Below are 57,671 nucleotides of genomic sequence, written 5' to 3' on the forward strand. Positions count from 1 at the left end.
ATCATACGGGAAAGTTGTGGGTCTATAATACCGGCACCGTCATGAATATCCTGAATGGCATCACGGATTTCGGTGATTGAGGAGTCTTTGAGAATATAGCCGGCTACACCCAGCCGAATAGCCTCCAGTGTCGTGAGATAGTCATCGTCTTGTGTAAGCACAAGAATATCCGCATCCGGTAAAAATTTCCGAAGCATTGGAACGAGTGTAAGGCCGTTTTTCCCTGGGAGGTGCAGATCGAGCAAAACCAGGTCTGCCACCGGCGGTGCTGTACTGGTTAATGCGGTCATACATTTTTCGGCAGAACCGTAGACCGCGGAACAACTCATATTATGAGAAATTTCGATCATCGTCATGAGCGATTCGGCAAACGCGGGATTGTCTTCTATGATCAGTATTTGAATGGTTGTGCTCATCGTTTTACCCTTAAAGTCAGAGAAATCCGGGTTCCCAGTTCACGGGACGACTCCAACTCCATCTTACCCTTCATTTTTTTTGCCCGTAGTTCCAGATGTAGAAGAGGCAGGTTGTCGGGATCGATTCCACAGCCGTTATCCTGAAGAATCAGTTTTACATTCGCCCTGTCCCTCATTGTACTGATTCGTACTTCGGTTGCATTCGCATGTTTAATCGTATTATTCAGCACTTCTTTAATGAAAAGAATCAGATTCCATTGCTGAATAGGTTTTAACCCATTGAACGCTTCAATTTCGCTCATCGCAAAAGAGGTTTTAATCGGGCCGAGCATTTGGTCTGCGATGTGGCGAATTTGGGATTCAAAACTAATTCTTTTATTTTTCGGGTTTAGAATTTTTATGAAGCGGCGGGTGTCCCGAGCCGTCATTTTCGCCGTCTGTGTGGTGGAGTTTAATAATTTTTTCTGAAGTGCAGTCGGCATTTCGATGAGCTCGCTTAACATCTCAACGGAATGAGCAATGCTGCTGAGATTGGCTCCTACTTCATCGTGGAGATCGCTGGCAATCTGATCACGCATATTCGCCCAATGACGCTGATCCAGCAACCGTACAACCCAGATCATCAGCGCCAGAATAATGGCCAGTCCCACCGCCGCGGCGGCCACGGTGACAACGCGGTTTTTTTCCTGAATCAAGGCGAGATCAAGTTTGGCTTCCAGGAATTTTTTCTGCCGTTCGAGCTCTTTCTTTCGCGCATAGTCAATCAGCCATACCCGCAATGGAACAATCTGGCCGTCATTGGTGAGTCCATCTGTAAGAATGTCGGGATTGGGCTTATAAGGTTTGTCGTGTTCATACGTATTGGCAATAGGACTGATATTCCGCACCAGATTTGTTCCCCGATGCAAAAATTCAACTTCGCTTAAAAAGATTCTTTTTTGAAGATTGGGCCGCGTTCCAAGGTGACCATTTGCAACTGTAAGTCGTAAATAGCGCGCGTGAACAGGCGGCAGGCGCTTCATATAAGGCGTTGACCCGGGCGCTGGAAGTTCTTCTGCGTTTTGAAAAATAAGTTCTGGAGCCGGATCTTCAGGGTACTTCAGAACCTCGAGTTTAATGTCTTTCGGAAATCCGAAGCCAAGGTCGTAGGACTGAACATATTGAAAGTTAATAAGAACCGGCCAAAGCCGCAGCTCATCAATTGTTCTTTCTTCTTTCAGGTCAAAGATGAGATCGACTTGCTGCGAAAAGGAGCGGAATTCATGACGGTCAACCGTACTGGTTCGGTCTGCCGGTCTGTAGTACGTATGGCCATCCACTAAACAGGGGGTATTCCATATTAAATTTTTTTTTCTCGGTTTGGGAGCGACGACCTGAGCGTTCAGCGCCGCATTATATTCCCCGGCAAATGCAAAAATTTCTCCAAATGCAAGAAAGGCTTCCTCGGCTATCCGGGTTGTTGTGACCCTGATACCGACTATCGGTTTAGCATCCGGGCAGAAAAAAAGCTGTGGTTCAATACCCTGAAGTTCATAATTCGTATTCCGGTGATCTGCAATCACTTCAGTGGTTCCATCCTGGAATATTCGTTCGATATAAAACCGTTCAGGAAATCCAATCGGGCTCAACGTAATGCCATCCAGCGGATAGATCGCCGGAACAAGAACCACTAAATCAACCGACACCTCTTCGCTGAACGGTACCTCGATGGTCAACTTCTGATCTAGCGACTCAAATAGCTGCGATTGATATCCCAGTGTTGTCGGGCTGCCGACCGGTCCCGTTTTCGGCAGTTTGTTCAATTCTGCTTGAATGATTGAGAGTTGGTCAATCATCCGGTCTGACTTGGTGTTTATCCAGTTGCGTACTGAAGCCTGAGCAGACGGAATGAAGACAGATAGAACAAGACCATATAACGCAATGAACACTCCTGATCGGTCCCGTGATATAGGAAAGGAAAACTTCTGAAGGGGCCCCGTACTGAACATATATCTAATAATGCATGGAACCCCATGCGATGCAATCCTGTTTTAAACGCTTCAATGGGGGGTATTTGCCCCCCTTTTTTTGCAGGTAAACATATAGAATTATGCTGGGGATAAATTGGGAATAGCGGGAGATGCAATGAAGTTAACTGAATGGAAGAGCGTTTTGTTTCTGTGCTGCGCAGTAATGTTTGCGGCAGAAACTTTTGCGGGCCGGAAAACAACGGCCAACGGGAAAAATCTGATCTGGATTATCACCGATGAGCACAATTTACGGACGTTAGGCTGCTATCGGGATTTGATGTCGCCGGACCAAGCCTATATGTGGGGCGAGGGGAATGCCGTGGAAACGCCCTATATTGATTCATTGGCGGAAAACGGAACGCTGTTCAGCCGAATGCATGCCAGCACTCCGACCTGTACACCTTCACGAGGTTCAATGTTTACGGGGATCTACGGGCATAATCTGACCGTGCATAACAATTCAACCAAAGTCGGAGACGGGAAATATCTTCGTTCGGATATTATAACGATCTTTGATGTGTTGAAGGATGCCGGATATCTGACGGGTTATGCCGGGAAATGGCATTTGGGAGAACATCACCCGCTGGAAGAAAAACGGAAACATGGAAAGTGGTGGGAACCTTACCCTCTGGACGATCCCAGTGATTCTTATGGAATTATCCATAATAAATTTATGTTCAACGGCGGCCATGAAAAGTGGTACGGCATGGTTGAGAATGGAAAACCGGCCAAGGCTAATGGGCTTGATACACCGACAACGGATGGTGATCCGTATTTGGTCTGGGTTCGGGAACCGAAACTTGATCACTATAAAACTGAAAACGGTGAGCGGTTTGATGACCGGATTCATGATGAAAAGGTGGATGGAAAGCTGCCGTTTTATTCTGATGGGAACACCACAACAGTTCGATTTCAGACGGATTGGTTAGTTGATCGGGCCAAAGAGTTTATTTCTGACTTCAAAAAGGATGATGCCTATTCCTCGTTTTTCTATGTGCTCAGCATTCCGGATCCGCATTCGGGAGATCGGGTTCGCGCTCCTTATAATTCCATGTACACGAATATGGCGTTTGAATTGCCGAAAACATGGAACGATCCCAATCATAATCCTGAGAACCCCTATAAAGCCGATGCGAACAATCCAAAATGGATTGAAGCTGATGGAAAGGCTGCTGATGTACATGATTCCAGGGACAAGGGCTATTATACTATTCAGGATAATATTGCGCAGTATTTCGGCATGGTGAAGTGTATCGATGATAATGTCGGCCGCCTCATAAAGCATCTCGAAAAGGAGGCCCTGCTGAAGGATACGGTCATTCTCTTTACTTCGGATCACGGGGATCTTTTTGGTGAACACCGTCGGGTCAATAAAGGAACTCCGCATGATATGTCGCTGCGAATTCCATTTGTTCTGGTGGACGGAAGCCAGCTGGTCAACCCAGTGGTGAATCATAATCCGATGGTGCCTCGGGGAAAAGTTATTGAACAGGCGGGCAATACGATTGATTGGATGGAGACGTTTTTGAGTTTGCTGGAGGTGAATCCTATTCCGGAAACACCGGGACGCGATCTGACTCCGTTGTTTGATCCGGAAAACCTTGCGGACTGGAATGATGTAACAGTAACCCGGAAATATTGGAATGCAGCTGTGGATTCACGTCATAAGCTGGTCATTGATTTTTACGGTAAAGAGACTTGGCTGCTGGATAATGAACGCGACCCTGATGAAGTGATTAATTTCATTGATGATCCCGCCTATGATCCCGTTGTCCGAAAACTAGCCAAGGCCATTAAGGTCTATATGGTTGAAAATGACTCCCCGGATAAAGAGGTAAGTGAAGAAATCGAACGCCTGCTTTCCCGCTCACAAAGATCAGATATTTAATGATTCTCGGAAACATGAATTAAACAGAGAGCAAATTGATGAACGTTAAAAATTATGTCGTATATGCGGCCGCATGGATGGTCATTGCTGCTTCGGCCGATGAAAAGAAATCATTGGTTGACTATTTTCTGCCGATGGAACCGCGGGGCGCGCTGGTGTCGGAAGGGATTTGGGGGGATCCCAATGTGTTGCCGCGTGATATTAATAACGGGCTCGAAGATGCAAAACTGGAAAACTGGTGCTACTGGGATGGCCGGATTGTGCAAAGCGATGATGGAAAATTCCACCTCTATGCCAGCCGCTGGCCCCAATCCATGGCGCATGGAGTCGGATGGAAGGCCGGTTCAAAAGGCATGCATGCTGTCAGCAATCATATTATGGGTCCCTATAAAGATCAGGGCCTGATCTATCCGCAGTGGCAAGGCGGCAGAGGACATAATCTCATCGGACTTCGTATGCATGACGGGCGCTATGCAGTGGTGACGAGTGAGATTACAGAAGGAGAAATCTTTGTTTCCGATACACCGGAGGGGCCCTTTGAATTGCTTGGAAAAATCGAGGTGGATGAAAACGGATTTAATAAAGGCCTGGCTCGGTATACCAACAGGGAAAGCCCTTCATACGGGCATATGTCGAATGTGAAAGTGCTGCTGCGGCATGATGGACGATATATGATTATTCCCCGTTCCACAGCTCCGATGGTCAGTGATGAGGGCATTCTCGGCCCCTATAAAATCATGAATGGTCGGATATACGAAAACTACCCTGACCTCCCTCAGACCCAGAACGAAGACCCAACGGTGTGGTATAGCGGAGGCATGTATCACGTCGTTTATAACCATTGGCCTTCGAAAACTTCGCACCATTTTTCATCTATTGATGGAATAACAGACTGGAAATACCGGGGCATTGCTTTCAAGAAGGACGAAACCAAGATTTTCCGTTATACCGATGGCACCGTTAATGACTGGCAATACATTGAACGTCCGACCGCCTATCTGGATGAACAAACCGGACATGTGACTCATTTTATTTTTTCAGTAATTGATGTCAAAAAAGGTCAGGATCGCGCCAATGATAATCATGCCAGTAAGATTGTTGTTGTTCCTTTCGATGGAGAAGCTTTTGATCGCGATATGCAGGCCCTTGTTAAAGCCGAGAAGGAAGCAGAATAAATGAAAAACATTTTGCTGTTAACCGCGCTGATCGGAGGGCTTACGGCCCATGCTGAAAAACCCAATATTCTTTTAATCATGGTGGATGATCTGAACCGGTTTGTAGGGTGCTATGACGGACCGGCCATATCGCCTAATATTGATAAACTGGCGGAAACCGGAGTCAAGTTTGGCAATGCATATTCAGCCTGTCCGTCGTGCAACCCCTCACGCGTTGCGTTGATGACCGGTCTTCGTCCGGAAAACAGCGGCGTATTCAACAATACCCAGCACTACCGCAAAACCGAGTCCGCAAAGAATTTAACCTCACTACCGGAATTTCTTCAGCAGAATGGATACCACACCATTGCCGCCGGTAAAATTTTCCATCACAGAGGAAGAAATCATAATAATCCCGATCCTCTGTCCGATCCGCAATCCTGGAATTTTCAGCCGGGAATCAGCGCTGAAAAAAGTTTCGGCCACAACTACAGAGCGCGATACTTTGAAGAAAACGGTGACCCCAAATGGCTTGCACGCACCTCCAAAACAGTCGCCCCAAAAGACCGGAAATCGTTAACAGGAACGTGGGTCTGGGGACCGCTGGAAGAAGATATTAAGCCAACCAACACATTGGATTGGAATGTTGCGGAATGGGGCGCTGCCTGGCTGAACCGGGACTTTTCGGAACCGCGGGTGGAGGACGCTCCTGCTCCCGATGAGAAACCCTGGCTTCTGGCCTGCGGAATCTTCCGGCCGCACATCCCCTATATCTGCCCTCAGCAATATTTTGATCTCTACACGACCGAAGAAAACAAACACCGATTGGCCCTTCCGGATTTGCCGGAGAATGATTTTGATGATCTGCCGCCCATTGCAAAGCCGGATTGGTTCGGCAGATATGTGAAGCCCTATCCGGAAGAGTGGTCATTTGTTCGGCATTCATATTATGCCTGTATTACGTATGCTGATGAGGCCGTTGGCATCATTCTCGATGGTCTGGCGAAAAGTGAATATGCTGACAATACCATCGTTATTCTGATGGGCGATCATGGTCAGCAGATCGGTGAAAAAGATAACGAAGGGAAAGCATGGGTATGGCGTTCGGCATCAGGGACACCCATGATCATTAAGATGCCCAATGGGGCAACTGGAACGGTGGAGTCTGCAGTATCTATGCTGGATATTTATCCAACGCTGGCCGAGCTGATTGGTGCAGAACCTCCTCATGAACTGGATGGAGTCAGTCTGTTGCCTCAACTGAAAGATCCGACGGCTAGACGTTCGGAACCTGCAGTAATTACCAACACCCGAGGCAACCAGATCGGGGTGGTATTGGATCAATGGCACTACATCAGTTATAATGATGGTACGCATGAATTATACGACCAGCATGCTGATCCCGGGGAATTTACCAACTTACTCCACCCCGCCAACTTTAAAGAAAAATACATGGTTGTTGTAAAACGACTTGAGCAATTTATTCCCGAAAACAGAAAATAGGAATAGGAGACGATATATGAGACCGGAATCGTTAACATTGATGACTCGTTTTGGAGTGGCCGTTTTTATACTGGCAGCAGTAACAGCAGGTGCCCGGAACCAATACGAATCGAGCTGGAAGTCCATTAAAACCCATGAAATTCCGGATTGGGGGCTCGATGCAAAATTCGGAATTTATGCCCATTGGGGACCGTATTCGATAACGGGGGAGTGGGAAGAATGTCCGCCTCCCAATGGCGGCAATTATTATACGACGGGTTATCGTGGAATTTATACCATAGATGAATGGAATCCCCAGCGTCAGGCATTTGAGAAGCGGTATGGTTCCATCAAAGATGGTAACGGATATTATCAGGTGGCTGAAAACTTTACTGCGAAGGGGTTTGATCCGGTTAAGTGGGCGGATTTGGTGAAGGAATCCGGTGCCAAGTATGCCGGCACCTGTGCGGTTCATCATGATGGGTATTTGATGTGGGACAGTGAGATTACAGATTTTTGCGCCGGAAAAATCGGAGCAAAAAGGGATCTGGTCGGCGAACTGTTTGCCGAGTTGGAAAAACGGAATATTAAAACCATAGCTTCGTTCCATCATGCCCGGACTAAAAAGTTCTTTGATGGTTGGTATAATTTGATGACCCGCCATGCTGACTATGCAGGTGTTGACCTACTGCAGCCGGAGGCACAAGACAGGTATTGGTTCATGGGAACAAAGGAAGATTTCGCAGCAAAGCGGTTAGCGATTACGAAAGAAATGATCAACAAATATAAGCCCGATGTCATTTGGTTTGACGGCGGGGCAACCGATGGGGCCACGGAAATTGTTTCCGAGTTCCTCAATATGGGTATCCGTGAGCATAAGGAGGTCTGTCTGCATAATAAAGATCGGCAATTTGGGCATGCCTATGGCGTCTATTCATATGAACGCGGATATCTCCGGCCGCTCAACCTGCTGAATCATCCCTGGGAGGATGATGAGACCTCATCAATCAGCGGGAGCTGGTGCTGGTGGCATGGCATTAACTACAAGCCGTCGGGCGATCTGATTAAACGGCTCTGTCATTTGGTAGCGAATAATGGCGGCCTGCTGCTTTCTCTTAATCCGCGTCCGGATGGGTCGTTTGATCCGGCTATGGAAGAACAGCTCAGAGGGATCGGTCGTTGGCTGAAGCAGAACGATGAAGCCATTCACGGAACACGCCCATGGAAAATTCAAGGGGAAGGGCATATGGATGAATTTGAGCTGCGTTATATCTGGAGCAAATCCATGCCCTATAGATACGCAACGCCTAACGTGAGACTGTTCAACCATACGGATATCCGCTTCACGACCAAGGGAAATACACTTTATGCCATACAGTTGGGAATTCCCCGATCGGGGAAAACCCTGATCAAATCGCTTTCCAATAGAACCAAAGTCGGTTCCGGTAATGAAATTAAAAGTATTGAATTACTGGGGCATGGCAAGGTGACATTTGTAAGAGGAGATGAAGAGCTGATGATCAAGCTTCCTAAACAGCTTCCTAATCATGTGGCTTTGGTTTTTAAAATTGAAATCGAGGGAGAACTCGAGCGAATTCTTTATCAGGGAAAACGCTAAGAAGAATTGATTTAAATTGCTGAACAGTGAACGGGCTAAGCGGACACACGATGTTTAAGACGCCGCATCTGGACCGGATGTCGGAACCCTGATTTTCCGAAGGCCGGGTGAAAACTATGAAATGGTGCTGGACGATCCAATCCATGGCTCGGATCCCGCGGTGGCCGGACACGCTGCCAGTCCGGCCGGTTCTCACGTTCAGTGAAAGAAAAATCACAATAATAAGCTGTTTTGGACAAAACAGTGGAAGCTGTGAGTTAGTAATACTGCCTAAGGATAAACTACGATATATTGTAGTTGCCGCGAGGGCAGGACTACAACTCCAAAGTTTTGCCCCCAAGCGGGACTCATGTTCCAATGTTCCATGTGTATTTAGAGTAAGTCGGAACGAATACAGGTCGATTCCGGGTGAATGGCAGAGGAACGTGGATGAACAAAACGTTTGGGTTTTTAATCGGTAGTTTTTGTGTGGCGTTGTTGGCGGCGGAAAAATCACGGGGGAACGCGTGTTCTTCTGCCGGGAATTCGTTGGTCAGCAGACCGAATGTGGTTCTGATCATGTGCGATGACATGGGCTTTTCGGATTTGGGGTGCTACGGGAGCGAAATTGAAACCCCGAATATCGATGCGCTGGCTAATGAGGGCATCCGGTTCAGTAATTTTAAAAATGCGGGGCGCTGCTGCCCGAGCCGCGCATCGTTGCTGACCGGCAGGTATCAGCATTCGGTAGGAATGGGCTGGATGACCGTGGTGGATGAGCATCGGCCGGGGTATCGCGGACAGATTACAGGCGAGGTTCCAACCATTGCAGAAGTTTTTAAAGCCAACGGTTATTCAACGTATATGTCCGGAAAGTGGCATGTTACGGTTGATGGGAGCTGGCGACCGGAAGAGGACGCCGCTCCCAATGGAAGCTGGCCGACGCAACGCGGTTTCGATGAATTCTACGGCAGTCTGTCCGGCGGCGGAAATTATTACAAAGTCAAGGGACTGAAGCGTAATACGACTGCGATTACCGATTTTCCAAAGGGCTATTACTACACGCATGCCATCACGAAACATGCCGTTGAGTTTATTGAACATCATAATACAGAAAAGCCGATGTTTATGTATCTGGCGCACTATGCGCCGCATGTGCCGTTGCAGGCTCCGGCAGAGCGGGTGGAAAAATGCAAAGCTCGCTATGCGGTTGGCTACGATGTGCTCCGGCAACAGCGGTTCCAACGATTGGAAAAACTCGGGCTGATTCCTTCCGGCAAAAAACTGCCGGCGAATAATGGCGAGTTTGATGAGGCCGTTCGGGTGGATTGGTCTGATCTTTCTGAAGAGAAGAAGGAGGTGTGGGTTGAAGAAATGGCCACCTATGCCGCGATGATTGAAGTGGTCGACGATGGTATTGGCGAAGTGGTGAATACGTTGAAGAAGAAAGGAATGTACGAAAATACCTATTTCCTGTTTTTGAGCGATAATGGGGGGAGCGCCCGGCAAAGCAAACTGGCGCGACTTCGGGCTGACCTGACGAATACCCCGTATCGGTTATACAAATGCTTTACCTATTCGGGCGGCATCAGTTCGCCTTTAATTATCAAAGCTCCGGAATCCATTCTTTTTGAGGGATCGTTGCGACACGACCTTGCGCATATTACGGATGTTTTTCCGACTTGTCTGGATTTGGCGGGCGTTGAGTATCCGGAAACATTTCACGGCGAACCGATTTCCGGGCCCGATGGAATCAGTCTGCTGCCTGCACTGAGAGGAGATTCCTTGCCGGAGCGGGATCTCTTTTTTGAACATCAGACCAGTTGCGCGGTAATTTCCGGCGATTACAAACTGGTTCGAGTGGATAGCCGAACGCCTTGGGAGTTGATTGATTTGAAGGCGGATCCATTTGAGACGACCGACCTCTCTTCCAGGTATCCCGAAAAGGCCATCGAACTGGAAAAGAAGTGGACGGCCTGGGCGACACGAAACCATGTTTTTCCGCTGGAGGAGCGCGAATGGAAAGAACGGGTTATTTACTATAAAGAAAAATATCCCGATCAGCGCGGGGACAGGTGAATCGATATGAAAAAAAGTACATTTGCGGTTTTGATGGTTTTTGCGGCGCTGGTTGTGAGTGACGCGGAGGCCAAGAAGACAAAACACGGTTCGAAGGAGTACACCGACCTGCCGCCGTATGAACGGGTTTCGGGGTTGGTGTGGGGCGGCCAGTTTATGGATCGTTTTGAACCGGTACCCGTTATGAGCCCTATGACCAGAGATACCTGGGGTGTTGATGCGGTCGTTCCGCGCGATATAACCAATGGAATCGAGGATCCCGACTGGTCGTATTGGGGCGGTAAGATCGTCAAAGGAGACGATGGGAAATATCATATGTTCCCGTGTCGCTGGTCGGAGGATAATCCGCGCGGACACCGTGCCTGGATGCATTCGCAAATTGTGCACGCGGTTTCTGAAAATCCGCTGGGTCCTTATAAGGTCATTGAACATATTGGCCCGGGGCATAATCCAAGCGTGTATCGGAAAGCTGATGGTTCTTATGTTGTGTATGCTTTCTGTCGAACCGAAGGTCGTTCGCTGAATTATTACTATCAGGCAAAGACGCTGGAAGGCCCGTGGTCGATCAATGCCTATGAAGAAGATTTGCGCGCGCGTCCGGGGACGTATCCCCATGCCTCGAACTGCGGCTTTGCTATGCGGGAAGACGGTTCATTTTTGAAGGTCGATAAAAAGGGAACCATGCATTTCAGTAAAACCGGAACCTCCAAATGGTATGCGGTCGGAACGGGGCGGGTTTTTCCGCCCAAACTGAATCCGAATGACCGCTATGAAGATCCGGCCCTTTGGTACGACGGTATTCAGTATCATATGATTACACATAATTACTTGGCCTGGCAGGCCTACTATTTACGCTCAAAAGACGGGGTGCACTGGGTAAAGGATCCGGGACTGGCCTATGGCGATGCAAACGTGGTGTATGAAGACGGTACGACGAATAACTGGTATCGCTTTGAGCGGGTTATGGTGCTGCAGGATGATCTCGGCCGAGCCGTGCAGATTAACTTTGCAACACTGGATGTGAATAAGGATTCGGAACGGGGCAACGACAACCACAACTCCAAAAACGTGTGTATTCCGCTGACGGTCGGCCGACAGCTGGAGGTGTTGAATCGTGAGCCTATTGATGCAAAAACCACTCAGATTCGCGTGAAAGTGAAGGCGGAAAAGGGGTTTGATCCACATGTGGATATGGAGCTTGAATCGCTCCGCTTCGGCGCGACGCAGGAAGTGGATTTCGGGCGCGGTTGCAAGGTCGTGAAAACAGAACCGTCGGGTCAGGATCTGATTCTGATTTTTGATGCCAAAGGAAATGGATTCAGGGCGGAAAATTTTGTCGGGAAACTGCTGGGGTTAACGACGGAAGGAAAATTGCTGTTCGGCTGGTCGCGTCTGCCGGGTGTAACCTATATAGAACCGATCCTGTCGGCGGATGTTCCCGTCATTAAGAGCGGAAAATCCGGAACCACGATTCTGGTGGACGTAACCAATTTCGGTCAGGTTTCTTCCGATGATTCGGCGCGGTTGGTTGTGATGGTTGAGGGTAAAAATGTGGCCTCCCGCCCGCTTCCTTTGCTCAAGCCCTTTGAGGAGCAGAGCGTGAGTCTAAACACTTCCGAAACCTATGAATGGTCGGAAACGGTTCCGGTTACCACTCAGTTGATCCTGAACGGTCGTGTGCAGGAGTCATTTGAGTCAAAGGTTACGGTCGGTTGCCAGCATTAATATAATAGGAATAACGGCACATTAAAACCAAGGTGAACAGAACGAAAGTCAGCACGTTTATCGCTCTAATATCGATTAGCTTTGGCTGCTTTGCGGTTTCTTCGAAGCCCAATATTATCCTCATTTTTGCGGATGATCTGGGGCCGGGCATGTTGAGCTGCAATGGTCAAAAGATCGTGAAGACGCCGCACATTGATCGCCTGGCGCATGAAGGAATCTCGTTTGAGAACTATTATGGAGGGGTCTATTGTGCGCCCGCGCGCTGGTCGCTGCTGACGGGGTTGCATTCGGGGCGTGTTGGCGGGTTTAAGCAAACCGACGGATCCTTGCCGCTTCTGCGTGACCGTGGTCGTATCACGCAGGCCGAATATGAGGAGCAATATGCTGAGCTGAAAGCGAATGCGAATCCGATTGGAGAGAATGAGGTTTTTCTGGCGGAAGTGGCGCGGCAAGCCGGCTATAAAACGGCACAGTTCGGGAAGTTGGATCGCGGGTTTCTAACGTGGCATGAGCGGGTGAAGCGGTTCGGCTGGGATGAATATGAGGGTTTTTATTCTCATGCCCGCTGTCATGGATTTTATCCCCCCTATATTTGGCGCAATGGAGAACGGATTGAACTGGAAGGCAACCCGAATGCCAATTGCGGGCGGGCGAGTCAGGACGGATTGGATGAACCGGTTGGGCAGTTTGGCAAGACCTATGTGCCCGACCTGTTTGCTGAAAGCGTGGTGGCCTATATTCGCGAACACGGCGAAGCGGTTCGCGCCGGAAAAAAGACGAAACCGTTTTTTCTGTATCATCCTACCCAGCTGCCGCACGGACCGTGCGCCGTACCGGCCATTCATCCCGATTATATCGATGACGAGCGGTTGGGGCTGGCGGAGAAAAAATATGCCACGATGGTCAAGATTCTCGATAACCATGTGGGCGCAATCCTCGCCGAGCTAAAGACGCAGGGGCTCGATGAAAACACGGTGGTGTTTTTTGCGTCGGATAACGGGCACGAGCTCTATTTCGGGCCGCGCATGGATTTTAAAAAACAGCAAACGCCGGACGGTGAGAAATATAATTTGACCGACAACAAATTCCGTACCTCAGAGGTCGCCGATATCTTTGACGGCGCGGGCGGTCGGGCCGGCTTGAAACGCTCGGGCTACCAGGGCGGGATTCAGTGCGTGATGATGGCGCGCTGGCCGGGAAAGATTGCCGCAGGGAAAAAATCGGGATTGCTGACATCTCACTATGATTTTCTCTCCACGGTCGCTGAAATTGGAGGGATTGCACCTCCTGCGGGTAAAGACGGCATCTCGTATTTGTCAACGTTGCTGGGGAAGCCGCAAACGACAAGCCATGACTATGTCGTGGTGGACAACAATTATCAGATCATGGGAGGTGCGGCGCTCGTTATGGCCGATGGCTTTAAGCTGATTCGTGACAATAATACGAAGGGATTCCAGCTCTACAACATTCTGGAAGATAACGAAGAGCGGTTTGAGCTATCAGCGCAGTACCCCGAACGGGTGGAGCAAATGAAAGCCATTTTGATGCGAGAAATAAAGTCCGAACGACGGGATTTGAAATAGCCATGAAGGAGAAGGGCATGCAACAGATGAAAAAGATTTTATTGAGGTCTGTCGCGACGGCGGTTTTGGCCGCGGCCTCCGGATCGTTTGCATCAACCCGCCCAAATATTATTATGTTTCTGGTGGATGATTTGGGTTGGAATCATATCAGCTCGCCGGCAGCTACACTGGGAAATGTGCACGAGGTGGTCCATACTCCGCATATCGCCCAGCTCGCTGAAAACGGGTTGAGCTTCACCCATGCGTATGCCAGTCCGAACTGCGCCCCGACGCGTGCGGCCATGCTGACGGGGCAATATTCCGCCCGCAAAAACAATCAGGTATACGCCGTTTTGAGCCTGAACCGGTACGACCGAAAAGGCGGTGTCACCGAAGAGCAGGCGAAGTTTAGAGGGCCGGAGCAGACCATGGATGTCGCAGTAGAAGCGGTGACGGTTGCCGAAGCGCTCAAGAAGAACGGCTATACCACGGCGCATCTGGGAAAGTATCACTGCGGCGGACACGATAGCCAGGACACTATGCCCGAAAACGCCGGATTTGATATTAACGTCGGGGGCTGGAAAAAAGGGCATCACAATGCCTGCTTTGCCAAAAAGAAAGGGGACAAATGGGCCTTTGGTAATCTGGGGCTAGGTGCCTTTACGCCCTATGCCGCTCCGTACGATCAGGCTTATGTCAGAGAACATGGCTTTCCCGATTCTCTGATTGGTACACCGAAGCATGTCAGTGATGCCGTGGGCGATGCAATGGAGGATACCATCGAAAAACTGGCGGCCGGGGCGAATCCGTTTTATTTTCAGTTTCATACGTTTGCGGTCCACGGTCCGCTCGGCGCTCGTCCAGACCTCAAGGCGGCCGCACGCGCGCGATTGGGCGCGGATGCAGATGACGAGGCGGTCGAATATTCAGGATTTCTTTCCAGTGTGGATTTGAACCTCAAGCGCCTGTTGGCGGCCGTGAATGATCCCAACGGCGATGGCGATACATCCGATAGCATCAAAGACAATACGCTGATCCTGTTCAGTTCCGACAACGGGGCCGCATTCCAGGGAGCTGCACCGTTGCGCGGACATAAAGGCATGTTTACTGAAGGCGGCCTTCGGGTTCCATTGATTGCGTATTGGCCCGGAAAAATTGCGGCGGGCACGGTTACGGACCGTATGGTCTACAGTACGGATTTTTATCCGACCTATTTGGATCTCGCCGGAGCAACCTGGCGTCCCGATCCTGCAACGCATCCGTTGGATGGTGAATCGTTTGCTGAAGTACTGATGAATCCAACGCTGAAGAAAAACCGTGAGCCGATCTACTATCTGTTTCCCGGCTATCTGGATAAAAAACGTGCAACGCCTTGTGTGGTCACGCTGGATCAGGTGGGCGGAAAGCGCTACAAGCTTTTCTATTTCTATGAGACGAACTCGCGCGAACTTTATTGTCTGAGCGACGATATCGGAGAAGAAAAGGACATTTTCGCTGAAAATCCGGAAATCGTGTCGGTTCTGGCGCGTAAAACGGATGCGTGGCTGCGTCAGCAAGATTCAACATGGAAACCGGTCTTTCCGATCCATAAAAAAACGGGAAAGTCAGCAGGTCCGCCGCCCGTGTTGTGATTTTAAGGAGAGAGATATGATGACTTATAAAAAAATAATGCTGCTGGGGTTAGCTTGTGTAACACATACGCTGATGGCGGCCGAGCGTCCCAATGTGGTGATCATTTATGGGGATGATGTCGGCTACGGCGATGTTGGGGTGTATGGCTCGAAACTGATCCCGACACCGAATATCGACCGGTTGGCTGCGGAGGGGTTGCGTTTTACGGACGGGCATAGTTCTGCGGCGACCTGTTCACCGTCGCGCTATTCTATGCTGACCGGCGAACATGCCTTTCGCAAAGGGGTTTCTATATTGGGTCCGACCGCCGGTATGATTGTGCCGACGGATGTGCTGACGTTGCCGAAGATGTTCCGTCAGGCGGGTTATGCAACCGGCGTGATTGGTAAATGGCATCTGGGGCTCGGCGATGGGGTGACGCCGATCGATTGGAACGGGGCGGTGAAACCGGGGCCGCTGGAAATCGGGTTTGATTCATCCTTTCTGGTGCCGATCACGAATGACCGTGTTCCGTCGGTTTATCTGAAAAATCATCGCGTGCAGAATCTGGATCCCGCTGATCCGCTTTATGTCTCCGGTAAAATTAAAGATATTCGCGCTTATACCGGCAGCACGCAGTATCCGGATGCCAAAACCAATCCGGAAGCGATAACAAACATGAAGGCAAGCAACCATCAGCATACGCACACCATCATTAACGGCATTCCGCGCCTGCGCTATATGTGCGGAGGGAAATCGGCTTTGTTTCGGGATGAAGACATGGCGGATGATTTTCTGGAGCAGACCGTCGAGTTTATTGAAACGCATAAGGACCGTCCGTTCTTCCTCTTTTTTGCGGCAGTCGATGTTCATGTGCCGCGTGCTCCGCATGAGCGCTTTGTCGGAAAAACCGCGCTGGGTCCGCGCGGCGATGCCATGGTGCAGTTCGACTGGACGACCGGCGCCATTATAGAGCTGCTGGAAAAGCATGGGTTGACGGAGAATACCATCGTGATTTTTTCCAGCGACAACGGGCCGGTTTATGATGACGGTTATTTGGATGGAACCGTGGTGAAGCAATCTGACGAAGAGGTGGATCAGGGGCATGATGCATCGGGGGTTTGGCGCGCGGGAAAATACCAGATTTATGAAGGAGGAACCCGGGTTCCGCTTATTATTAAGTGGCCGGGCCGCATTGAGCCGGGGGTGTCCGATGCCTTGGTGAACCAGGTCGATTTTATGGCGTCGTTTGCCGATTTGCTGGATATTGAACTGCCGGACGGCGAAGCGCGTGATAGCCGTAATATACTGAAGACATTTCTTGGGAAAGATTCGGCGGGATTGCCCTATATGATCGAAGAGGCGCAGCATACGACGCTGGCTTTGCGATCGGGCGATTGGAAATTTGTTCGCCCGTCTGAGCATCCGAGAGGCCGGATTAAAGAACGCGAGCTGTATAACGTGCGCCTTGATCCGTCAGAGCAGAACAACCTCGTGGCCGCATATCCGGAAAAAGCCGATGCCATGGCGGAACAATTAGAGATGTTAATTGAGAGCAACGGACTTCGAACGAAAAAATAATTTTTGAATTATGCGGCCGGTATGATCGCGGAAACAGGGCATAGAATGAAAATACAAACTGCAGTAATCCTGCTTTTGGGGGCGGTACTTGCGGGCGGTTCGAAAGCCGCCAGCTTCGTTACGGATGGAAATGCACTGCGTAAAGCAGTTCCAGGAATGATTAAATCAACGCCGGTTCTGTTTTGCGGCGAACTGGATGGTGCGGTGTCGTGTTATACGCTGGAGGGGAAAAAGCTTTGGCGTAATCCTTCGCAATCGCCTGCAGTGCAGTTTTCATCCACGATGCTGAAGACGGTGCAGGCGGGTGCAAATCAGATGCCGGTGGTGGTGAAGGGGGCGGCCTGGAGTGCGATTCGGTTGGATAAAAAACATGTGCGATTAATCCTAATTGATCCCGGCTATCTTGATCCGCAGGAACGTCAGGTTGAAATTCGTTTTCAGCACAGGCAGCCGGTTAATGTGACCGATATTCTGACGAAGGAAACCTTTTCGGCTGAAGGGGGACGGCTGGGTTTAAGCGTGCCTGCGGGATCCATGCGGTTTATTGATTTGACGTATTCATATTGAAAATACGGATCATTGAAAATGTTGTGTAACGGGGCCGAGGCCGCGTAATGAGATGGAGAATGAGATGAAATTACGACTTACAGTCATATTGTTTACCCTTGCTGTTTTAGCAGGAGATGGGGATGCAGCCTCTTTTATAACCGGAGGCAATGCGTTGCGCAGTGCTGTTCCGGGCATTATTAAATCAACACCGGTTTTGTTTTGCGGCGAACTGGATGGTGCGGTGTCGTGTTATACGCTGGAGGGGAAAAAGCTTTGGCGTAATCCTTCGCAATCGCCTGCAGTTCTGTTTGAACTGGCTGCAGTGGATGTGGATAACGACGGGCGCGATGATCTGCTTTCGGCCAGCGGTGACGGATCAATCACGTGCTGGAATGCGAACGGGACGTTGCGCTGGCGGTTTCGTGGGGATCGTAAGATTCGTTTTAACGAAGTGGCGGTGTTGAAGCGCGGAACGGATCTGACAATTTTTGCCGGCGGCAATGACCGGATGGTTTATGCGCTGGACCGTAACGGCAAGCTGATCGATTCCCACGAGTTTCCCGGCGCGATCCGCAAGCTGGAAGTGGGCGACTTCAAAAAGGATGGCGAGCCGCTGTTGTTTGTGATGAGCATGAAGCACGATAAGTCCGGCTGGATCTCGTTCGGCTTTCATGACCCGGACCATTTAGCAAAGGAGGTTGCGAGCCTTTCGCCCAGAAAACGGACGAAGCGCCTGAGCGGGATTATTACGGATCTGCGGGTGACGGATCTGGATCGCGATGGCCGCGACGACCTGATGGTCTTCATCAATGAAAGCCCGACGATGTGCGTCGTGAACGGAGATTTCGAAGAGATTGCCGGGTATGACACGAGCAAGGCAAAGGACAAGGAATTGCGGCGTTCCAAACAGCGGTATGCGCACACCAGCGGTATTTCCGTGGCGCCGGCACGTGATGAAATTCTGATGCAGTTCGGCCGTACTTTTTATTTGCTGGATGATGAAGGAAATCTGAAGGACTGGAGCGGCGATATATCGGCCCGTTTCCCGATGTCGGATTTTGTTTATCATCCTGCAGTGAATCGTCTGTTTGGTATTGGATCCGTTGCCGGGGATAATGGGGTCTATGAGTTTGACCTGCAAAAAGACGACTGGTGGAAAGACCATGTGCAGCCGCAGGGCCGTATTGCGGAGGTGAACCGGAATCTTGAAACATTATACAAACAGGTGGTTTCTTTTGTTCCGCCGGCCTACCAGAAACCGGCCGATAAACCGTGGGTCATGGGATACAACGGTGAAATACCGGATGATATCGCCAAGTTGAAGTTTAATGAAGTCGTGATGGTGAAACAGCAATCCTGGGGGGAAGATTATAACCGTGTGCCGATTGTTGAAGCCGTCGGAGCGGAGTTTGGCAATAAGCGTGATAAACGTAAGAAATATTCAGACACGCAGGAGGATCTGGTTCGGCAGGCCCGGGAATTTGAAAGCGAGGGCATGCCGTTTACGGTTTGGGCCGGGCATGGAAGTGATCCGTTTTATGTCAGTATTGATACGCTTGAAGCGGTTCTGGAAGCGGCTCCGTCCACCTGTTATGGCTTCATCTATGCTGAAATGGCGAATACGAAAGATCCGCGCATCCATTATTTTATTGATCAATATATGCCGCGACTGGCTGCCGCCTGCCGAAAACAAGGACGTGCTAAACTTTTTTTCCGCTATAAGCAGACCTTTTGGGCCACTACGGTGCACATGCATCCATGGTGCGATCTGTTCCTGTCCGGAAAATATGCGGATGTTCTTGCTCCGGCAACGGAGGACACTAATTCGACAACACAGGAACTCAATCTTTCCGGGCGTGTGGGCATGTTTGCCGGTGGTTATGTCAATGACTTTGCGATGCGCTTGATTGATGATAATCCGACCGGTTGGCGTCCGCTGGCTCCGGGGCGGCAGAAGACCATTTCACCCTTTCTACGCAGCGGAGTGATGAGGGCGGCGTATGGCGCCCGTTATGGTGTGCTGTGGAATTTTAAAGGACATGACGGTCCGGGGCTGGAGCTGTTAATGGGCTTAATGGGATCCGGTGTTCTGCCGCTGGCGGAGGCGGATGACCTGCTGTCGATCGGTTCCTGGCATCTGATGGATGAGATCCCGTACGAAATTGAAGAGCGGGCGCATGGGCTCGGTCATGACATCAGCCAATACCTGGAATCGGACTATGAACGCGTTATTTCCTGCTCTGAAGTGCACTGGGGCGGTGCGAGTGTGCCGGAATACGATTTTTCGAAGGTGCTGGGGGTGGACTACCGCTGGTTGAACTTTATGCCGGAGTTGCCGTACGGCATGATTCCCATTGCGCCGGTTGAATATGGAAAGCAGCTGAAACAAACGGGTACGCCTTATGTGGTCAGTGACTCCCAGAGCGGCTTTGTGGATGGACAGAAAATACCGGCAGCCCAGTTTGGACCCGCGATGCTTAGATCGGCACAGGCCGGTGCGGGCCGGATGCCGGTGGTGGTGAAGGGGGCGGCCTGGAGTGCGATTCGGCTGGATCAAACGCATGTGCGATTAATCCTGATTGATCCCGGCTATCTGGATCCGCAGGAACGTCAGGTTGAAATTCGTTTTCAGCACAGGCAGCCGGTTAATGTGACTGATATTCTGACGGCTGAAACCTTTTCCGCTGAAGGTGATCGGGTGAGCCTGAGCGTGCCGGCGGGATCCATGCGGTTTATTGATCTGACGTACTAGAATTCTGACTGAAAATTTTGGAAGAAACGGAGTAATGATGAAATATGGAATGATGAAGTTGATTGCCGGTGTGGCGGTGGCCTCGAGTTGTATGACGACCATGGGCGCCAAAAATAATCGGGTGCAAAACGATGGGCGGCCGAATATTCTGTGGATCACGATTGAGGACTGGTCGCCTGACCTGTCGTGCTACGGCACAAAGGGAATTCACACGCCGTATGTCGACAGTCTGGCATCCAAAGGGATTCGCTATACCCGGGCGTTCACGACATCACCGGTTTGTTCCACTTCGCGTTCGGCGATGATGACCGGTTTTTACCAGAACTATATCGGGGCCAATCAGCATCGTGAGCACAATAAGCAACCGCTTCCGTATGGCATTAAGCCGATTCCGAAGTTGTTTGAAGAGGCGGGATATTATACGGCGCTGTTGAGCTGGAAAACGGATTGTAACTTTACTCCGAACAAGCGAAATGAGCTGTTTATGGGCGAGGACTGGTCGGAACGCAAACCGGGGCAGCCGTTCTTTGCGCGGATCACCTTCGGGGGGACGCATCGATCCTGGAAGCGCGATCCGGTTCGTCCGATCAGTATCGATGAGGTTGAAATTCCACCATATTATGCGGACACGCCGTTCATCCGTCGCGACTGGGCCAACGGGCTGGAGCAGATGCAGCTGGTGGATCGTGAAGTCGGGCAGATTCTGGGACGATTGGATAAAGAAGGGCTTTCGGACAATACGATCGTATTCTTTATCGGCGATCACGGCCGGTGCCATATTCGCGGTAAACAGTTTCTTTATGACGGCGGTATACGGATTCCAATGATTATGAGCTGGCCGGGGCATGTAGAGCCGGGTCAGGTGAATGATGATATGGTGATGTCGATCGACATCTGTGCAACACTTCTTGAAGCTGCGGGAATTACGCCGCCGGTTCCACTGCACGGGAAAAGCCTGTTCAGCCAGGATGTTCGGGAACGGAAATATGTCTTTGCCGCCCGCGATAAAATGGACGAAACCCATGATGCAATGCGTGCGATTCGGTCCCGGAAATATAAGCTGATTCACAATCTGATGCCGGAGCGCCCCTATCTGCAGTTCAACCGGTACAAAGAAGAGGCTTATCCGCCGCTGGCCGAGATGAGTGTGCTGCACCTGAAGGGCAAACTGACACCCGAACAGGAACAGTTTTTTGCCGCCACCAAGCCGGAGTTTGAGTTGTTTGATCTGGAGAAAGATCCCTATGAATTGCACAACCGGGCCGATGATCCGGCCTATGCTTCGGTGAAAAAAGAACTGCTTGCTGAACTGAAGGCCTGGCGCGAGAGGGTCAATGATCAGGGCGTGACCGAGGAGTTTCGAGCAGAAGGGGTATTCCCGGAAAGCTGCCCGTTGCCGACCGTGGATGAATGGGTGGCAGCAAATGAAGTGAAGTATGATTTCAATGTTTCCGGCTGGCCGGCCTGGTACCCGACCCGCACGTTGGAGGAGTGGGAAGCGGCGCGGGAAATCTGGATGCCCTGGGTATTCCGTGCTCCGACGGAGATCATGAAACGTCCTAACGTAATAAAAAAGGTCAAGCGCCGCGGCCGTAAGTCGAATCAATATCTGTCGATGTAATCGGGGAATATACATTTATGAAAAGAATGCTGATAAAATCGGGGGCGCTGGCGGGGCTTGCGGTATGTTGTGCCGCAAGCAGTTTCGCGGAGAAGAAGCCCGCCGTTGTGAACAAGAAGGCGGAAAAACCGAATGTGGTTGTTTTTCTCGTCGATGATATGGGAATGATGGATACGTCGGTTCCTTTTCTGATGGATGAAAAGGGTACACCGGTGGTGGCCCCATTGAATGAATGGTATCGCACGCCCGCGATGGAGCGTCTGGCGGCTCAGGGAACGCGCTTTTCAATTTTTTATGCGCAAAGTGTCTGCTCGCCGACCCGTGCAAGTATCATGACCGGTCAGAACGCGACGCGGCATGCAACGACCACCTGGATCAATCCGGGATCAAATAATCGAGGCGCATTCGGGCCGATCGCCTGGAACTGGCGCGGACTGGAAGCCGGCGATGTAACGCTGCCCGGGGTGCTCAAAGAGGCCGGGTATCGGACGATTCATATCGGGAAAGCCCATTTTGGGCCGAAAGACTCCGAGGGCGCAGAACCGAAGAATCTCGGTTTTGATGTGAATATCGGCGGTGCGGCGTGGGGCCGTCCTGAAAGCTACCTGTCTGAAAATCACTACGGAAATCATCCGAAATATAAAAATATGACCAAAAAGGGTAAGAAGGTGCGCACGATTCGGGCGGTACCGCATTTGGAAGCATATTATGACAGCGGCATTTTTCTGACTGAGGCGCTAACCCTGGAGGCGAAGAAACAGATCAAGCAATCCGTTGAGGCGGAGAAACCGTTTTTCCTCTATATGGCCCATTATGCTCTTCACTCTCCCTTCGATGCGGACCCGCGCTTTATTGATAACTATGCGGATTCCGATAAGCCGGAGCGGGCCAGGAAATTTGCGGCACTGGTGGAGGGGATGGATAAGTCTCTGAATGATATTCTGGACGAACTGGTTACGCTTGGAGTGGCTGAAGATACGCTGGTTATTTTTCTGGGGGACAATGGAACGGATGCGCCGCTGGGCGAGGACCATGCGATTGCCTGTTCGGCGCCCCTTAGAGGAAAAAAAGCTACGCGTTATGAAGGAGGAATCCGGGTTCCGTTTATTGCGGCATGGGCCAAGCCGAATGCCGGGAATGGGAATCAGCAAAAACTTCCCATTGTTCAAGGTTTCGTTCAGACGCAGTTCGGTACGGTAATGGATTTGTATCCGACGATTCTGGATGTGGCCGGAGCTGAAAATCCAGAAGGTCATGAGATCGACGGCTATGGTCTGAAACGTCTGCTGAGCGGTTCGTCCGATCCGAAGCATCCGGATACGTTTCTGATGCATTTCCCGCATGACCACCGGAGTAAATATTTCACCAGCTACCGCAATGGCGATTGGAAACTGGTTTATCACTATTTCCCGGAAATGAATAAGCAATCGGGTCATTATGAATTGTTTAATCTGAAGCAGGATTTGAGTGAATCCAGGAATCTGGCGAATCAGAATCCGGAAAAGCTGCAGATGATGTTTAAAGCCATGGTGGCCCAGCTGGATGCCGAGGGGGCTTTGTATCCGGTGGATGCCGATGGCCATGAGCTGCGCCCGATTGCTCCGTAAGGTATGAATTTTAGAAATCGAGAGAACGTTAAATGAAAAATATGAATATGAAATGGCTGCGTGTGGCGGGCTTGCTGCTGATCGTTATGAGCGGCAGTGCAGCAGCACAACCGGATGTGTTGAGCCGTTACAGCGGGGAGACGGTTTCGTTGAACGGCAAGTGGGAGCTGACGCTTGCCCCGGATGAGGCGCTGGGGAATCAGCCGGCTTATACGGTGCTGGATTTTAATGATTCCGTAAAATTGCCGGGAACCCTGACTGAGAATAAAAAGGGGATCCGAAATACGAACCGCGATGAACAGAACCATTTGTCGCGGGAATTTATGTTTGAGGGAACGGCGTGGTATAAGCGACTGATTCACATTCCCAGGGATTGGAAAAATCGGCGGATCGTTCTGCGTCTGGAGCGCACGCGTAAAACGGCGGTTTGGCTGGATGGAACGTTGTTGGGCATTGATCCTTCACTGAGCACTGCACATGTGATTGACCTCGGGGATGTTTCTCCGGGGAAGCATGAGCTGGTTGTTGCTGTTGATAATGTCATGGATGGTTCTCCGAACGGCCGCTCTCATATGAATGTTGAAGACACTCAGACCAACTGGAACGGGATGCTCGGTAAACTGCAATTGGAAGCAACGCCGAAGGTTTGGATTGAGCGGGTGCGCGTGTTTCCAGACATTGGAACCCGGCAGGCTACGATGGAGCTGCTGCTGAAAAATAAACGCAATGGAAAACAGCGTGGGGAAATTCATATTGCCACCGAAAGTTTTAACAGTGCGCAAAAGGATGTTCCGCCAAGTGTTACGGTTCCGTTTGAATTCAATACGGAAACAACCACCGTGAAGGCTGTGGTTAAAATGGGCGAGGGTATGCTGCTCTGGGATGAATTTGATCCGGCGCTCTACCGCGCGATCATTACTCTAAAGCTGGTTGATGGGCAACAGCAGAAACTGGGCCGTACGTTCGGTATGCGCGATTTTACGCAAAACGGCTCCCAGTTTGTCATTAACGGAAAAACCACCTTCCTGCGCGGCAAGCACGATGCCTGCGTATTTCCGCTGACCGGTTATGCTCCGATGGAGGTGGAAGAATGGGTGCGGGTGCTGAAGATTGCAAAATCCTATGGCATCAACCACTACCGCTTTCACACGTGGTGCCCGCCCGAGGCGGCGTTGGCGGCGGCGGATCTTGTTGGCATTTATATGCAACCGGAACTGCCTTGTTGGGGGGTTCTGTGGGAACAGGAACGGAATCTTAAAATCACCGATGTAAATGCTGTGGCTTTCGGTTCTGAAAAAACCGGAAAAGGGCGCAGGTTTTCGCCGGATATGGTCACCGAGGCCGAAGCTTTTTTTCATGAGGAAGGCCGGCGTATTCTGGATCAGTATGGTGATCATGCATCGTTTGTGATGCTGGGGATCGGGAACGAATTAAAAGGCAATGTCACGGTCATGCAGCGGCTGGTGGACGGTTATCGCAAGGCTGATGATGATCGGCGTCTTTATACGCAGGGTTCCAACAATAATTTCCGCGATCCGAAAAAAGGTGCAACGGATGATTATTGGACCACCGTTCGCACTTCGACCAAAACGTGGAAGGAATATGACAACATTACCCGCACGTCCTATTCGGCTGCGGATCAGTTCGATTTCGGCCCGATCAACCATTTTCGTCCGTCCACCCGCGTTAATTTTTCCAAAGCGCTGGAAAATACCGACGTTCCGGTGATCGGGCACGAAACCGGACAGTACAGCTACTATCCGGATTACAACGAGCTTGAAAAGTATACGGGCGTAACCAAGCCGTGGAACCTCGAACTGGGGCAGAAGCTGCTGAAAGAAAAGGGCATGTATGACCAATGGCCGGAGTTCTTCAAGGCGGCCGGAATCTGGGCATCGATATTGTATTGCGAGGATATGGAATCCGGCATCCGTACGCCGGGCTTTGGCGGATTCCAGTTGCTGGATCTTCAGGACTTTCCGGGGCAGGGGACTGCGCTGGTTGGGCCGCTGAATGCATTCATGGAATCGAAGGGAACAATTACGCCTGAAAAATGGCGCGAATTTTCCGCACCCGTCACCCTGCTGGCCGGATTTGATATGTTCACTCTGACCGCGGGCGAAACCTTTACGGCCGATTTGAAGGTGGCCAACTATGGGCCGGCGGATGTGAATGGTATTCTTAAATGGAGGGTTCCAAACTTTGGAAAAGGATCGTTTGAGGTTCAGGCCGCACAGGGGGGAATTACCTCTGCCGGTCAAATTGATCTTAAGCTGCCGTTTGTTGAAAAAGCGGTGCGTACGAGCGTCGAGTTGGAGCTGAACGGCATGGTGAAATCATATCCGCTCTGGATCTATCCCCGGCCTGGAAAGCTGAATATTCCGGCGGATGTAACCGTGTCCCGCAAGCTGGATGAAGCAACGTTCCGGACCTTGGAAAACGGTGGGCGGGTGTTGTTGATTCCTGAACATGAAGCCATCAAGGAAAACAGTGTCGGCGGGCTTTTTATGACCGAATTCTGGTCGTTTACCATGTTTCGTAAAATTGCTCTGAACCGGGGCGTGGAACCTTCGGCCGGCACGCTGGGTCTGTTGATTGATGAAGATCATCCGGCCCTGACCGGATTCCCGACGGAGTTCCATAGCAACTGGCAGTGGTGGGCTCCGGTCAAAAATTCGCGCCCGATCATTCTGGACGATGCGCCGAAGGGCTATCGTCCGCTGGTCCAGAGCATCGACAATATGTGGCGCTCGCACAAATTGGGCACTTTATTTGAGTTCAAGGTGGGCCAGGGCCGCGTGCTGGTTAGCGCCATCGACCTGCCGGCGATTCAGGATACGGCGGAAGGGCATGCTCTTTATCAATCGTTACTGGACTATACGGGGTCGGATGCATTTAAGCCGGAAACTGCAATTACTGCTGATGCATTAGGGAAGCTGTTGGGCAAATAAACTGAAGTGCAGGGAAAATCAGAACCGTGTGGTATGGATTCTCTGTGCCACACGTATTTCAGATTTTATGCTGAACGTTTTGTGCTGAATGGAAGGGCCGGAGCAAGGGACCAGAGGGTATGAGAGGGCAGAGTGTCATATGTGGGCTGATGCTGGGGGCAAGTGTCATGGCGCCGGCCGCAGACGAGGTGTCTGAAAAGTTACAGTGGCTGTTGCCGAGGTTGAATATACCGGAAGTCGAGTCGGTTGAAGATCCGACTGAGCAGGCGGTCCGCCTCTTGAATTATTATAAAAACCGGACTTCGGTTACTCCGCCCGTTTCGACGGAATGGAGTACGGATATGCTTTCGGATAAAGATCTGAATTATGCGAATGACGCACTGAAGCATATTTTCGTGGGGCAACCCGCTTATGATTCCTATTTCTGCGGGGATGACATTAACTGGGCTTCCAGACCGGTTCCTGACAATGAGTGGGTCTGGCAATTGAACCGGATGTATTTCTGGAACGCGATGGGCAGGGTATATGCGGCGACCCGGGATGAGAAATATGCTGATGAGTGGACCCGGCAGCTGGTGCACTGGGTCAATAATAATCCGCGTGACGAGGAGCATGCCTATGCCTGGAGATCGATCGAAGCGGGCAAACGCGGACAGAGCTGGAGTTCGCTTTATTTTCAGTTTATTCAATCACCGCATTTTGATGAAGAAACCCTGGTCTGCTTTTTAAGCAGCTTGCATGACCATGCCGATTTTCTGATGAAGAAATACCGGGCGGGCAGCAACTGGGCGCTGATGGAGGCGGAAGGATTGGCTTTTATCGCAATCCTTTTTCCGGAATTCAAGCGGGCAGAGCAGTGGCGTGCGGAAGCCATTCGCCGTTTTAATCAGGAAATTGAAGGGCAGGTTTATCCGGACGGACATCAGCGGGAGTTGGCAATGGGCTATCACGTCGGGAGCATCAACTGGTTTTTCCGCACGTGGCGTCTGGCGAAACGGAACGGTTTGGAAGACGAGTTTTCGACATCCTATATGAACCGGATTGAGCGGATGTGCGAAGTGCCGATGAAGCTCTGTCTGCCGGATGGAACGAATGCGCAGTTTGGTGATGCATGGGCCGGAACGCCGGGGCAGTATGCCGGACGGTTTAAGGAGTGGTCCCAAATGTTCGGGCGGGCTGATTTCCTGTATATGGCCACAGCCGGTAAAGAGGGGCGTGCGCCGGACAAAACGGCTTTTGCTCTGCCGGACAGCGGGCTCTATTCCATGCGCAGCGGCTGGGATTCTGATGCGTTGGGCCTGGTTTTAAAGTGCGGTCCCGATGGCGGGAGTCATTGTCAGCGTGATAACGGCACGTTTACACTGGCGGCCGGAGGGCGCACTCTGATGCCGGACTCCGGCAGTTACATGTATAATTCAGATAAAGAGGGACGCGCCTGGTTCCGCCAGACAAAGGTGCATCAGACACTGACGCTGAATGGGCAGAATATTGACTATGCGCCGAAACTGCTGAAATGGGAGCCGGGTGAGGGGCAGGACATTCTGGTGGTGGAAAACAAAAGCTATCCGAACCTGACGCATCGGCGGGCGGTCATCTTTGTCGATAAACGCTATTTTGTGATTGTCGATGAGGCGATCGGCCCGGCAACCGGAAACGTTGAAATTCATTTTCAGCTGGCTCCGGGCGGTGCGGTGTTCGATACGGCCGGTTTGTCGGTGAACTCCGATTTCAAGGATGGCTGGAACGTTCTGGTGAAAGCGCATCCGCAGAAAGGTTTGGTGCTTGCAGAAGAGGAGGGGCAGGTTTCCTTTGTTTATGCTCGAAAAGAGAAACGGCCGGCTTTTTGTTATCGTTTGAAGAAGGAAGACGATCGGTCGGTTCGTTTGGTTACCCTTGTTGTTCCATACGAAAATGAGGAACCGGAAGTGTCGGTTCGGCGGTTGGATGTTTCCGCTGCCGGAAACGGGGAACTGATGCTGGAGTTGAACGAAGGCGGGAAAACCAAAAACGTCGGGTTGCGGCTGTAGTTTTTCTGAGATCGGGTGGGTGAAACGCGGGAATTGGATCGTGAAAAACTGTTTTCATGAATCCTGATCCGACAAGCCGTCTTCAGGAAAAATACCCCTCTATGGACAGGATTACAGGCTGCAGCCGGTTTTTAACGACCGGCCGGATTATGCAGAGGTCAATTGGCTTCAAATGACCGGGAGGCCATGAAAAGGTGCGACTGAAATGTTCTGTGGTTGCCGCAGTGCGGGGACAACATTTTTCATACTTTGCGAATACCGCGAAGTCTCTGTTTCAATCTGTTTTTTTTTACTGAGGCTGCAAGGGGAGGCGGAGTGTCAGCAGCCGCTGAACCGCGGATTCGCCGGGGGTGCACTATAATATATTGTAGTTTCTGCGCCGCCGGGACTACAGGTTGTATGTTTTGCTAATATCGCGCGGACCCTGTTTAAATGTAGCTGTTAAAAGAAGGCTTACGGGATGGATAACCACACGTGCGATCCCGTTTCGAGGATGCAGACTATGGACACCAAGTGACCTTGAGTCATTCGTGGCAAACCTTCTTTTTAAGTTATAAAATAAAAGAGGTTGAGGCTGTGAATATTAAAATTATCGGTATTGGGATCAGTGTTTTATGCGCAAACTGGTCTTTTGCAACGTTGCTCGTAAACGGGAATATGTCATCGAACGATTATGCAACCGGGGGAAATAATATATCCTTTCAGGATGTTGACCAGGGCTGGGCGGTTAAATCAAAAAGCAATCTGGATTTTGATGCAAATCCCGGGAAAATGACCTGGGTCGGTCCCACAGCGACGTTGCTTGAGGATGCATTGAGTCAGGTCTGTTCCGTAGGTAATGCTTCGGGAGATACATTGACACTTTCATTCGACTGGACGGCGGGATCGGGGGCGACCTCCACCAATGTCTCTCTGGAATACCAGGTCGTTGCCTGGACTACAAACTCCGTTCCCGGAGCAACGGATGTCATGATGAATAATATTAATGGCAACACCAAAAAGGTAACCGCTGTGGGGGGAGGGAACGTTTATGATCTGTTGAATGACGGGGTGTCGAGTTCGGGGACTTCAACATTCAGCTTTGATACCTTCGATGGAATTGCAGGTTCGAATGTGTCTGCGTCGATCGTTATCGATCTCAGTGATGATAGCGTCACCAATATAAACGATTATGATTTTATCGGTGTCCGTTTTCATATCGCAGGCGATAATTCTGACCTGAGTGCTACAAACAGTACACTTGATAATGTAGAACTTACCGTTTCAGGCCCAACCAATACGTTGTTTCCACCCCGAACCGGGTTCTATACCGATTATATCGATCTCGTGAGCGACACGGTGGATCTGGTGGCGGACTACGGGGCCGACGGTTCCGATGGCAACGATGATTCTGCCGCGCTGCAAGCGGCCATTGATGACATGACCCTGTTGCCGAGGGGCGGGAAAATTATCATCCCGAGCGGAACCTTCTACTTTATGGGGGTATTTCTTAAAAACAATGTCCATCTGGAAGTGGACCCGGAGGCCACGTTGATCTATCAGGATCCATCATCCGGCGGAACCATGTTCAGTATGGGGCTGTCCGGAAAAAATGAAGAAGCTCTGGTGGTCATATCAAACGTCAGTATGCGGGCTTCTTCCGGTCGGTATACTGTGGATATGACTGAAGTGGCACCTAATCCAACGACCAAGGCGGCATTTGTTAACTGTAAGAATGTCAGCAATTTCATGGTGGCCGACGCTAATATTAAAGAAAACTATACGAGACTGTCCTCGATCACCCTGAATCTGGCCTCGCACAACGGGGAATACTTTCGGCCCCGCAACGGTCTGGTCAAAAATATCGATAATCAGCAAGGTCACTTTGGATACGGGCTTGTTCAATGTCAGGTGGGATACAACATTATGTTCACGAATCTGACAGGAACGGGCGGGGTGATACTTCGACTTGAATCAGGAGCTGATGAGGTTGCCGCCGCGCCGCAGTCCGTTAATATCGATCAGATTTTTGCCCGGGATATTTCCGTCACCAACGGACACTATGCCCTTATGATGGGGCCGCATACGCGGGAGAATGGTCATGTGGATGCAGATGGAATCTATGCGGTTGGTTCGTTAAGAGCGGTTACCTGCGGCGGAGGATATGCCACGGATGAAGAAACTGCACTGGGTCAGACCCCCGGACATTTTGCGGATTCTTCGATTGTCAGAAATGTGCATGCGGTATATGGAGCGACAACCGCGCAGCATAAAACAAAGAATTTTCATGCTGTTCCCTGTCAGCTCAGGGACAACATTTCGACCAATCCGTTCCCGTATGACACTATCGCGCAGGAAATCTATCCGGGACCGTCCATTGCGGCCGCCCGAAACTCGGACCCGGATATTACCTTCACGAATGTGACCCAATCCGGTTTCGAGTATCAGCCCACGGCACTGATGTCCGGCGAACCGTGGGAAGAGCTGCTCGCTAAAAAAGCGGATCTCTACAGTGGCTGCAATGCGATTCCGGTGGATGGGGTGACCCTTTCTCAGACCGGTTTGAGTGTGTATGTGGCAACACGTGCGACGCTCAGTGCCACCGTTTCTCCGGCCAATGCAACGGACCAAACGGTGAATTGGATCTCAGACGATCCGGAGGTGGCGATCGTCAGTGAAGACGGGGTGGTCACCGGTGTCGGTCCGGGGACTTGCACGATCACGGCGCGTTCCGTTGACTGGGGCTGGTTTGATACCTGTTCCGTTACGGTTTCCGGAGGCGGGGGCGGCAGCTGGGCCCAGGTTTCGAGCAATGACTTTGAATCCGGGTGGGGCGACTGGGTTTCCGGAGGCGCTGATGCCATGATGTACACCAACATTCCGCTCTCTGCTGAAACGTATTATGCATGGGCTGACCAGTGCGTAAACCTGCGGGACGATACAGCCTCATCGCATGTTCTGCTGAACAACCGTCTGGATGTAACCGGGTACAGTGATTTGCGCGTCGATCTGTCGCTTGTATCGCTTGGATTCACCTCAGGAGAAGCGCTTTACCTTGATTTCAGTCATGACGGAGGAACCAATTGGACCGAAGCCGGAGCCTTTGTTCATGGAGCCGACTTCAACAACAATATACGTGAAGAACTGAGATTTTCTGTTAACAGCGGAACCTTCGGTTTTACGGATGATGTAAAGCTGCGTCTCCGCAGCGGCGGGGCTGATTCGACTCATCAGCTCTATATTGATAATGTGACGGTTTCCGGCAAAGACGGCTCCTGGATCGAACTGCTCGATGATGACTTTAAATCGGGTTTCGGAAACTGGGTTTCCGGAGGGGAAGATGCAACCCTCTATGAAAATATTGTGGCAACGTATCATGCGGTCGATTCGAAGTGCATCAATCTCCAGGATAATACTTCGACGTCGCATATGCGCCTTTCAAATCCGCTGAACCTGACGCATGCCGCAGCTCTGAAACTGGATTTTTTAATGCAGTCTTCCGGGTTTGGAAAATCTCATGAGCTGCTGGTGGAATTCAGCGATGACGACGGAATAACGTGGACCGCGGCGAAAAACTATCTGTATGATTTTGAATTCGAAAACGGGGAGCGAGAAGCATTTTCCCTTATTCTTGATGATGAGAACTTCAACTTTACATCCAATGCCAACATTCGGATTCGCTGTAACGCGGCGAATGATAATGATGACGTGTACGTAGACCATGTGGTTATCTCAACATTTACCCCGTCCGGCTGGGGACAATATCTCCACGACCATGGTCTGAGTGGTTTATCCACCAATGACACCGATAATGACGGTGCATCCGATATCTACGAATATGCCCTCGGCGGAAATCCGACGAACGATACGGATACGGGTACGGCTCCATCTGTCATCTATCATCCGGACAACACCGTCAGCTATTCTCATCTTGAAGTCACCGGCAGTAATCCCGGCATCACTTACATCAGCGAATGGACGGACGATCTGGTAACAGGGGGGTGGAGCAACTCGTGGGATGCCGTAAACAGTACGGATTCAGCCGATCCCGATTACCGTCGAATCGAACGGGAAATCGATGGCGATTCCCATGAACACCTGTTTTTTCGGCTGCAGATTGCTCAACCGTAGGCCGAAAACCGGAAAAATCTGTATTCTCCGTCCGTGCGAAAAAGGCGGGGAGCCCTTCCAGGGACTGGAAAAGCAGTCAGGAGGTTTGGGGAATACGGTGCCCAGTATTCCGGGAGTACGATATCCGCATACTATTTTGGAGGAATAGCAGTACAGATTGTGTCGCTGTCGGCGTCCCTTAGAGAACTTATAGAGTGCAGTTTCACTGAGATATTGGTTGATGTGCCGCAAGGTCAGAGAGAAAAACATGTGTTACAAAAAAAGGCTCAGCGCAAAATTCCTGTATGCGATTTGTATAATGAGTATGGCGGGAGCGGTGCTGGGTGCGGAATCGCCGGAAGATACCGCTCGGTTAAAGATTAAAAATCTGCAGACGCTCATTAACGCGGCAGAGAAAAAGGGTATTGATGTACAGCAGGAAGAAATGACTGTGCGGACGGCAGAGGTGTTTTTAAAATACGCCGACTGGGACGAAGCTCATATTGAAGAAAACGCCGGCTACTTTAAAGACTTCCGGATCTATAAAGACAATGCGCAGCAGCTTGCGGAAGAACTGCCCGATTTTGAGCGGAACGATGTTATCAAAATGCTCGATGAATCCGGTGTTTACCTGCAACAGCTGATTCGAGGCCGGGCTGTTCGCAAACCGTCTCCCCGAATTGACTGGGCCGGTGTGACTCACGATGGCGACCAGCTGATGTTTAAACAACGTCCGGTTTTTCTGGCTGATTATACGTGGAAGCCTGATCTGCCGGAGCTGAATGAATTTTTCGGTCAGCAGGACGGATTTTACATCAGCCCAACGCAGATTACTGACGAGAGCGGAGCAATCAACCCATCCATTCTGAAAGAGCTGAAGAGTAAGTCGGACGGGAAGCCGGGCTTTATCTTTATCAATCATGGGGCTCTCCCGAAATGGGTGACAAAAAAATACGGGGAAGCCTTCACTCAGTTCGAGGGCGCTCCTTTTCACGCGTATGATATCGATCATCCCGGTGCGCGGGACATGATATCAATGCTGTTGAAAGGCACTGTTCCGAGCATGGCCGGAAAAAAATATACCGAGCTGGGCTATATGCTGTGTAATGAGCCGCGCTGGATCACTTATAAAAACGGCGGAAAGAAAGTTTTTTATACGGGCGGCGTTTCCGACTACACAAAGAAAAAGTTTAAGGTCTGGCTGAAGAAAAAGCATGGTTCAATTGCCGGGCTGAACCGGCATTGGAAAACGTCTTTTTCCGGATTTGATCAGGTGCAGCTTGATATTCCAATCGATATTTCAATGGTGGGCACCGCGCAATGGTACGACTGGAATGCATTTAATGATGACCGCGTACTGGAGTGGTTCCAGTTCATGAAAGCAGAGCTGCGCAAAAATGATCCGGCGGCCAAAGTACACCTTAAAATCATGCCGTCCTTTTTTACCGACAACGATCCCTGCACCGGCATTGATTTAGAGGCGCTCACGGAGATGAGCGAAATCATCGGGAACGACTGTGCCGCTCAATACAACAATCTTCGGGAAACCGCTGAATGGGAAGAACACTATGCCTTCGGGTGGCGCGAACTTTACATGGCGTATGATTTTCTGAAGTCGGTGAATCCCGGACAGATTGTGTACAACACGGAGAGTCACCTGCTCTCCACCGGATACTCCAGAGATCTCTACATGGATCCCGCTTATGCCCGGGCAGTGACCTGGGCGGCACATACGCTGGGCCTGAGTGCTTCCCAGATCTGGTTCTGGCCCCGCCGGGAAGACGGATCTATTCGGAAGCGGGTAGGGAAAGGCTATCCGGGGTCAAATAATCAGCAGCCGCGCGTAACGCAGGCCATCCACAGCACTATGATGGACCTGAATGCCTACAGCGAAGAGATTATCGCTATGCAGCGGCAGCGGAAACCGCTTCGTATTTTTTATTCTAAAACTGCTGCCATCCAGCAGCGGGATTATATGGATAGAATTTTTGACCTGTATGAATCCCTGAACTTCAGCGGAGTCTCACTGGGGTTTGCCACGAAAAATATTATTACACGGCATGACAACCGCAGCTGGGAGGCCATTCTGGTGCACCAATCAGAACGGGTAACGTTGGCAGAGCACGCAGCATTGCAGCGTTATCTCGATCATGGCGGAACCGTGATTCTGGGTCCGAACAGCCTTAAAAGTAATGAATATGGAGAGGTTCTTCCGTCCCTGATTCCCGGCAATGGAGTCTTGCTGCAGGTCGGTTCGCGGGCCGAGATTAAAGAGACCGCGTTGGGTTTACTGGCCGATCGCAATCAGCTGCCAGAAGTTGAGGTGATGGAAACCAATGAAAACGGGACCAAGGGGTGCACTTGGAAATGCATTAAAAACAGTTCCGGAAATATTGTGATTTCGTTGGTTAACCTGGGAAATACGGATGCCACGATTAACCTGCAGTTCAGGAAGGCCGACACGCAGTTTCGTTGTCGTGATCTGATCCATGGCACCTCCATCTCATCAGCGCCGGTTCTTAAACCCTATGAAGTGCTCTTCATGGAAATTCAGGTGGCTGCCGATCAGTAATACTCATTAAGAAATGAAAACGTTAAAGGGATAACACGGTTAAAATGGAACGGCTGATCGACTGGAAATATAATTTTCGTCGTTTCCCGGCAGGGCTGAACGGGACAGAACCGATTGGATATATCTTATGAAACACAGGAGATGTTTAATGAAAAACGAGATTCTTACACTATGTGTACTTGTCGCAGCCGGAACGGCTGTTGCACAGCAACAGGGCATTATCAACAATGCGGAAAGTAAAAATGTTAAATTAAAAAGTGTCAATTTAGGCGACTGCCAATGGACCGAAGGGTTCTGGGCCGATAAGTTTAAGCTCTGCGAAGAAGTTATGGTTCCGCATATGGGCAGTCTGCTGAAAGGGGATGTCGGATTTGCCTATGACAATTTCAAGGCGGCCGCCGGTCTTAAAGAGGGTAAACATCGCGGCATGAAGTGGCATGATGGCGATTTCTATAAATGGATGGAAGCATCCATGTATGTCTATGCCATCAATAAAGATCCAGAGATTCTCGCTGAGCTCGATGAAATCATCGATGTGATCGGAAAAGCGCAGGCGGACGACGGATATCTTTCGACACAGACGCAGCTCACCATGGAGACAAAAGGGAAACAGGAGCGGTGGAGCAACCGGCAGCTGCATGAATTGTACAACTCGGGCCATCTGCTGACCAGTGCCTGTATTCATCACCGCGTTACCGGAAAAACCAATTTTCTGGACATCGCGATCAAGCATGCCGACTATCTCTGCAAAACCTTCATGCCTTGTCCGAAAGAGCTGGAACGCTTCGGTTTCAATCAGACTCAGATTATGGGATTGGCGGAGCTGTATCGTGAGACCGGAAATAAACAATATCTGACCCTCGCCGAGCAGTTCATCAACCGCCGCGGGACGTCGGGTATGGAACCTGCGCCGTTCGCGAATTACAAAAATATTGGCGATATGGTTCAGGAGCGCACGGCATTACGCAAAGCCAAGGAGGCCGCCGGTCATGCTGTGCTGGCGCTGTATTATTATGCCGGTGCTGCGGATGTTTATGCGGAAACCGGGGAACAGGCATTGATCGATGCGCTCGACCGTATGTGGGACAGTGTCGTGAATCATAAAATGTATGTCACCGGCGCCTGCGGTCAGGCCCATCATGGTGTTTCTTCGAAAGGCGACATGGTTCACGAGGCCTTTATTCAGGATTATATGATGCCAAATACGACGGCTTATAATGAAACCTGTGCGAATATCTGCAATGCCATGTTCAGCTATCGCATGCTCGGCATTCATGGGGAATCCAAATATGCCGACATCATGGAACTGGTGCTTTTCAACTCGGCGCTGTCCGGAATAAGTCTGGAGGGTACGCACTATTTCTATACTAATCCGCTGCGCCGGACATCAGATGATAAAATGGGGATAACGGATTATGAAGAGCGTGTGCCGTATATTCCGTGTTTCTGCTGTCCGCCGAACCTTGTTCGTACCATCGCTAAAGTGTCCGGTTGGGCCTACAGTCTCGCGCCGAACGGGATTGCAGTGAACCTGTATGGCGGAAATAAGCTGGACACGAAACTGATCGACGGATCAACCCTGAAGCTTACACAGGATTCTCGCTATCCGTGGGACGGAGACGTCGTCATCACCGTCGAAGCCTGTAAAACAGCCCCGTTCGATATCATGATTCGTATTCCGGACTGGGCGGAGGGATCGACTCTTCTGGTGAACGGGAAAAAGACCGATGCTGAAGTGAAGACGGGAACGTATGCGGTGATTAACCGGGCCTGGTCGGCTGGTGATGTCATTACACTGAGTATGCCGTTGGAAGCCAAATTGCTGGTGGGGAATCCGAAGATTGAGGAAACCCGCAACCAGGCCGCAGTTAAACGCGGTCCGGTCGTTTACTGTATGGAAACTCCGGATCTGCCGGAAGGCGCCTCCATTCTGGATGTATACCTGCCTTCCAATATTAAGTTGAAGCCGTCGCACGATGAGAGACTGAGTGACAATGCGACAACACTCCGCGGCACCGTTATGCTGTATGATGATCAGCAGGAGGAGATGTACCGTACGCTTGAGCGCAAGCCGAAGATGAAAAAAATCAAGACACAGTTTGTCCCGTATTATGCCTGGAGCAACCGAGGAAAAGCGGAAATGAGTGTCTGGCTGCCGCTCATCTGGGAGTAATTTTCCGAAGCACCCGGAAGGGTGCTTCTCTCTTTCTTTTTAAAAGGTAAACATGAAGATGAAATTATCAGTGATCAATGCCGTTGCCGTCATCGCGAGTTGGGCCGGCGCTTCGGAAATCTGGAGGGACCCGACGGTCTTTCGGGTTAATAAAGAAAAGGCGCATGCCGAATTTACGGTCTATGCCAATCGGGCCGATGCCCTGAAGCCTCTGGATCTTTCCAATCCCTGGAACAGTGAATTCTATCGCAGTCTGAATGGGGAATGGGATTTTAACTGGTACAAACAGGTCGATGCGGTTCCGAAGGGCTGGAACCAGCCTGAAGCTTCGCTGAAAGACTGGACCTCTATTCCGGTCCCCGGCACCTGGCAGCGTGCGGGCTTTGATCGATTTTATTATCTTAATATCTTCATTCCCTTTGAGTTCGACTGGTCAACCGGAGAGCGTGCCCCCGGCTTCCGCGATGACGAAATTGAGCAGTCTAAAGCAGCCGGATTTATTCCGGATGATGCCCAGCGCGTCGGGGTTTACCGGAAATGGGTGGAATTGTCCGAAGAGGATCTGGAGCGCCGCGTGCTTCTGCGTATCGGCGCGGTTGAAGCGGGGGTTCAGCTTTATGTAAACGGAGCGGTTGTCGGGTACAGCCAGGACAGCCTGACTCCGGCTGAATTCGATATTTCCAACTGGGTCAAGCCCGGCAGGAATCTAATTGCCCTCAAGGTGTTCCGCTGGACGGACGGAAGTTATATGGAGGTGCAGGATATGATCCGCTTTGCGGGAATTTATCGTGATGTCTTCCTTAAATTCGAGCCGAAGCAGCGTATTCACGATATTCAATTTACCGGCACACCCGATGCCTCGCTTAAAAAAATACATGCTGATTATGCGGTGGATGTTTTCAATGATTCCGCAACAGAAATCAAGAAAGCCCGGCTGCGCTTCGAACTGTTGGAAAACGGTTCGGCTGAACCGGTCAGAACATGGTCTGAAAAAATTGCAGTTCTTCCGGCGAACGGCCGTGTTACGGTCTCCGGCGATCTGACTTTGAAAAAAATGAAGCTTTGGAGTCCGGACCTGCCGAATCTTTACACCCTGCTGGTTTCTCTGGAAGCCGATGGCGTCACCGAGCAGATTGCGCGGATTGATACCGGTTTCCGCCGCTTTGAAAATATTAACGGAAACCTGCACCTGAATGGTAAACGTTTTCATATCCGCGGTGTAAACCGGCACGACCATCATCCGAAATACGGACGTCATGTTCCGTTGGCGAATATGATTCGCGATATTGAACTGATGAAGCAGCATAACATCAATACCGTGCGCACGTCGCATTATCCGAACGATGAACGCTGGTATTATCTCTGCAATCGGTACGGGATTGCCCTGATTGATGAAGCGAATGTGGAATCGCATGCATTTGCCGATGTTCCGGGCAACCGCCCGCAGTGGACTGCGGCTGCAGTCGACCGGGTTGAAAATATGATTGAGCGCGATAAAAACAATCCGTCCGTTCTGATCTGGTCGCTGGGTAATGAACAGGGGTGGGGCTGGACCGCCGCGTTCGAGGCACAGTATAACCGTGCCAAAGAACTGGATCCGGGCCGTCTGGTGATGTGCGATCGAGCGAACCGGCAGGATCCTAAAAATCCGCAGTTTAACAGTGAGCCGATTCTTGAAAAACCGGACACCGTTACTCCGATGTATCGTGCGATCAGCAATATGGAAAAATATCTCGCCAACCGTGATGTTGATCAGCGTCCGTTCTTCATGTGCGAATATCGTCACGCCATGGGCAATTCGGTCGGGGCACTGAAAGAAGTGTGGGATATGGTTTATGCCAATGAAACAAACGGCCTGAACGGCGGATGTATTTGGGACTGGATCGACCAAGGGGTTGAGGCCCGCGCCGCAGATGGGACCGTTTATTATCAGTACGGCGGAGACTGGGGCGATAAGAAATCGTTCAAGAATTTCTCCCTGAACGGCCTGATTCTTGCGGATCAAAGCTGGACACCGAAACTTGAAGAAGTGAAAAAATGCTACGAACCGTTTGCTGTGAAAGCTGTTTCGCCGGACGAGGGAAGTTTTACGGTGTTGAACCGTTTGAATCAGCAGAATCTCAACCATTTTATGCTGAAATGGGAAGTGCGTGAAAACGGTATCGTGGTCGAATCCGGGGAGATGGATGCTCCGGATGCAGCTCCGCGGGAAACCGGCGAGTTCTCAATTCCTTTTACGGCGGATAAACTCAACGCCGGAAAAGAAAATATCCTGCGTATATCGTTTCACTTGAAGAGCGATATGCGCTGGGCGAAGAAAGGCCATGAGATCTGTTTTTCTGAATTCACATTGCCGGGAACCCGCCGTTTTTCAGTGCAGAAGACGGGGCCGAAACCGACGGTACAGAAAACGGCGGAATCCATTACTGTGACGGCCGCAAACGGTACATCGATTGCTTTCGATACCGTGAGTGGAATGGTGACTTCGCTAAAAGCGGGGAAGACGGAATTGCTGGCGGCCACACCGCGTGAGCGTCTGTTTGATCATACACAGGCCTGGATTGATAATCTGACTTACCGCAACAAAAAAGGACAGCCGCCGCGGCTGGATGCCTATTGGAAACAGGATCTGGAACATATCGCACGTCAGGGCAAAGCGAAGATTCATGTTACGGAAGAAAACGGTACGGTTGTGGTCCGTATTGAGAATACCTTTATGAGTAAGAAAAAGGCCGGGTTCGAAGAGCGCCAAACGTGGACCGTTTATGGTTCCGGTGCTATTGAGCTGGCGGAATCCGTGAACGCATCGGGCAAACTCCCGCCGGACACATGGGTGGCCCGTATCGGACTGCGCATGCCGTTGCGTCCATCGCTGACTCAACTCGAATATTATGGTCTCGGACCGCACGGAAACTATCCGGACCGCTCCTATGGCGCGTGGACCGGAATTCATACATCGACTGTGATGGACCACTATATTCCGTATCCGAAACCGCAGGATCACGGCAACCGTGAGCAGGTACGCTGGATGGTGTTGGCGGACGCGGCAGGTAACGGCCTCAAAGTACTGGCACCTCAGCCGCTTTCGATGAGTGCTCTGCCTTATACGCAGGACGAACTGTCTGCGGCCAAGCACACGGTTGAGCTGCCGAAAAAGCCCACCACGACGGAGCTTCGTATTGCCGCCAAAGTATCCGGTATCGGTAACGGTTCCTGTGGTCCGCTTACGGATGAGGAATACCGAACGACTGCGGAACCAACGGAATATCGTGTGTTTTTTGTTCCGTTTGAAAAATAGCTGATCAGGATGAAGCGTATAATTGCGGCAGAAAGCCGGACCATGCCCGCCCTTGATTTTATGAAGGGCGGAATGGTTGCAATGTTCCGTAACGGGATAAGCAGGATGCTTGCGGTTTACGGATTTAACAGATAAAAATGACATCGAAACCAAGAGGGGTTTTCAGTGCGGATGCACATCTGAAAATCTCTCTTTGAGAGGGACGTGATAGATATGAATAGACGAGATATGTTTAAATCGAGCGCAGTCGCGGCCAGTATGGTTCCCATCATTGGAAAAGCCTCGGAGGACTCGGGCAACCCGGAAGAGCGGACAACTGACAATTGGTTCCAGGTTGGAACAGGACAGCGTGGTCTGCCGGATCGCAAAGAAACGCTGACGTTTGATGTCGCTGTGCTTGGCGGCGGGATTGCGGGGATCTGTGCTGCGGTTTCCGCTGCGCGTAACGGCGCTAAAACTGTACTGGTGCAGGACCGCCCGGTGCTTGGCGGGAATGCTTCAAGCGAAATGCGGGTGCATCTCAACGGGGTCACACACCTGAAGCCCGATAATAGGGCGGAGCGTGAAACGGGCGTTATTGAAGAACTGCTGCTTCATAACCGTTTTAACAATAAACAGGAATCCTGGCCGGTTTGGGATCATCTGCTGTATGACTTTGTCATCAGTGAACCGAATCTTGAGCTGATCCTGAATACGCAGGCGACCGAAGCGGTTATGAACGGGAGCACTATTGTTGCGGCAAAATGCTGGCAGCTGACCACTGAAACCCAAATCACGATCCGCGCAGCACAGTTTATCGATTGTTCCGGGGATGGTTTGCTGGCCGCCACCGCAGGCGCGCTCTATCGATCCGGCCGCGAAGGAAAGAAGGAGTTCGGTGAAAGGTATGCGCCCGATGAGCCGGATGGATGGCAGATGGGGGCCACTCTGTTGATGCATTCTGAGGATATGGGGAAGCCGATGCCTTTTCAGGCACCCTCCTGGGCCATCCCTTACGAAGCGGAAAAATCGCATCCGAAACGTAAATTTAAAGGTTTTCAGAACGGCATCTGGTGGATGGAAGTCGGCAGCGACGGGGACATTATCGGTGAACAGGAAGAGATCCGGCATAAGCTGATGTGCTACGCCTACGGCGTCTGGGACTACATTAAAAACTCCGGTAAGGTGCCGGAAGCCGAAAACCATGCGCTGACCTGGGTTCAGTCGCTTCCGGGTAAACGGGAATCACGCCGTTTTATCGGTGACTATATTCTGCATGAAGGTGATCTGCTCAATCATACTCATTTTGAAGATGCAGTAGGATACGGCGGGTGGTCGCTGGATGAACATAATCCGGGCGGAATTGAAAACTTAAAAGAGCCCCCGAGTTATTTTCACGAGCATTTTCACAAGGTGTATGAGATTCCTTACCGCAGTCTCTATTCCAAAAATATCACCAATCTTTCGTTTGCGGGACGGAATATCAGCCAAACACATATTGCGCTTTCATCCACCCGCCTGATGGCCACCTGTGCAACCATGGGCATGGCGGTTGGAACTGCTGCAGCGCTGTGTATTCAGAAAAAATGCAATCCACGTGATATTGCAACCCGCCATATCAACGAGCTGCAGGAACAGCTGTTGCGCGATGATGCCTTTATTCCACACCGTCCGGCTAACGATTCCCGCGATCTGGCCCGTAAAGCAGATCTGATTGCGGCATCCTCCTCGGTGTCCGGCGATGCAAAACTGTTGACTGACGGATGGTCTCGCGACTTTGAAGGGGTTGAGCACGGCTGGGAATCGCACGGACTGCCTGCCGAAGTGCTCTTGGAGTGGGAAGAACCGGTTACGCTGTCGAGGGTGGAGATCAAATGCGACACGAATGTAAAACGCAATATCATGATGCGTAAGGATTCCATGGTGAGTAAGAACTTCTGGAACGATGTGCCGGTTGAATTACTGAAATCGCTGGATGTGGAAGCGCGTGTGAACGGGCAGTGGGTGAGCGTCGGAAGCAATGATGATAACCGGAAACGTTTAATCAAATTTAATTTCGACCCGATTCGTACATCCGGCATCCGAATCAACCTTAAAGAAACCTACGGTGCTGTTAATGCCAAACTGTTCGAAGTCCGGTGTTATGAGACGTAAATGAAAAGAGTAGGGACTTCATTAGCTGCTGTTATCCTGGTTGTTTATTCCGCTTTATCCAGCCAGGAAGCGGCTGATGCAGTCTTTTGGCAGAAACCGGTATCGGAGATTGGTCTTCTTGAGATACCTGCAGTTTTAAAGCAATTCAATGAATCAGAAGTGCGGCTTAAAACTAAAATGGATCAACTGCCTCAGTTGACCGAGCAGCTCCAGTTAGAGGCGTATGGCTATCATGGCGGATATTTGCCGGCGCTGGATGAATGCCCTGAAAAGCCCCGGTGGACGATCGAGTTCAGCTTCTGGAAGCGTGTTTCTCTTACACAGGTTATCCTGGTTCCTGCGGTGGATCACCGTTTCGGTCAACTGGACAGCTATGGTTTTCCCCGCCGTTTTCGCGTGTTATCAGTTGCGCAGGATGGTCGCACTGAGGTGATTCAGGAATGGATGCATGAAGACTTCCCGGATCCCGGACGCTTTCCGCTGGTCATTGATATTCCGGCTGAAAGAGTGAATAAAATCCGTATTGAAGTTTTCCGGGGAGCTGCCGACGGAGGCCGGGAGGTTTTCGCTCTGGATGAATTTTTCGGTGTCAGAGGTGTGGGAACCCACAACTGTACTGTGAGGGCAAGTTCCAGTCTGGAGTCTCCGCCGTATTGGGGGCAAAAGTATCTGATTGATCAGCGAACCAGTCTGGGGCTTCCGCTCGATTTCAGGGGGAGGATGGACGCACGGTCTGAGCACAGCGATTTTTCGGCGGTTTTTGATGACGTGCCGGAAAGTGGCGGCGTGGTGGAACTCGATCTCGGTGAAAATCGAAAACTGGGGTGGGTGACTTTATATCCCGCCCAGCCGCCTGAAGGAATAATGATTCCCGGATATGGATTTCCCGGGAGCATTCGTCTGGAAGTGGTTCCCGAAACTGCAGCGGGCGAGCGAGCGGATCCCGTTGAGCCGAAAAGCAGTTGGGAGCCTGTTTTGCCGGGGAATAACATTGTGCATGTGCACGGGGCGGGCTGTACCGGAAGATGGATTCGCGTCTATGTTGATGACTTTCCGTTTCATGATAATAAACGGACGTTTGCTATGGGGGAGATCGTTGTTCATCGCGGGAAATATACCTATTCGGTTCAAGATATTAACCTTGAGGGATTTCCGGCCGGTGTTGAGAGCACCGGGCATCTGCTGGCCGATGGTTTTTCCGGCGGATATCCGTGCATGCAATTGCTGGATTGGATAGAAAAAGTTGAACTGCGCAACCGGCTTTCGCTGAACCTGAGAGAGCTTCATGCTTTCCGGAACGCCCTCGAGATGCGTTATCAAAATTTCTGGAAAAGAAGCATTTTCGGCCTGCTTTTACTGGTTACCGTTATTGGTGTGCTGAGTGCAATGACAGAGTTTTTACGGAGAAGGCGAAGTGCCAAACGGTTGCGGTTGCACATCAGCTCTGATCTGCATGACGACGTGGGGAGTACGCTCGGAAGTATTTCCATGACGGCGGAGCAACTGGAAAAAATGGAGTTGGGGGAGCCGGCCGGCGAAATCCTGCATGATCTTTCGCTGATGGCGAGGGAGGCGTGTGCCTCCTTGCGGGAGGTGATCTGGGTGTCGGATAAAACGCACACGCATCTGCCGGAGCTGATCCAGAAGCTGGTGGAGCGCGCAGAGCGTGTGCTCGACGGAATGAAACTGGATATCGATGTGCCGCCGGAAATTCCGAACCTTACGGTCTCATTAAATACGAAACGTCATTTCATTATGTTTTACAAAGAGGCGCTGCATAACTGTATGCGGCATGCGCAGGCCTCGGAGGTGAATATTCAAATCACAATTGATGAAGAAATGCTGCAGATTGGGATTTGTGATAATGGCTGCGGTTTTGATACTTCTGGTTCATTCAGCGGCTGGGGGTTGAACACCATGAAGAAACGGGCGAAAGAGCTGCACGGCAAAGTGGATATTGAGTCCCGGATCGGCGGAGGGACAAAGGTCATGATGAACATGCCGCTGAAGGCCTTGTCGAAGGAGCCGATACGGGCCTATAAAACGTCGAACTGATATGATTCCGATTAATCTATGGCTGGTTGAAGATGATGCGATATACCGGCGTACCCTTGTGCGTATGCTGGACAGTGAAGACGGGCTCCATTGTGAGCGGATTTTCCCATCATGCATCGAGTTGTTTGAAACCATCGCGCTTGAAAAGCATCCGGATCTGGTGCTGATGGATCTCGGTCTGCCGGAAATGAGCGGTGTAGACGGTATTCGTAAACTGGCCGAAACTGCTCCGGATGTGGCTGTTGTTGTGCTGACGGTTTTCAAAGAAAAAGAGAAAGTGATCGAAGCACTGGATGCGGGGGCCGCGGGGTATCTGCTGAAGACCTCAAAAAGTTCTGATATTGTCAACGGGCTGCGCGCTGTTTTCATGGGGGGATCTGTATTAAGCCCCCCGGTGGCCAAGCTGGTGTTGGAGGAACTGAGAAAGCCGGTGCCTTCTGAAACGTTTGGATTAACGGGGCGGGAAATTGAAGTGCTTGGTGAACTCGCCGAGGGACTGTCCGGCAAGGAAATCGCAGCAAAGCTGGATATCGGTATACGAACAGTGGAATTTCATCTGGGTAACATTTACCGCAAACTTCAGGTTCAATCACAAACCGGTGCCGTGGCGAAAGCGCTGCGTTCGGGGATCATTTAGTGTCGCCGCTTTCTAGCGGAAATCTTTTATTTCCCCGTAATATCCCCAGTAGAACGAGTTTGAACGATTTGATAGCCTTTACCAGTAGCTGGAATGGAACTGCAGTTTAATCTGTTTCAGCCTTATGAGCGATGAACTGATGCTGATCAGTCTTTGTTTGATAGATGAAGTCGGAAGCCTATTAAAGAAGGAGAGTGGAGATGAAGAAGTGGACCGCACTATGTTTAACATGGGTCGCCGCCGTAGGGGTTCAGGCCAATTTGTTCAAAACTGGATGGACAAATCATGGTTCAAATGAAATGAACTACGACCATCTTGATGTCGGATGGAATACGAAAACCACTTGGGATACCAATGCAACCGGTTTTGTGAATCTGGGGCCAACGGACAGTGCGACGGCTCAGTTTGGGCAGGTTTTCAGTGTGAATTCTTCTTCTGACACAGGCGATGTGGCGACGCTGAGCTTTGACTGGACGCCATCCGGTTCCCCCAATACAAACACGACACTGAAATATCAGTTGATCGGCTGGAATGAGGATAGTCCATTGCCGGCGGCAAGCAGCAACTTCTTCTATTCCATAAATTGGGGCGGAAGCAAAGTGGGAACATTGGGGGGGACCCATGAGCGGGTGGATCTGATCAATGGCGGTGCCGGAAGTACTGCTGACAATCAGAACATGACGATGAATACCGTTACTGCAGATGCAGGCATTACGCAGAATTATTCCATTACATTTAATGTTAAGAATGCGGTTGCCGGAATCTCCGACTTCAGTGACTACGAGTTTGTCGGTATCCGTTTCGGCATCGATGGCGCTGACAGTAATGCCGTGAACTCGGTTGTGGAAAACATCAGCCTCACGCTGTCGAATTCTCCGCCGATTTCAACCGTTGGCGGGCAGTTTATTAATACTTCATTCACCGGAGTAGACTATGTTGACGGGGATCTTGCGGGGCAGGATAACTGGGTGAACAATGCCAATGATGCTTCGGCTGCTTTTACCGTGAATACCGGGGGTAGTGGCTTTGCAGAAGGTTTGGCTGCGTCCGCAAAAACCAATGGCGCTTCGGTCTACTGGAGTGAAGCAAATGAAAATACCGCGGGCGCGACATGGAGCGGTTCGGTTAACTTTATTGTGGCGGCAACCAATGCTCCAACTGTGGCCCGGTCCGGGGATGGCGCGCTGATTGCCGATTTTAATGCATCAGATGATTACCCGCTCTTCAGCTGGGGGGTAAGTTCCGATGTGGCCGGTTCGGATCTGCTTGAAGCCCATCCGGTCAGTGGTTTCGCATATACAGATGATGCGCTGTTGAGAGCGTGGCTGGACGTGAGCAGCGGGGGGATCAGGTTTAACATTAACGGTCGGTTCTACAGCAGTGGCAATATACTCACCCTGTCTGGAAAAGATCTGAAATGGGCTCCGATGACGACCAATACCAACGAGACTCCGGACTTTGTGACTGAATTAATAGAATGTGACTGGATGATTCGTAAATCGACGGCCGCAAGCAGCTACAATGCTTCTCTTACAGTGACTGTGGGCACCAATGTCTATGAAGGGGTTGTTGAATATACCTACGATGATCCGGAAACGCTTTACAATGCTGAAGCCGCTAACTTTGTTATGCAGCATCTGGTTGATGCGGTTGATCTGCTGGATGTCTCTGTGGATGCGGTTTCGGTATCGCATACCAATGCAAGTCCGGTTCCGGTTTCGGCGCCGTATGATCTGGCGGCTACCACGGGGAACCTTGAGATCAATTTGAGCTGGTTGACCCGGGGTGGAGAAGAGAGTGGCGGATTCAATGTTTATCGTTCATCGACCGGCATAGAACCCGGAGATTTTACGCTGCTCACCAATCTCTCCGGGACAGCCTTTACCGATACTGACGGCCTGACAACGAAAACGACGTATATCTATAGGATAGCGGGTGTATTTCCTACCGGGGAAAGTGAATATTCAGAGCTTGCTGTCTTTGCCTTGGCTCAATCGACTGTTCCGGGCCTGTTCTGGGGAGATGATGATGATTTACTCTCTGGAAATGTAGATCTGTCTCTGGGTGCGGCTTCAACATTGAACGGAATTGACCTGTATACCGGTGGCGGAGTTGATGGCTCCTTTGCTCCCGCGGTTTCGACCACCCCGACATCGGGCTCCTACAATACATCGGCCTGCCCGCTTCTTTATGGTTGGGTGCAGCTCGAGGAGGGCGAAGGAATTAACCAGATCAGGTTACAGGAGCATTCCTCAGGCGATATTCTGAGGTGGCGCGATAACGACGGTGATTCCACAACCAACGCCTCTTTGTTCTATGTCGAAGTGGAGACCGAGGTGGATGTTTCCGACGGCGTACTCAAAGTTCAATCCGGCGAATGGGGTAACAATACCCGCGTTGCTATCCGCAATAACGGGATTTGGTATGCCAGTGCCACCATTACAGATAACTCGATCCAGCTGATTGATCTGGCAACGGAAACCTGGGCGGTTTTCTCCGAACCGGCAGCCGGAGATGATTTCGTCGATGTAACCGGTGCGTCATTTGCTGTCCAGACGTTTGACCAGGTGGATGCGGTGGGGATTCTGCGTGGCAAAAATGCAGATACTGTGAACTCCGCTATCAGGTTATGGGACCTTGTCGTCGGCGATAAACCTTCGGCATTCCAAACCGTGATGTATGATTACGGCGTCTACAATGCCGATGCAGCCTTTACCAATGACTACGATGGTGACGGTATAAGCAATGGTGAGGAGTGGGGCCTGAACGGCAATCCTACGGATTCCGGCAGCGTCGGCATCACCGCACGGCGCAGGGGCGTAGATGGAAACGGAAACTTTCTGTTCATTCATCCGCGTTTGAAAGCTGAACCACGTCCGATTTATAATATTGTGGCGGATGATAATTTGGTCATTGCTCCGGACTTCTCATTGCAAACCGAGGGCGTGGACTATACCCGTACCTCAGGCGGACAGTGGGTAACCAACAATTGGGCGGCGGACTTTGAAGCGGTTACGAATGCTTTCCCCTTACAGTCCGTGGAGTTCTTCAAACTTGAGGTTACCGAGCCTTAAGTGTTGTTGCTCATTAGCAAGAACTCTTTAATGGGTTGATTATCAGAAGCCCCGGCGCATGACCTTGCGGCGGGGCTTTTTTCATTCGTTAGGCCGGCTGTCAGCCGGACAGCCCGACAGAGGTGTGAATTGAGGATATTCAACACCGGTTTCGAATATCAGCGGAAGAGGCTTCTGTGGCTGAAGAGGGATATCCATCCTGAAGCTATAGGATTTTGTAGTTAAAACGGTGGCAGGACTACAAATCACAGGTTTTGCTTTGCAATCGATCTCATGTTCCAATGATTGGCGTAACTCTGTAATGCGCTGAAAATATTTCGGCAGGGTGTGGGAACTGTAGTTAAAGGAAGTGTATGAAGAATATAGTATTAGGGACCTTATTGATCGCATCTCTATCTGCCGGGGCGGGGTCGCTGAAGGGTTCCCGTCCGAATATCATTTTTGTAATGACAGATGATCAGGGAAATAATCTTTCCGGTATGGGGCAAACCAAAGTGGAAACGCCGAATATCGATAAGTTTGCAGAACAATCGCTGCGTTTCACGAACTATTATGTGAGCCCGAACTGCGCGCCAACCCGTGCGGCACTCATGAGTGGAGTTCATGAATTCCGGGCGGGCGTGACGGCCACGCATAAAGAACAGGAATATATGGCGTTGGATCTGACAACCTTTCCTCAACTCTTGCAGGATGCGGGATATGAAACCGGTATTTTCGGAAAATGGCATTTAGGAAACACGGATGCATATCTTCCCGGGAATCGGGGTTTTTCGGAAGTGCTGATACATGGCGCCGGCGGGATCGGTCAGCGCGAACGCGGCGTAAAAATTACCAGCTATGCGGACTTTCCTCCGAATCAGGGGGAGGGGAAGAAGGCCGCATATTTTGATCCGGTATTGCTGTATAACGATACCATTGTGCAGACCAGAGGCTACTGCACGGATATCTTTTTTCATGCTGCGCTGGCCTGGATGCGGGACTTGAATGCAAAGAAAAAACCGTTTTTTGCCTATCTCTCAACCAACGCTCCGCATTCACCCTTGATTGCTCCGGAGGAAAATCTGCAACGGATGAAAGACCGCGGAATGAAAAAAGCGGATGTGCGCATGGCGATGATTGAGAATATTGATGATAATTTCGGAATGCTTATGGAAAAGCTCAATGCCTGGAACATGCTCGACAATACGATTGTCATCTGGACCACAGACAATGGGGCTCCGGGCGGAGGGGTCGGCTATAAAACCGGAAAAGGAACGCCGTATGAAGGCGGCGTGCATGTGCCGATGTTCTGGTATTGGAAAGGGCACTTGCAGGAAGATGCCGATATTAATGCTTTGACCGCACATTTTGACCTCTACCCAACCTTCTGTGAATTTGCGGGAGCAGATCTGTCGAAAACATCACAGCAGCTGGAAGGCCGTTCGTTGCTGCCGTTGCTCGAAAATCCTGCTGCGAAATGGGCACCGCGTATTCTGCAGACGCAACGGGGCAATATTGCTTCCGAGCCGGAAAAATCGGCGAATAAAATGTGGTCGGTGCGGACAGGGCGGTGGCGCCTGGTCGGGAAAGAGCTGTATGATGTCGAAAATGATCCCTATGAGGCGCAGGATGTGGCTGCTCAGTATCCGGAGGTGGTTGAAAAACTCAGCAAAACCCACTTCGAATGGTATACGACGGTGATGCCCTACATGATTAATCTGAACAACAAGTGGGAAGATGAGCTGGCTCCGCTGGAACGCCGTTATTACGAACAGGAAAAAACGATGGGTATTCCGGAGTGGAAGCCGTCGGATATTGATTCCTGATACACTTAAACCCGGGAAAAGAAATGAAACAAATCATAGCAATTGCTGTCGCGGGTTTGATGACCTGCCTTCCGGCCGTTCAGGCTGAATATACCGAGACCATGGATCCGAATGGATTGACAATGAATGCCGGGAGTGATTTCGGACTGAAGAACGATGGGGCAAAGGTTGATCAGAGTGCGACTTTGCAGCAGGCGATTGATGCGCTGGCGGAAAAGGGCGGCGGACGTCTGATCGTTCCGAAAGGGACGTATGGTTTCAAAAGTATTAAACTGCGGTCAAACATTCATCTGCTGATCGAGAAGGATACCGTGATCAAACCCGATTGGCCTGAAGGTGAGAAAATTGTGGTTTTCTCCATTGATGCAGAGCGTCCTTCCGGCAGAAATATTTCAGAGAAAGATGAATCGGCCTACATCGAAAACGTCAGTATTCGGGGACTTGGCGGACCGTTTATCGTCGACTATTCGGGAAATGAACGTTCTAAAGGTGAAGGTTCCCGGGCGGTGCTGGCGAAAATGGTGAAGAATTTTCTGATTGAAAATATGGATATTCAGGATAATTACACCACGTATTGCGGCATTACCCTTGCACCGTTGCAGACCGATACTGATATCTCGAAGTGGACTGTTTCCCGGGCAACCGACGGTACCATCCGCAATTGTCGCATTTTCAATGCGAGCCCCGGTTATGGTTTGACGCAGCTGCATGGCGCGCAATCGGTCCATTTTGAAAATCTGTATGCGGATGGCGGTGTAACCTTGCGTATGGAAACCGGAGCCATTGGTCCCAATACCGCAATTTATGATATTACGGGAAAAAATATTGTGAGTGAAAACGGGCGTTGTGCGGTGATGATGGGACCGCACAGTGCGCAGAACGGGTTGGTTCAGATTGAACAGGTGAAAAGTATCGGCAGCTCCTTCGCGGTGATGCTTGGATCGGGGCATGTTAAAAAAGGTCAGCTGAAAAAGTATCCGGATTCCAAACCTGGTTGTTTTGCCGAGGGCAGTTATGTGAAAGATATTCACGTGGTCTTCGGCAGGAAGGCTCAGGTGAAAGGCCAGATTATCATGGAGATTCCGCAAGCGTATTATCCGGATATGAACCTGCGCTGGGAGAATAAGTTTTTTGAGGCCCCTTCAATCGGTGCTGTCAGGGATGGTTCCGAGGGTGCATTTGATGTTCGCTTTGAAAACATCACGATGGAAGGTTTCAGGTACAATGCCGACAAGCCCATCCTTACAAAAGATGATGCTCGTCCGGGAAGCCCCTGGCCTGAACTGGATAAGTGGAAGAAAAAATACGGCCATGCTTCCAACTAGAGAGATTTTACACTTGGTGGTCGATGTGCGAGGGAAGAACTAATGGGGAGTAGCCGCAAGAGTTTTTTGGTGGCAACCGGAGTGTCTGCCGCAGCTTTTCCAATGCTTGGAAGTGCGGCATGGTTTAGGCGGAAACAAAAATATATGTGTGGCTTTTCCGCAATGCCGTTGGAAAAAATCCGGGTTGGGATCATCGGACTGGGCATGCGCGGCAAGGGTGCGGTCAAGCGTCTTTCCCACATCAAAGATGTGGACATTGTTGCGCTTTGCGACCTTCGCCCGGAAATGGTTGACCGGGCACAGAATATCTTGAAGGGAGCCGGGCGCCCTGTTGCGAAAACCTATTCCGGTAACGAAGCAGTTTGGAAGGATCTTGTGGCACTTGATCTCGATCTCGTCTACATTGCCACACCGTGGCGCTGGCATACCCCGATGTGTGTTCATGCCATGGAAAACGGAAAGCATGCTGCAACTGAAGTTCCGGCAGCCACTTCCATCGAGGAGTGCTGGCAACTCGTTGAAACATCCGAGAAAACCGGTAAGCACTGCATGATGCTCGAAAACTGTTGCTACGACTTTTTCGAACTGCAGACGCTGAATATGGTGCGTCAGGGCGTTTTCGGCGAATTAACGCATGCAGAGGGCGCGTACATTCACACTCTGTGCGGTTTGATCTCTCGCGAGAATGGGTATCAGGGCATGTGGCGTTTTCACCAGAATAACGCCAAGAATGGCAATCTTTATCCCACGCACGGTTTAGGGCCCATTGCGCAGTGCCTGAATATTAATCGCGGAAACCAGTTTAAACACTTGGTCTCCATGTCGAGCAAGCAGGCGGCGTTTACGGCCTGGGCGACAGATAACGAGAAGCCGGAAATGGCCTCGTTGGATGATTATCGCGGGGATATGAACACGACGCTGATCAAGTGTGCCAAGGGGCAGACTGTGATGGTGCAGCACGATGTCAGCACACCGCGGCCTTATAGCCGCATCCATTTGCTGCAGGGGACTGGAGGCATGGCCCGGAAATATCCGGAAGCGCGTATTGCGCTGGGCCATAAATGGCAGACGGCCGAGCAAATGAAAGAGCTGGAGAAAAAATACCGGCACCCGCTTAGCCGGACCATGGGCAAAATTGCACGCAAGGTGGGGGGGCACGGCGGCATGGATTTTATCATGGACTATCGTCTGATCTATTGTCTCAAGAACGGCCTGCCGCTTGATCAGGATGTCTACGATGCAGCTGCCTGGAGCAGTATTATGCCTCTGAGCATCAAGTCTGTTTCCCGGGAGAGTGAGCAGGTCAAGGTGCCTGACTTTACGCGCGGTGCATGGAATTACAACAAACCGTTGGGCATCGTAGATGTTGATCCGGAAAAACTCCCGGTTGTGTAAATCTAAGCGAGCAAAAATGCTCTTTAAATCCGTAGAAAAGCTGGGAAAAGAAGGTGAGGCGATCGTCTTCACAGAAGGAATATAGAGAAGCTATGAACAGAAGAGACTACGCAAAAATGATGGCACTCGGTGTGGCTTCCGTTGCAGGAAGCTCATTGGCAGGAAAAGCCACGCGACCCAACCTGCTGATTATTCATACGGATGAGCACAACTTCCGTACATTGGGGTGCTATCGCAATTTGCTGCGTGAAGATCAGGCTTTTGTTTGGGGTAAGGGGGTGAAAGTTGATACGCCGCATATTGACCGCATTGCGAATGAAGGAGCAATCTGCATGAACTATTATGCTGCGTCGCCGGTTTGCTCTCCATCGCGTGCATCGCTTATGTCGGGCCAGTATCCAATCACGACCGGGACGTGGAAAAACGGTATTCCAATGAAAGATGAAGTGGTGACGTTTGCCGAAGTGCTGCGCCGTGAAGGCTATGCCACGTCCTACTTGGGTAAGTGGCACCTCGACGGCAAAGGCCATCCGCAGTTTGCGCCGCAGCGCCAGTTCGGCTGGGCGGATAACCGTTTTATGTGGAACGGAGGGCATTGGAAAAAAATGGCGCAGAATGCGGATGGTTCACCGCGGATCGGAGCCGTCAATCACAAAGGAAAGCCGACCGGCAAGGTAGACGGCGCGGATGAAGAATCATTTACGACCGACTGGCTCACAAACCGCTCACTTGAAATTCTGGAGCGGGATTATCAGCAACCCTTCTGTCTCATGGTTTCCATTCCGGATCCGCACAGCCCGAATACGGTCCGTAAACCCTACGACACGCTGTTTGATAATCTGGCCTTTGAGCCGCCGCGTACACGGAAGAGGATGCCGGCGGGGACGCTTCCCAGGTGGCGTTCTTCTGAAAATAAGAACGGGGGAAAAGTTTTTGATCCTAAGCAGATGAGCGGTTATTTCGGGATGGTGAAATGCATTGATGACAATGTCGGACGGCTGCTGAATTTTCTCGAAGAGAAAGGAATTGCCGACAACACCGTGGTGGTCTTTACCTCCGACCATGGTGATATGCTTTATGAACATGATCAGATTAATAAAGGACAGCCTTTTGATGGTTCCTCCCGTATTCCTTTTGTGATCCGCTATCCGAAAAAAATAGCGGCGGGCAAGGTTATTCATAAGGCCTATAATAACACTGATTTTGCACCGACCATACTGGGCCTGATGGGGGCATCATCTCTGCCGAATGCACAGGGGTCCGATTGTTCGGCGGATTTGTTAAGCACGGATCAGGAAATTGCTGACGACCGCATTTCCTATATGGCGGAAGCCAATGGGTTGTGGGTGGCAACCGTCAGCCGGAAACATAAACTGATCTATTCCTCGAAAGGTGAACCGTTCCTGTTCGACCTCGAAAAGGATCCGGACGAGTTAGTTAACTTTTATGCCGATCCTGCATACAAGACCGTCCTGAAAACGATGCATGATGCTCTGGTGAAACAGATGACTATTGTACAGGGGCCGGAAAGTAAAAAGACAACCGTCCCGGCGATTTAAGGGCTTCCTGTGAGAAAGAGATTATTTATATCAGGTGTTTTGCTGGTTCTCTGCCATTCAGGGATGGCGGCGAAGCCGGGTTACGACGCCTATCGGCCTAATCTGCTTTTTATTGCGGTAGATGATTTAAACAATTTTCCAATCATTGGAAACGGTTATCCGGATGCAATCACACCCAACCTGAATAAGCTCGAAGAGCAGGGCATGGTTTTTACTAAAGCCTATTGCCAATGGCCAACCTGCGGACCGTCGCGCAACAGCATTATGAGCGGATTGCTGCCGACGACCATTGGTGGCACAGAAAAAATTCCGGACGAGGCATTGCAGGAACGGGCGCATGAGCTGGGTACGAAACTGGTACATGAATACTTTGCGGAAAATGGCTATGCGACCTATGCCGTTGGTAAGCTCTGTCACGATCATGTGCCGGAAGGCAGTGTGGATATCAGCGGCGGTCGAGGTGCTTTTACGGCGGGTCTTGGCCGCATGGGGAAAAATTATTCCAATAAGCGGACGAGTACGGATTGGTTTGCAGTGGACAAACCGGACAAGGAATTTCCTGACTATGCCGCGGCGGATTTTGCGATTCAGCAGCTTGAGCAAAAGCAGGAAAAACCGTTTCTGCTTATGGTCGGATTCCTGTCTCCGCATGTCCCGTGGTATGTGAATCAAAAATGGTTTGATCTGTATGATCCGGAAAAACTGACGTTACCTCCGTATAAAAAGAATGATTTGGATGATCTTCCGGAGGCATCTGTCAAAGTGAATATTGCGAAGGGCATGCCCCGAACAGATTGGGCCATTGAACACAAACAATGGCGCAATATTCTGCAGGCCTATCTTGCGTCGATCACCTTTATGGATCATCAGCTGGGCCGGATTATGGATGCGCTTGAAGAGAGCCCGTATGCGGAGAATACGATTATTGTACTTTGGTCCGACCATGGTTATCACATGGGGGAGAAGAACACTTTCCAGAAACATTCGCTCTGGGACCGGTCGGGCCGCGTTCCGCTTCTGTTTGCCGGGCCGGGCATTGAGCCCGGCCGCAGCGAACGGGTGGTCAGTCTGCTGGATATTTATCCGACGCTGATCGAGCTTTGCGGTCTTCCTGAAAACCTTAAAAATGAAGGGCGCAGTCTGGTGCCGCTGTTGAATAATCCCGGGAAAGAGTGGCCGTACCCGGCGGTTACAGCCTGGCGTGACGGGAGTTTTGCCCTGCAGACCGAGCGTTATCGGTATATGCGTTATCAGGATGGTTCCGAGGAACTCTATGACCACCAGAGCGATCCGAATGAATGGACGAACCTTGCAGATAATCCGGAGTTAAGCAGGGTAAAGGACGGACTGTCGGAACAACTGGCGGCATTGGGTTTGAAAAATACGATCACGATGAGAAAGAAAAAATGAAACGGTTCTGCGGTATCATGTCGGTGTTTAATAGGGGCTGAACCGCACAAGATGGAGTATATGTTCCCGTTGTGTTTTCTGAACGATGAAAAATCTAACTCACAGAGACGGAATGAAAAAATTTAAAAGTAAATGGCTGATTGGTTCCGCGGCGGTTCTGTGCGGGAGTTCGGTATCGGCGTGGGACGGTTCGACAGATGCCGCAGCATGGACTTCGCTGACCAACAGTGTTGAAAGCAACCGTGTGGAACTTGTGCGTCTGATGGCCGAGGCTGAAGCGGCCGGGCTCAGCACGGACTACGCCTATGTATCGAAGGTGGTGATCGAGCGTTTTCAGACTTTCGCACAGTACGATTATGAAAATCCGTCCGTGATGTCGAATGCGGTTGCGGACTGGTGGCTGGGGAAGAAAATTCCGAATGCCGCTACGTATCATATTGAACTTCCGTTCGATGAAATGGCCGAGTGTCTGACGGTGTCGAGTAATGCGATTGTCGAGCTGCAGCAGCAGTTGGCCACCAATATTGTGCTGGCACCGCCGCTTGATCTGTCCTCCAGTACGATGGTGCTGACGAATGATTACTGGACGTTGGATGGAATTCCGGCTTTTCCCAGCACCTTCACATGGATGCCCGGCGACGAAGATCTGATGCAGGCGTTCGGGCGTATGGCCGGTTCGTATTACACGCTGAAAAACCTCGAACCGGATGGAACCGTCTCGCTTTCGTTTCTTACGAATGAGCGGGAAGATGCCTATTACCAAACCACAAACAATATGGAGCCGCAGCAGATTTTTCTCGGTGGTGCAGTCGATGGCTGGATGATTTCTACCAATTCGGCAGTGACCAACGGGGCGCGCAACTTTGTTACTTATGATACGGACAGCCCGCAGATCCGTGGCTGGCTGATGCAGCTTTTTGATCGTATCATTCCGGAGGTATGCGGACCGGCCGGTTCCGGTGACGGTGCCCGCATGCATCTGCTGGCCAACGAACCCAACTTTGCCACGCGCGAGGGGGGATGGAAGGCCGAAAACGGGGTGTCAGCTCATACTATGGCCAAATACAAAACTTTTCTTGAGGGGCGCTACACAAATGATATCGCCTATCTGAACAGTACGTACGGAACTTCGTATACGGATTTCGATGCCGCAAGAGATGGAATGATCCTGCCGATCCCTCTCGCCCTGCAGGGAAGTCCGGTATGGTATGACTGGTGCCGCTTCAATATGGATCGCATCAACGACTATTTTGAGTTCTTGAAAGCAGGTACGAAAACCCATGATCCAGGAAATGCGCCGGCCACCATCAAGGTGCTTGGACGTCAGTTTCTTTCCGAACGTGACGAGGGCATAGATGTGGAATATCTGGCAAAACTCATGGATGTTCAGGGAGCCGATAATAAAGTGGTTCCGTTGGGTATGAGCAACCTCAACTTCAAGGAATCGATGAGCTGGACCAACCGCTACGGGATGAAGTGGACCACTCAATCCACGACGTTGGATTTCATGCGTTCGGTTTCGCCGGGAAAGGCTT

31 protein-coding genes (2 of these 31 cut by a window edge) are annotated in these 57,671 nt (G+C 50.8%); 29 read left to right on the forward strand and 2 right to left on the reverse strand.

What is annotated here, in order from left to right; all coding sequences use genetic code 11:
• Both P9H32_RS00225 and P9H32_RS00230 read right to left on the reverse strand, forming a co-directional pair.
• Positions 1 to 416, reverse strand: partial view of a response regulator transcription factor gene (locus P9H32_RS00225; protein WP_322606842.1) — the 5' portion only. 229 nt of this gene lie to the left of the window's left edge; only the first 416 of its 645 coding nucleotides appear in the window; it begins with the start codon at positions 414 to 416; its stop codon lies beyond the left edge, outside the window.
• Entirely contained in the window at positions 413 to 2,344 is a 1,932-nt protein-coding gene (locus tag P9H32_RS00230) for a sensor histidine kinase (RefSeq protein WP_322606843.1), read from the reverse strand. Before P9H32_RS00230 ends, P9H32_RS00225 begins: the two co-directional genes overlap by 4 nt.
• 196 nt (positions 2,345 to 2,540) lie before the next feature.
• Between P9H32_RS00230 and P9H32_RS00235 the strand changes: the two genes are divergently transcribed.
• From P9H32_RS00235 to P9H32_RS00375, 29 genes are all read left to right on the forward strand, one after another.
• Positions 2,541 to 4,313 carry a sulfatase-like hydrolase/transferase gene (locus P9H32_RS00235; RefSeq protein WP_322606844.1) on the forward strand — a complete coding sequence of 591 codons (1,773 nt, stop codon included), beginning with the start codon at positions 2,541 to 2,543 and terminating at the stop codon, positions 4,311 to 4,313.
• Positions 4,314 to 4,351: 38 nt separating this feature from the next.
• Complete coding sequence (locus P9H32_RS00240; RefSeq protein WP_322606845.1) at positions 4,352 to 5,488, forward strand: glycoside hydrolase family protein; 1,137 nt, start codon at positions 4,352 to 4,354, stop codon at positions 5,486 to 5,488.
• Positions 5,489 to 6,970, forward strand: coding sequence for a sulfatase (locus P9H32_RS00245; RefSeq protein ID WP_322606846.1), 1,482 nt, complete (start codon positions 5,489 to 5,491; stop codon positions 6,968 to 6,970).
• 40 nt (positions 6,971 to 7,010) lie between these two features.
• Positions 7,011 to 8,567 carry an alpha-L-fucosidase gene (locus P9H32_RS00250; protein ID WP_322606847.1) on the forward strand — a complete coding sequence of 519 codons (1,557 nt, stop codon included), beginning with the start codon at positions 7,011 to 7,013 and terminating at the stop codon, positions 8,565 to 8,567.
• A 429-nt stretch (positions 8,568 to 8,996) separates the two neighbouring features.
• Positions 8,997 to 10,625, forward strand: a complete 1,629-nt coding sequence (locus P9H32_RS00255; protein ID WP_322606848.1) for an arylsulfatase — start codon at positions 8,997 to 8,999, stop codon at positions 10,623 to 10,625.
• Between the two features lie 6 nt (positions 10,626 to 10,631).
• A complete protein-coding gene (locus P9H32_RS00260) occupies positions 10,632 to 12,350 on the forward strand; it encodes a glycoside hydrolase family protein (protein ID WP_322606849.1) in 1,719 nt (572 codons plus the stop codon).
• Positions 12,351 to 12,382: 32 nt separating this feature from the next.
• Positions 12,383 to 13,933, forward strand: coding sequence for an arylsulfatase (locus P9H32_RS00265; RefSeq protein WP_322606850.1), 1,551 nt, complete (start codon positions 12,383 to 12,385; stop codon positions 13,931 to 13,933).
• Positions 13,934 to 13,959: 26 nt separating this feature from the next.
• The gene (locus P9H32_RS00270; RefSeq protein ID WP_322606851.1) at positions 13,960 to 15,543 is read left to right on the forward strand and encodes a sulfatase-like hydrolase/transferase; all 1,584 of its coding nucleotides are present in this window, start codon (positions 13,960 to 13,962) and stop codon (positions 15,541 to 15,543) included.
• A 16-nt stretch (positions 15,544 to 15,559) separates the two neighbouring features.
• Positions 15,560 to 17,104, forward strand: a complete 1,545-nt coding sequence (locus tag P9H32_RS00275; RefSeq protein ID WP_322606852.1) for a sulfatase family protein — start codon at positions 15,560 to 15,562, stop codon at positions 17,102 to 17,104.
• Positions 17,105 to 17,149: 45 nt separating this feature from the next.
• Positions 17,150 to 17,671: a hypothetical protein gene (locus P9H32_RS00280; RefSeq protein ID WP_322606853.1), complete on the forward strand. Its 522-nt coding sequence runs from the start codon at positions 17,150 to 17,152 to the stop codon at positions 17,669 to 17,671.
• 64 nt (positions 17,672 to 17,735) lie between these two features.
• The gene (locus P9H32_RS00285) at positions 17,736 to 20,405 is read left to right on the forward strand and encodes a hypothetical protein (RefSeq protein WP_322606854.1); all 2,670 of its coding nucleotides are present in this window, start codon (positions 17,736 to 17,738) and stop codon (positions 20,403 to 20,405) included.
• Between the two features lie 91 nt (positions 20,406 to 20,496).
• On the forward strand, positions 20,497 to 22,026 hold the full coding sequence (locus P9H32_RS00290) for a sulfatase family protein (protein ID WP_348534448.1): 1,530 nt from the start codon (positions 20,497 to 20,499) through the stop codon (positions 22,024 to 22,026).
• 17 nt (positions 22,027 to 22,043) lie between these two features.
• Complete coding sequence (locus P9H32_RS00295; RefSeq protein ID WP_322606856.1) at positions 22,044 to 23,633, forward strand: sulfatase; 1,590 nt, start codon at positions 22,044 to 22,046, stop codon at positions 23,631 to 23,633.
• 41 nt (positions 23,634 to 23,674) lie between these two features.
• Positions 23,675 to 26,584: a DUF8487 domain-containing protein gene (locus P9H32_RS00300; RefSeq protein WP_322606857.1), complete on the forward strand. Its 2,910-nt coding sequence runs from the start codon at positions 23,675 to 23,677 to the stop codon at positions 26,582 to 26,584.
• Positions 26,585 to 26,703: 119 nt separating this feature from the next.
• Entirely contained in the window at positions 26,704 to 28,611 is a 1,908-nt protein-coding gene (locus P9H32_RS00305) for an alginate lyase family protein (RefSeq protein ID WP_322606858.1), read from the forward strand.
• A gap of 576 nt (positions 28,612 to 29,187) precedes the next feature.
• Positions 29,188 to 32,721, forward strand: a complete 3,534-nt coding sequence (locus P9H32_RS00310) for an Ig-like domain-containing protein (RefSeq protein WP_322606859.1) — start codon at positions 29,188 to 29,190, stop codon at positions 32,719 to 32,721.
• 298 nt (positions 32,722 to 33,019) lie between these two features.
• Positions 33,020 to 35,272 carry an alpha-amylase family protein gene (locus tag P9H32_RS00315; RefSeq protein WP_322606860.1) on the forward strand — a complete coding sequence of 751 codons (2,253 nt, stop codon included), beginning with the start codon at positions 33,020 to 33,022 and terminating at the stop codon, positions 35,270 to 35,272.
• Between the two features lie 148 nt (positions 35,273 to 35,420).
• Entirely contained in the window at positions 35,421 to 37,445 is a 2,025-nt protein-coding gene (locus tag P9H32_RS00320) for a glycoside hydrolase family 127 protein (protein ID WP_322606861.1), read from the forward strand.
• A gap of 58 nt (positions 37,446 to 37,503) precedes the next feature.
• Positions 37,504 to 40,743: a glycoside hydrolase family 2 TIM barrel-domain containing protein gene (locus P9H32_RS00325; protein ID WP_322606862.1), complete on the forward strand. Its 3,240-nt coding sequence runs from the start codon at positions 37,504 to 37,506 to the stop codon at positions 40,741 to 40,743.
• 213 nt (positions 40,744 to 40,956) lie between these two features.
• Entirely contained in the window at positions 40,957 to 42,876 is a 1,920-nt protein-coding gene (locus P9H32_RS00330; protein ID WP_322606863.1) for an FAD-dependent oxidoreductase, read from the forward strand.
• Between the two features lie 177 nt (positions 42,877 to 43,053).
• Positions 43,054 to 44,931: a sensor histidine kinase gene (locus P9H32_RS00335; protein WP_322606864.1), complete on the forward strand. Its 1,878-nt coding sequence runs from the start codon at positions 43,054 to 43,056 to the stop codon at positions 44,929 to 44,931.
• A 1-nt stretch (position 44,932) separates the two neighbouring features.
• Positions 44,933 to 45,568 (forward strand): response regulator transcription factor, encoded by a 636-nt coding sequence (locus tag P9H32_RS00340; RefSeq protein ID WP_322606865.1) that lies wholly within the window; start codon positions 44,933 to 44,935, stop codon positions 45,566 to 45,568.
• A gap of 200 nt (positions 45,569 to 45,768) precedes the next feature.
• A complete protein-coding gene (locus P9H32_RS00345) occupies positions 45,769 to 48,642 on the forward strand; it encodes a hypothetical protein (protein ID WP_322606866.1) in 2,874 nt (957 codons plus the stop codon).
• Between the two features lie 353 nt (positions 48,643 to 48,995).
• Positions 48,996 to 50,447 carry an arylsulfatase gene (locus P9H32_RS00350; protein WP_322606867.1) on the forward strand — a complete coding sequence of 484 codons (1,452 nt, stop codon included), beginning with the start codon at positions 48,996 to 48,998 and terminating at the stop codon, positions 50,445 to 50,447.
• A gap of 23 nt (positions 50,448 to 50,470) precedes the next feature.
• Complete coding sequence (locus P9H32_RS00355; protein ID WP_322606868.1) at positions 50,471 to 51,772, forward strand: glycoside hydrolase family protein; 1,302 nt, start codon at positions 50,471 to 50,473, stop codon at positions 51,770 to 51,772.
• Positions 51,773 to 51,916: 144 nt separating this feature from the next.
• A complete protein-coding gene (locus P9H32_RS00360; protein WP_322606869.1) occupies positions 51,917 to 53,167 on the forward strand; it encodes a Gfo/Idh/MocA family protein in 1,251 nt (416 codons plus the stop codon).
• Between the two features lie 92 nt (positions 53,168 to 53,259).
• Positions 53,260 to 54,726 carry a sulfatase-like hydrolase/transferase gene (locus tag P9H32_RS00365; RefSeq protein ID WP_322606870.1) on the forward strand — a complete coding sequence of 489 codons (1,467 nt, stop codon included), beginning with the start codon at positions 53,260 to 53,262 and terminating at the stop codon, positions 54,724 to 54,726.
• Between the two features lie 9 nt (positions 54,727 to 54,735).
• Positions 54,736 to 56,136 (forward strand): sulfatase, encoded by a 1,401-nt coding sequence (locus tag P9H32_RS00370; protein WP_322606871.1) that lies wholly within the window; start codon positions 54,736 to 54,738, stop codon positions 56,134 to 56,136.
• Between the two features lie 112 nt (positions 56,137 to 56,248).
• A protein-coding gene (locus tag P9H32_RS00375; RefSeq protein ID WP_322606872.1) for an alpha-amylase family protein crosses the window boundary here: on the forward strand, positions 56,249 to 57,671 show its 5' portion. 1,268 nt of this gene lie beyond the right edge of the window; 1,423 of the gene's 2,691 nt are visible here — the first part of the coding sequence; it begins with the start codon at positions 56,249 to 56,251; its stop codon lies off the right edge, out of view.

The sequence above is a fragment of the Pontiella agarivorans genome, from assembly GCF_034531395.1.
Lineage (GTDB): Bacteria > Verrucomicrobiota > Kiritimatiellia > Kiritimatiellales > Pontiellaceae > Pontiella > Pontiella agarivorans.

Excerpts from the sequence above, each read along its gene's own strand:
- P9H32_RS00235 (WP_322606844.1), top strand. The coding sequence starts at position 2,541 with ATGAAGTTAACTGAATGGAAGAGCGTTTTGTTTCTGTGCTGCGCAGTA.
- P9H32_RS00240 (WP_322606845.1), top strand. The coding sequence starts at position 4,352 with ATGAACGTTAAAAATTATGTCGTATATGCGGCCGCATGGATGGTCATT.
- P9H32_RS00355 (WP_322606868.1), top strand. The coding sequence starts at position 50,471 with ATGAAACAAATCATAGCAATTGCTGTCGCGGGTTTGATGACCTGCCTT.
- P9H32_RS00330 (WP_322606863.1), top strand. The coding sequence starts at position 40,957 with ATGAATAGACGAGATATGTTTAAATCGAGCGCAGTCGCGGCCAGTATG.
- P9H32_RS00335 (WP_322606864.1), top strand. The coding sequence starts at position 43,054 with ATGGATCAACTGCCTCAGTTGACCGAGCAGCTCCAGTTAGAGGCGTAT.
- P9H32_RS00250 (WP_322606847.1), top strand. The coding sequence starts at position 7,011 with ATGACTCGTTTTGGAGTGGCCGTTTTTATACTGGCAGCAGTAACAGCA.
- P9H32_RS00350 (WP_322606867.1), top strand. The coding sequence starts at position 48,996 with ATGAAGAATATAGTATTAGGGACCTTATTGATCGCATCTCTATCTGCC.
- P9H32_RS00300 (WP_322606857.1), top strand. The coding sequence starts at position 23,675 with ATGAATATGAAATGGCTGCGTGTGGCGGGCTTGCTGCTGATCGTTATG.
- P9H32_RS00255 (WP_322606848.1), top strand. The coding sequence starts at position 8,997 with ATGAACAAAACGTTTGGGTTTTTAATCGGTAGTTTTTGTGTGGCGTTG.
- P9H32_RS00365 (WP_322606870.1), top strand. The coding sequence starts at position 53,260 with ATGAACAGAAGAGACTACGCAAAAATGATGGCACTCGGTGTGGCTTCC.
- P9H32_RS00325 (WP_322606862.1), top strand. The coding sequence starts at position 37,504 with ATGAAATTATCAGTGATCAATGCCGTTGCCGTCATCGCGAGTTGGGCC.
- P9H32_RS00305 (WP_322606858.1), top strand. The coding sequence starts at position 26,704 with ATGAGAGGGCAGAGTGTCATATGTGGGCTGATGCTGGGGGCAAGTGTC.
- P9H32_RS00285 (WP_322606854.1), top strand. The coding sequence starts at position 17,736 with ATGAAATTACGACTTACAGTCATATTGTTTACCCTTGCTGTTTTAGCA.
- P9H32_RS00260 (WP_322606849.1), top strand. The coding sequence starts at position 10,632 with ATGAAAAAAAGTACATTTGCGGTTTTGATGGTTTTTGCGGCGCTGGTT.
- P9H32_RS00360 (WP_322606869.1), top strand. The coding sequence starts at position 51,917 with ATGTGTGGCTTTTCCGCAATGCCGTTGGAAAAAATCCGGGTTGGGATC.
- P9H32_RS00320 (WP_322606861.1), top strand. The coding sequence starts at position 35,421 with ATGAAAAACGAGATTCTTACACTATGTGTACTTGTCGCAGCCGGAACG.
- P9H32_RS00245 (WP_322606846.1), top strand. The coding sequence starts at position 5,489 with ATGAAAAACATTTTGCTGTTAACCGCGCTGATCGGAGGGCTTACGGCC.
- P9H32_RS00315 (WP_322606860.1), top strand. The coding sequence starts at position 33,020 with ATGAGTATGGCGGGAGCGGTGCTGGGTGCGGAATCGCCGGAAGATACC.
- P9H32_RS00340 (WP_322606865.1), top strand. The coding sequence starts at position 44,933 with ATGATTCCGATTAATCTATGGCTGGTTGAAGATGATGCGATATACCGG.
- P9H32_RS00270 (WP_322606851.1), top strand. The coding sequence starts at position 13,960 with ATGAAAAAGATTTTATTGAGGTCTGTCGCGACGGCGGTTTTGGCCGCG.
- P9H32_RS00280 (WP_322606853.1), top strand. The coding sequence starts at position 17,150 with ATGAAAATACAAACTGCAGTAATCCTGCTTTTGGGGGCGGTACTTGCG.
- P9H32_RS00290 (WP_348534448.1), top strand. The coding sequence starts at position 20,497 with ATGACGACCATGGGCGCCAAAAATAATCGGGTGCAAAACGATGGGCGG.
- P9H32_RS00275 (WP_322606852.1), top strand. The coding sequence starts at position 15,560 with ATGATGACTTATAAAAAAATAATGCTGCTGGGGTTAGCTTGTGTAACA.
- P9H32_RS00295 (WP_322606856.1), top strand. The coding sequence starts at position 22,044 with ATGAAAAGAATGCTGATAAAATCGGGGGCGCTGGCGGGGCTTGCGGTA.
- P9H32_RS00345 (WP_322606866.1), top strand. The coding sequence starts at position 45,769 with ATGAAGAAGTGGACCGCACTATGTTTAACATGGGTCGCCGCCGTAGGG.